Source organism: Arthrobacter sp. TJ-265 (assembly GCF_058269135.1).
The window spans coordinates 335868-392153 of sequence record NZ_JBZCND010000001.1; the positions used below are offsets into that span (position 1 = coordinate 335868).

The 56286-nt window shown below is 68.7% G+C and carries 54 protein-coding genes and 1 tRNA gene (2 of these 55 running past the window's edge); 38 read left to right on the forward strand and 17 right to left on the reverse strand.

Annotated elements, in window-relative coordinates; genetic code table 11:
• A protein-coding gene (locus AC4D2E_RS01595; protein WP_490951476.1) for a Pls/PosA family non-ribosomal peptide synthetase crosses the window boundary here: on the forward strand, positions 1 to 2661 show its 3' portion. 1260 nt of this gene lie to the left of the window's left edge; 2661 of the gene's 3921 nt are visible here — the last part of the coding sequence; its start codon lies off the left edge, out of view; it ends in the stop codon at positions 2659 to 2661.
• Positions 2658 to 4025 (forward strand): M1 family metallopeptidase, encoded by a 1368-nt coding sequence (locus tag AC4D2E_RS01600; RefSeq protein ID WP_490951477.1) that lies wholly within the window; start codon positions 2658 to 2660, stop codon positions 4023 to 4025. Before AC4D2E_RS01595 ends, AC4D2E_RS01600 begins: the two co-directional genes overlap by 4 nt.
• Positions 4026 to 4202: 177 nt before the next feature.
• On the opposite strand, the gene AC4D2E_RS01605 is transcribed toward AC4D2E_RS01600, so the two are convergent.
• The 6 genes from AC4D2E_RS01605 to AC4D2E_RS01630 all read right to left on the reverse strand — a co-directional run bounded on the left by AC4D2E_RS01605 (position 4203) and on the right by AC4D2E_RS01630 (position 10913).
• Positions 4203 to 5249 carry a 4'-phosphopantetheinyl transferase family protein gene (locus AC4D2E_RS01605; protein WP_490951478.1) on the reverse strand — a complete coding sequence of 349 codons (1047 nt, stop codon included), beginning with the start codon at positions 5247 to 5249 and terminating at the stop codon, positions 4203 to 4205.
• A gap of 80 nt (positions 5250 to 5329) precedes the next feature.
• Positions 5330 to 5566 carry a hypothetical protein gene (locus AC4D2E_RS01610; protein ID WP_104166441.1) on the reverse strand — a complete coding sequence of 79 codons (237 nt, stop codon included), beginning with the start codon at positions 5564 to 5566 and terminating at the stop codon, positions 5330 to 5332.
• A 206-nt stretch (positions 5567 to 5772) separates the two neighbouring features.
• Positions 5773 to 6738, reverse strand: a complete 966-nt coding sequence (locus tag AC4D2E_RS01615; RefSeq protein WP_490951479.1) for an NUDIX hydrolase — start codon at positions 6736 to 6738, stop codon at positions 5773 to 5775.
• Positions 6738 to 8960: an RNA degradosome polyphosphate kinase gene (locus AC4D2E_RS01620; RefSeq protein ID WP_490951480.1), complete on the reverse strand. Its 2223-nt coding sequence runs from the start codon at positions 8958 to 8960 to the stop codon at positions 6738 to 6740. Before AC4D2E_RS01620 ends, AC4D2E_RS01615 begins: the two co-directional genes overlap by 1 nt.
• 76 nt (positions 8961 to 9036) lie before the next feature.
• The gene (gene mshD / locus AC4D2E_RS01625) at positions 9037 to 10008 is read right to left on the reverse strand and encodes a mycothiol synthase (protein WP_490951481.1); all 972 of its coding nucleotides are present in this window, start codon (positions 10006 to 10008) and stop codon (positions 9037 to 9039) included.
• Positions 10009 to 10205: 197 nt separating this feature from the next.
• Positions 10206 to 10913, reverse strand: coding sequence for a winged helix-turn-helix transcriptional regulator (locus AC4D2E_RS01630; RefSeq protein WP_104166433.1), 708 nt, complete (start codon positions 10911 to 10913; stop codon positions 10206 to 10208).
• A 182-nt stretch (positions 10914 to 11095) separates the two neighbouring features.
• On the opposite strand from AC4D2E_RS01630, the gene AC4D2E_RS01635 reads away from it, so the two are divergent.
• The 4 genes from AC4D2E_RS01635 to AC4D2E_RS01650 all read left to right on the forward strand — a co-directional run bounded on the left by AC4D2E_RS01635 (position 11096) and on the right by AC4D2E_RS01650 (position 14253).
• Positions 11096 to 11848, forward strand: coding sequence for a hypothetical protein (locus AC4D2E_RS01635; protein WP_490951482.1), 753 nt, complete (start codon positions 11096 to 11098; stop codon positions 11846 to 11848).
• Positions 11849 to 12084: 236 nt separating this feature from the next.
• Complete coding sequence (locus AC4D2E_RS01640; RefSeq protein WP_104166431.1) at positions 12085 to 12684, forward strand: heme-binding beta-barrel domain-containing protein; 600 nt, start codon at positions 12085 to 12087, stop codon at positions 12682 to 12684.
• 67 nt (positions 12685 to 12751) lie between these two features.
• Positions 12752 to 13843, forward strand: coding sequence for a CAF17-like 4Fe-4S cluster assembly/insertion protein YgfZ (gene ygfZ / locus AC4D2E_RS01645; RefSeq protein WP_490951483.1), 1092 nt, complete (start codon positions 12752 to 12754; stop codon positions 13841 to 13843).
• Positions 13840 to 14253, forward strand: a complete 414-nt coding sequence (locus AC4D2E_RS01650) for an ankyrin repeat domain-containing protein (RefSeq protein ID WP_490951484.1) — start codon at positions 13840 to 13842, stop codon at positions 14251 to 14253. Before ygfZ ends, AC4D2E_RS01650 begins: the two co-directional genes overlap by 4 nt.
• Positions 14254 to 14322: 69 nt before the next feature.
• Here the strand turns inward: AC4D2E_RS01650 and AC4D2E_RS01655 are convergent, their stop codons facing one another.
• From AC4D2E_RS01655 to AC4D2E_RS01665, 3 genes are all read right to left on the reverse strand, one after another.
• Complete coding sequence (locus AC4D2E_RS01655; protein WP_104166425.1) at positions 14323 to 14694, reverse strand: DoxX family protein; 372 nt, start codon at positions 14692 to 14694, stop codon at positions 14323 to 14325.
• Positions 14695 to 14814: 120 nt separating this feature from the next.
• Positions 14815 to 15528 carry a GNAT family N-acetyltransferase gene (locus AC4D2E_RS01660; RefSeq protein ID WP_490951485.1) on the reverse strand — a complete coding sequence of 238 codons (714 nt, stop codon included), beginning with the start codon at positions 15526 to 15528 and terminating at the stop codon, positions 14815 to 14817.
• Positions 15529 to 15531: 3 nt separating this feature from the next.
• The gene (locus AC4D2E_RS01665; protein WP_104166421.1) at positions 15532 to 16557 is read right to left on the reverse strand and encodes a 6-phosphofructokinase; all 1026 of its coding nucleotides are present in this window, start codon (positions 16555 to 16557) and stop codon (positions 15532 to 15534) included.
• A 219-nt stretch (positions 16558 to 16776) separates the two neighbouring features.
• On the opposite strand from AC4D2E_RS01665, the gene AC4D2E_RS01670 reads away from it, so the two are divergent.
• Both AC4D2E_RS01670 and AC4D2E_RS01675 read left to right on the forward strand, forming a co-directional pair.
• Entirely contained in the window at positions 16777 to 17643 is an 867-nt protein-coding gene (locus AC4D2E_RS01670; protein ID WP_490951486.1) for a UbiA family prenyltransferase, read from the forward strand.
• Positions 17640 to 19067: a phytoene desaturase family protein gene (locus AC4D2E_RS01675; protein ID WP_490951487.1), complete on the forward strand. Its 1428-nt coding sequence runs from the start codon at positions 17640 to 17642 to the stop codon at positions 19065 to 19067. Before AC4D2E_RS01670 ends, AC4D2E_RS01675 begins: the two co-directional genes overlap by 4 nt.
• Positions 19068 to 19141: 74 nt before the next feature.
• On the opposite strand, the gene AC4D2E_RS01680 is transcribed toward AC4D2E_RS01675, so the two are convergent.
• The 4 genes from AC4D2E_RS01680 to AC4D2E_RS01695 form a co-directional block, all read right to left on the reverse strand.
• Positions 19142 to 19954 carry a carotenoid biosynthesis protein gene (locus AC4D2E_RS01680; protein ID WP_490951488.1) on the reverse strand — a complete coding sequence of 271 codons (813 nt, stop codon included), beginning with the start codon at positions 19952 to 19954 and terminating at the stop codon, positions 19142 to 19144.
• 77 nt (positions 19955 to 20031) lie between these two features.
• Positions 20032 to 20274 (reverse strand): PspC domain-containing protein, encoded by a 243-nt coding sequence (locus tag AC4D2E_RS01685; RefSeq protein WP_104166413.1) that lies wholly within the window; start codon positions 20272 to 20274, stop codon positions 20032 to 20034.
• A 57-nt stretch (positions 20275 to 20331) separates the two neighbouring features.
• Positions 20332 to 20589: a hypothetical protein gene (locus AC4D2E_RS01690; protein ID WP_490951489.1), complete on the reverse strand. Its 258-nt coding sequence runs from the start codon at positions 20587 to 20589 to the stop codon at positions 20332 to 20334.
• Positions 20586 to 22331 (reverse strand): PspC domain-containing protein, encoded by a 1746-nt coding sequence (locus tag AC4D2E_RS01695; protein WP_490951490.1) that lies wholly within the window; start codon positions 22329 to 22331, stop codon positions 20586 to 20588. The genes AC4D2E_RS01690 and AC4D2E_RS01695 overlap by 4 nt, the downstream gene beginning before the upstream one ends.
• A 125-nt stretch (positions 22332 to 22456) precedes the next feature.
• Between AC4D2E_RS01695 and AC4D2E_RS01700 the strand changes: the two genes are divergently transcribed.
• Positions 22457 to 23842, forward strand: a complete 1386-nt coding sequence (locus tag AC4D2E_RS01700; RefSeq protein ID WP_104166411.1) for an ATP-binding protein — start codon at positions 22457 to 22459, stop codon at positions 23840 to 23842.
• A 111-nt stretch (positions 23843 to 23953) separates the two neighbouring features.
• A complete protein-coding gene (locus AC4D2E_RS01705) occupies positions 23954 to 24628 on the forward strand; it encodes a LuxR C-terminal-related transcriptional regulator (RefSeq protein ID WP_490951491.1) in 675 nt (224 codons plus the stop codon).
• Between the two features lie 38 nt (positions 24629 to 24666).
• On the opposite strand, the gene AC4D2E_RS01710 is transcribed toward AC4D2E_RS01705, so the two are convergent.
• A complete protein-coding gene (locus AC4D2E_RS01710; protein WP_258069771.1) occupies positions 24667 to 25917 on the reverse strand; it encodes a pyridoxal phosphate-dependent aminotransferase in 1251 nt (416 codons plus the stop codon).
• Between the two features lie 253 nt (positions 25918 to 26170).
• On the opposite strand from AC4D2E_RS01710, the gene AC4D2E_RS01715 reads away from it, so the two are divergent.
• From AC4D2E_RS01715 to rplL, 8 genes are all read left to right on the forward strand, one after another.
• A tRNA-Trp gene (locus AC4D2E_RS01715) sits at positions 26171 to 26243 on the forward strand.
• Positions 26244 to 26396: 153 nt separating this feature from the next.
• Positions 26397 to 26654 carry a preprotein translocase subunit SecE gene (gene secE, locus AC4D2E_RS01720; protein ID WP_258069770.1) on the forward strand — a complete coding sequence of 86 codons (258 nt, stop codon included), beginning with the start codon at positions 26397 to 26399 and terminating at the stop codon, positions 26652 to 26654.
• 104 nt (positions 26655 to 26758) lie between these two features.
• Complete coding sequence (gene nusG / locus AC4D2E_RS01725; protein WP_490951492.1) at positions 26759 to 27676, forward strand: transcription termination/antitermination protein NusG; 918 nt, start codon at positions 26759 to 26761, stop codon at positions 27674 to 27676.
• 122 nt (positions 27677 to 27798) lie between these two features.
• A complete protein-coding gene (gene rplK, locus AC4D2E_RS01730; RefSeq protein WP_043440576.1) occupies positions 27799 to 28230 on the forward strand; it encodes a 50S ribosomal protein L11 in 432 nt (143 codons plus the stop codon).
• A 142-nt stretch (positions 28231 to 28372) separates the two neighbouring features.
• On the forward strand, positions 28373 to 29077 hold the full coding sequence (gene rplA / locus AC4D2E_RS01735; protein ID WP_104121382.1) for a 50S ribosomal protein L1: 705 nt from the start codon (positions 28373 to 28375) through the stop codon (positions 29075 to 29077).
• A gap of 103 nt (positions 29078 to 29180) precedes the next feature.
• Positions 29181 to 30299 carry a GNAT family N-acetyltransferase gene (locus AC4D2E_RS01740; protein WP_490951493.1) on the forward strand — a complete coding sequence of 373 codons (1119 nt, stop codon included), beginning with the start codon at positions 29181 to 29183 and terminating at the stop codon, positions 30297 to 30299.
• A 234-nt stretch (positions 30300 to 30533) separates the two neighbouring features.
• Entirely contained in the window at positions 30534 to 31136 is a 603-nt protein-coding gene (rplJ, locus tag AC4D2E_RS01745; protein WP_104166401.1) for a 50S ribosomal protein L10, read from the forward strand.
• Between the two features lie 57 nt (positions 31137 to 31193).
• The gene (rplL, locus tag AC4D2E_RS01750; protein ID WP_104121380.1) at positions 31194 to 31571 is read left to right on the forward strand and encodes a 50S ribosomal protein L7/L12; all 378 of its coding nucleotides are present in this window, start codon (positions 31194 to 31196) and stop codon (positions 31569 to 31571) included.
• Between the two features lie 99 nt (positions 31572 to 31670).
• Here rplL and AC4D2E_RS01755 read toward each other — a convergent pair whose 3' ends face one another.
• Positions 31671 to 32870, reverse strand: coding sequence for an acetyl-CoA C-acetyltransferase (locus AC4D2E_RS01755; protein ID WP_104166399.1), 1200 nt, complete (start codon positions 32868 to 32870; stop codon positions 31671 to 31673).
• A gap of 74 nt (positions 32871 to 32944) precedes the next feature.
• A complete protein-coding gene (gene idi, locus AC4D2E_RS01760; RefSeq protein WP_104166397.1) occupies positions 32945 to 33556 on the reverse strand; it encodes an isopentenyl-diphosphate Delta-isomerase in 612 nt (203 codons plus the stop codon).
• Between the two features lie 123 nt (positions 33557 to 33679).
• Here idi and AC4D2E_RS01765 point away from each other — a divergent pair, with 123 nt between their 5' ends.
• The 9 genes from AC4D2E_RS01765 to tuf all read left to right on the forward strand — a co-directional run bounded on the left by AC4D2E_RS01765 (position 33680) and on the right by tuf (position 49993).
• Positions 33680 to 34747, forward strand: a complete 1068-nt coding sequence (locus tag AC4D2E_RS01765; RefSeq protein WP_490909924.1) for a polyprenyl synthetase family protein — start codon at positions 33680 to 33682, stop codon at positions 34745 to 34747.
• 6 nt (positions 34748 to 34753) lie between these two features.
• The gene (locus AC4D2E_RS01770; RefSeq protein WP_490951494.1) at positions 34754 to 35647 is read left to right on the forward strand and encodes a phytoene/squalene synthase family protein; all 894 of its coding nucleotides are present in this window, start codon (positions 34754 to 34756) and stop codon (positions 35645 to 35647) included.
• Entirely contained in the window at positions 35644 to 37266 is a 1623-nt protein-coding gene (crtI, locus tag AC4D2E_RS01775; RefSeq protein WP_490951495.1) for a phytoene desaturase family protein, read from the forward strand. The genes AC4D2E_RS01770 and crtI overlap by 4 nt, the downstream gene beginning before the upstream one ends.
• 313 nt (positions 37267 to 37579) lie before the next feature.
• Positions 37580 to 41089: a DNA-directed RNA polymerase subunit beta gene (gene rpoB / locus AC4D2E_RS01780; RefSeq protein WP_104166389.1), complete on the forward strand. Its 3510-nt coding sequence runs from the start codon at positions 37580 to 37582 to the stop codon at positions 41087 to 41089.
• 197 nt (positions 41090 to 41286) lie between these two features.
• Positions 41287 to 45180, forward strand: coding sequence for a DNA-directed RNA polymerase subunit beta' (locus AC4D2E_RS01785; RefSeq protein ID WP_104166387.1), 3894 nt, complete (start codon positions 41287 to 41289; stop codon positions 45178 to 45180).
• A gap of 370 nt (positions 45181 to 45550) precedes the next feature.
• On the forward strand, positions 45551 to 45925 hold the full coding sequence (gene rpsL / locus AC4D2E_RS01790) for a 30S ribosomal protein S12 (protein ID WP_043440593.1): 375 nt from the start codon (positions 45551 to 45553) through the stop codon (positions 45923 to 45925).
• 1 nt (position 45926) lies between these two features.
• Positions 45927 to 46397, forward strand: a complete 471-nt coding sequence (rpsG, locus tag AC4D2E_RS01795; RefSeq protein ID WP_043440595.1) for a 30S ribosomal protein S7 — start codon at positions 45927 to 45929, stop codon at positions 46395 to 46397.
• Positions 46398 to 46484: 87 nt separating this feature from the next.
• A complete protein-coding gene (fusA, locus tag AC4D2E_RS01800; protein ID WP_104166385.1) occupies positions 46485 to 48599 on the forward strand; it encodes an elongation factor G in 2115 nt (704 codons plus the stop codon).
• Between the two features lie 203 nt (positions 48600 to 48802).
• The gene (gene tuf, locus AC4D2E_RS01805) at positions 48803 to 49993 is read left to right on the forward strand and encodes an elongation factor Tu (protein WP_104166383.1); all 1191 of its coding nucleotides are present in this window, start codon (positions 48803 to 48805) and stop codon (positions 49991 to 49993) included.
• Between the two features lie 100 nt (positions 49994 to 50093).
• Here the strand turns inward: tuf and AC4D2E_RS01810 are convergent, their stop codons facing one another.
• Positions 50094 to 50477 (reverse strand): VOC family protein, encoded by a 384-nt coding sequence (locus AC4D2E_RS01810; protein WP_104166381.1) that lies wholly within the window; start codon positions 50475 to 50477, stop codon positions 50094 to 50096.
• Between the two features lie 472 nt (positions 50478 to 50949).
• Between AC4D2E_RS01810 and rpsJ the strand changes: the two genes are divergently transcribed.
• The 11 genes in view from rpsJ to rpsQ are tightly spaced (at most 37 nt apart) and all read left to right on the forward strand, a layout consistent with a single transcriptional unit that may run on beyond the window.
• Positions 50950 to 51258, forward strand: a complete 309-nt coding sequence (rpsJ, locus tag AC4D2E_RS01815; protein WP_026531952.1) for a 30S ribosomal protein S10 — start codon at positions 50950 to 50952, stop codon at positions 51256 to 51258.
• 16 nt (positions 51259 to 51274) lie between these two features.
• Positions 51275 to 51931 (forward strand): 50S ribosomal protein L3, encoded by a 657-nt coding sequence (gene rplC / locus AC4D2E_RS01820; protein WP_104166379.1) that lies wholly within the window; start codon positions 51275 to 51277, stop codon positions 51929 to 51931.
• Positions 51932 to 51935: 4 nt separating this feature from the next.
• Positions 51936 to 52559: a 50S ribosomal protein L4 gene (gene rplD / locus AC4D2E_RS01825; RefSeq protein WP_104166377.1), complete on the forward strand. Its 624-nt coding sequence runs from the start codon at positions 51936 to 51938 to the stop codon at positions 52557 to 52559.
• Positions 52556 to 52861, forward strand: coding sequence for a 50S ribosomal protein L23 (gene rplW / locus AC4D2E_RS01830; RefSeq protein WP_026531955.1), 306 nt, complete (start codon positions 52556 to 52558; stop codon positions 52859 to 52861). Before rplD ends, rplW begins: the two co-directional genes overlap by 4 nt.
• Before the next feature lie 32 nt (positions 52862 to 52893).
• Complete coding sequence (gene rplB / locus AC4D2E_RS01835; RefSeq protein WP_104121367.1) at positions 52894 to 53733, forward strand: 50S ribosomal protein L2; 840 nt, start codon at positions 52894 to 52896, stop codon at positions 53731 to 53733.
• A 12-nt stretch (positions 53734 to 53745) separates the two neighbouring features.
• Entirely contained in the window at positions 53746 to 54027 is a 282-nt protein-coding gene (gene rpsS / locus AC4D2E_RS01840; protein WP_026549122.1) for a 30S ribosomal protein S19, read from the forward strand.
• Between the two features lie 37 nt (positions 54028 to 54064).
• The gene (rplV, locus tag AC4D2E_RS01845) at positions 54065 to 54430 is read left to right on the forward strand and encodes a 50S ribosomal protein L22 (protein ID WP_087030095.1); all 366 of its coding nucleotides are present in this window, start codon (positions 54065 to 54067) and stop codon (positions 54428 to 54430) included.
• Positions 54431 to 55264, forward strand: coding sequence for a 30S ribosomal protein S3 (gene rpsC / locus AC4D2E_RS01850; RefSeq protein ID WP_490951496.1), 834 nt, complete (start codon positions 54431 to 54433; stop codon positions 55262 to 55264).
• Entirely contained in the window at positions 55265 to 55681 is a 417-nt protein-coding gene (rplP, locus tag AC4D2E_RS01855) for a 50S ribosomal protein L16 (RefSeq protein WP_043440626.1), read from the forward strand. It abuts the gene before it with no gap.
• A 2-nt stretch (positions 55682 to 55683) separates the two neighbouring features.
• The gene (gene rpmC / locus AC4D2E_RS01860) at positions 55684 to 56028 is read left to right on the forward strand and encodes a 50S ribosomal protein L29 (protein WP_043440628.1); all 345 of its coding nucleotides are present in this window, start codon (positions 55684 to 55686) and stop codon (positions 56026 to 56028) included.
• Positions 56025 to 56286: the 5' portion of a 30S ribosomal protein S17 gene (gene rpsQ, locus AC4D2E_RS01865; protein WP_459277630.1), read on the forward strand. It continues 50 nt past the right edge of the window; the window shows 262 of its 312 coding nt (coding positions 1–262); its start codon is at positions 56025 to 56027; its stop codon lies beyond the right edge, outside the window. Before rpmC ends, rpsQ begins: the two co-directional genes overlap by 4 nt.

Below are 56286 nucleotides of genomic sequence, written 5' to 3' on the forward strand. Positions count from 1 at the left end.
GCCCTGCCCGGGATCGCCGGCGCCGCCGCCGCCGTCCGGACGACGCCGTCGGGCAATCAGCTCCTCGTCGGCTACCTCGTCCCGGCCGACGGCGACCCGGACCTCGCGGTGCTCCGCACGCTGCTCGCCGAGGAGCTGCCCGCCGCGCTCGTCCCGCTGCTGACCGTCACCGACTCCCTGCCCACGAAGACCAGCGGCAAGGTGGACCGCAATGCCCTGCCCTGGCCGCTCGCCGGCGTGGGCGACCCGAGCGGGCCCGGCAGCCTGGAGGACCTCGACCCGCGCGTACGGTGGATCGCGGACCAGTGGGCCGCCGTCCTCGGCACCGTCCCGGCCGACGAGGACGCCGACTTCTTCCTCCACGGCGGCGGGTCCCTCGCGGCCGCCCGGCTCGTGTCGCTGATCCGCACCCGCTATCCGGTCATCACCGTTGCCGACATCTACGCCCATCCGCGGCTCGGCGCGCTCGCCTCCTTCGCCGCCGGGACGGGCGACGGCGACGAACAGCCGCCCACCCCGGAACGCGCGGTCCGGCGCACGGCGCGCCGGTCGCAGGTCTTCCAGACGATCATGGGCATCCCGCTGCAGTTCCTCGCGGGCATGCGCTGGCTCACCTACGCGATGATCGCGAGCAACGTCCTCGCCGGGCTCGGGGTCCTCACCTCGGCGGCCACCCTGTCCTGGTGGTGGGTGGCGCTGTCCTGGCTCGTGTTCGTCAGCCCGTTCGGGCGCATGGGCCTCTCCGTCCTCGCGGCCCGCCTCCTGCTGGGCGGCGTGGAGCCCGGCGTCTACCCGCGATCCGGCAGGGTGCACCTGCGGCTCTGGCTCGCCGAGCAGATCTCGGACAGCGTCGGGGCGGTCAGCCTCGCGAGCGCACCCTGGGTCCAGGTCTATGCGCGGGCCCTGGGCGCGCGCATCGGGCCCGACGTCGACCTCCACTCCGTCCCGCCCGTTACGGGTCTGCTCACCCTCGGAGCCGGCGCGTCCGTGGAACCGGAGGTGGACCTCTCGGGCTGGTGGATCGACGGAGACCGTATCCACATCGGCGCGATCACCGTGGGCGCGGGAGCCGTCGTCGGGGCACGCAGCACACTGATGCCGGGTGCGAGGATCGGCGCCGGCGCCGAGGTGGCCCCCGGTTCGGCGGTGCAGGGCGCCGTCCGGCCCGGGCAGCTCTTCGCGGGTTCGCCGGCCACCCGGGGGGGCAGGGCCAAGCAGGACTGGCCCGACGCCCCGCCGGCCCGCTCCCGCCGGCACACGCGCCTGGCCTTCGTGGCGTTCGCCGCGGCCTCGGGCGCGCTCGCACTCATCCCGTACGTCGCCGCCGTCGTCGCCGCCCTGCCCGTCGTGGCAGCCCTGCGGGGCGCACCGTCCCTGTCCTCGGCCTGGCCGTCCCTCATGGGACCTGTAGCGCTTGCCGCCGTCCTCTGGCTCGTCACCACCGCAGCCCTGGTGCTCGCCACGGTCCGGATACTGGGCATCGGCCTGAGGGAGGGCCACTACCCCGCGCGCAGCCGCATCGGCTGGCAGATCTGGGCCACCGAGCGGACCCTCGACATGGCGCGCGACCTCCTCTTCCCGCTCTACGCAAGCCTGTTCACGCCCGTGTGGCTGCGGCTCCTCGGGGCGCGGGTGGGCCGGAACGTCGAGGCGTCCACCGTGCTCCTCATCCCGAAGATGACGACGATCGGCGAGGGTGCCTTCCTCGCGGACGACACGATGGTCGCCTCCTACGAGCTCGGGGGCGGGTACCTGCGCATCGCGCCCGCGAAGATCGGCCGGCGCGCCTTCCTCGGCAACTCGGGCATGACGTCGGCGGGTCGGCGCGTACCGAAGAACTCGCTCGTCGCGGTGCTGTCCGCCACGCCGGCCAAGGCCAAGGCGGGCAGCTCCTGGCTGGGCAGTCCGCCCTCCCGTCTGCGCCGGCTCGCCGTCACGGGGGACCAGAGCCGCACGTTCCAACCCCCCACGCGCCTGAAGGCGGCGCGCGCGTTCTGGGAGCTGTGCCGCGTGGTGCCGGTCATCCTCACGGTCACGATCGCCGCCTTGGCCCTCGTGATCTTCGACGCGCTCGCCCTCTGGGGCGGCTACCTCGTGGCAGCCCTGCTGAGCGGCGTCGTCTTCACCGTTCTGGGCGCCGTGGCTGCTACCAGCGCCGTCATCGCGAAGTGGCTGCTGGTCGGCCGGATCACGGCGGGCGAGCACCCGCTGTGGAGCTCCTTCATCTGGCGCAACGAGGTGGTGGACACGTTCATCGAGAGCGTCAGCGCCCCGTGGTTCGCCCGGGCCGCCAGTGGCACGCCGTCACTGGTCTGGTGGCTGCGGGCGCTGGGGTCGAAGATCGGGCACGGAGTCTGGTGCGAGAGCTACTGGCTGCCCGAAGCGGACCTGGTGAGCCTCGGTACCGGGTCCACTGTCAACCGCGGATGCGTCGTGCAGACGCATCTCTTCCATGACAGGATCATGAGCATGGACACCGTGGAGCTCGCCGCAGGAGCAACCCTCGGCCCGCACAGCGTGATCCTGCCCGCCGCCCGGATCGACCAGGGTGGCACCGTGGGGCCGGCGTCGCTCGTGATGCGTGGCGAGACCGTCCCCGCAGGGACCTACTGGATGGGCAACCCGGTCAGTTCGTGGTCGGGCCCGGGAGACGGTGCGTGAGCACCAGTTCCGAGAGTTTTTCGCCTGACCCGTACACCCCGACCAATGGCAGCACCTCCTATCGCGTCGCGCACTACGACCTCGCCCTCGACTACCGGCTCTCGAGCAACCGCCTGACCGGTCGCGCGGCCCTGACCGTGACTACTCACCGGGGCCTGCTCCAGCTCGAACTCGACCTCCAGGGGCTCCGTACCACGAGGATCACCTCCGACACCGTCCGCGTCCGGTCCTTCAAGGACCGCGCGGGCAAACTCGTCATCGGGTTCCGCGACCCGGTGCCGGCCGGGGCCACGTTCAAGCTCGACATCCGGTACGAGGGCAATCCCCGCCCCCTCACCGGGATCTGGGGCGAGATCGGGTGGGAGGAACTGACCGACGGCGTCCTCGTGGCCGGTCAGCCCACCGGAGCGCCGTCGTGGTTCCCGTGCAACGACCACCCCTCGCAGAAGGCGGCCTACCGGATTGCGGTGACCACCGACGCCGGCTACCGGGCCATCTGCAACGGCGTCCTCGTCTCGCGGATCGACAGGTCCAGCCGGACCACCTGGACCTACGAGCAGGCGGAACCGATGGCCACCTACCTCGCGACGGTGCAGATCGGTCGTTATGCCCTCGTGGCACTGAACGACCCCTCAGGGCCCGCCGTCGGCCTGCCCGCCCCGGGTACGCCGCGCGCACAGGGTGCCCCCGTCCCGCTGTACGCCGCCGTGCCGCCGTCGCTCGCCCCCGCAGCCAAGGCGTCGCTGGTGCGCCAGCACGAGATGATGTCCGTGTTCGAGGAGTGCTTCGGGCCCTACCCCTACCCGCAGTATCTCGTGGTCGTCGCCGACGACGACCTCGAGATCCCCCTCGAGGCTCAGACGCTCTCCATCATCGGGCGCAACCACCTGGACCAGGGGTGGGACGCGCAGCGGCTGATCGCCCACGAACTCGCGCACCAGTGGTTCGGGAACTCCGTCACCGCGGCGCGCTGGCAGGACATCTGGCTGCACGAGGGCTTCGCCTGCTACGCCGAGTGGATCTGGTCCGAAGCCAGCGGGTCGACGACGGCGGACGCCCACGCGCGGTCCACACACCAGCGCCTCAGCAGGGCACCCCAGGACCTCGTCCTGGCCGACCCCGGCGCCGTCGACATGTTCGACGACCGCGTGTACAAGCGCGGCGCCCTCGCACTGCACGCGCTCCGGAAGACCGCAGGCGACGACGCATTTTTCGCCCTGCTGCGTTCCTGGTCCAGCGAGCACCGCTTCGGGACGGCCACCACGGCGGACTTCATCGCGTTCGCGGTGCGCACGCTCCCCGGTGCCGGCGTCGGCGACCTCCTGGTGCCGTGGCTGCTCTCGAGGCCGCTACCCGTCCTGTGACGCGTGCTGTCCTGGCGCTCGAGGAGGCCTCCTCCTCCGGGGTCATCTGCCGCGTCGGGTAGGCCCGCTCTTCACCGGCACGTAGCCCTGCCGGGCACGCTGTCCGGGCAGGGCAGCACGTCCCGCCCCGGCCGACCCCTCACCGGCCGCTCGGCTCCTCCCAGATCGGTCGGTTCTTCAGGGGCCGACGGCGACGGCGGCCACGAGACCCAGGGGCTCCAGTGCTTCTCCGCCGACGGAGGGAAGATCGATGATGCTGCACTCCCGCAGCACCTCCACCGCGTCCGGGCCTCGATCGGCGAAGCCCGTGCCCAGAGCCTTGACGAGGGCCTCCTTGCGGGCCCACAGACGTGCACGGGCCGTCCCTCGCTCGGCGGTCGGAAGTTCACGGACCGCCCGGCGCTCGCCGGGAGTCAGGGCCACGTCGTCGAAGCCGTCGAAGTCCACCGCCGCGACGGTTGCGAGGTCCACCCCGAGCCCCGGTCGGGGCGTCCCGCCTGCGCCACGCGATGCCGGCGTCTCGAGGGTCCCACGAGCCGTGTGCGGGTTGTGCGTACTGACCGGCCCGGCCGTGCCGACCGTGCTGGCCGTGCCGGCCGTACCGAGCGTCCCAACTGTCCTGGCCATGCCGGCCGTGCCGGTCGTGCCGGCCGCGCTGGTCGTGCTGGTCGTACCGAGCGTCCCAACTGTCCTGGCCATGCCGGCCGTGCCATGCCCCTCGAGCGTTTCGAGCGCTCCGAGCAGGACGAAACCTTCGGCCCGGGAGAGGCTGAGTGCCAGCGGCACGCGTTCGCCCCGCAGCCGGTAGGCCGGTCGGCCATGATCGGACACGCCATCCGGTCCGCAGGCAGGGCATTGGAAGCAGGACACGAGAAGGCCCGCCCGAGTCCCGAGCAGGTCGGCGACAAGCTCACGCAGGAGGTACCGGCCCGCGATGAAGGACGCGGACTGCGTGGCATCGACGGTCCGGGCCGCCCGCGCGCGTTCCGCGTCGTCGAGGAAGCGGAGCATCGCAGTGGTGGGAGGGAGGCCGGTCCCCGGGCCGATTCTCCGCAACCGGAGGACGGTGCCCGGAGGCAGGCCTGCGGGGTCGGCCGGGTCGGCGGCCGTGGTCGGCAGGCCCGGGGAGGGGGTACTCGAAGCCGGGGTGCTGGGATCGCCGGCCGTGACCGGCATGCCGGGGACCGGGGGGTCGTGAGCCTGGGTGCCGGGAAGTCGCTTCACACCATCATCGTCCCCGAGGATCGGGCCGAGTGGCCATCCGGGCAGGGAATCGGTACAAGAGCGGGTGGGCGGCGGTGGTCCTAGTGGCCGTCGAACAATTCGGCGCACACGTCGTCGCGCAGGACGAACGGTCGCGGCCGGTCAGGATCGGCACGCCGTCCGTACACGTAGTAACCACGGCCCTCGCCCGGCCCGCCGGCAGCGCGATCGATGGCGTGCATGAGCTTCGGTGTGAGCGGCCCTGCAGGTCCGATCCGGTGGATCTGCTCGATCTCGTGCGGTGCGAGTGCCCGTACGAGGCTCTTCACATCGGCCATGGGAGCGTTCCTGTCGTCGGTGCCGGGCGCTGCGTGAGCGTCCGACACTAGGCACCATGGATGAACGAGGGATGAACGGGGGCGATCAGGCCGCTGACGCCGGATGAACTGTCCGTCCTCGCCGGCGGACGGACGGAGGTGCGCCTGACGCACTGTCGACAGGCGCTCGACAGGCGCCTGGATGGACCGCTTGTCAGGGACTGACCTCAGTCGTCGTAGGCGCGGAACTGCTCCACGGACACGATGCGCCCCTGGTTCGCGCTGCTCACCTGGCAGACCACCGCCTCGCCGGGCGCGAGGTGCGGGTCCTCGACGGGCAGGAGCTCGTGCAGGTGGTCCGGCATGTGGCGGCGCAGCACCGAGAGGACGGACGGGAGCACCGGGCGGTGGGTGCAGATCGCCACGGGCCGGCGCTTGTCCAGCAGCCGCTCGATGGCGGCACGGGTTCGCGCCGGCTTCCTCCTAGCGTCGTGCTCGGTCAGGGCGTCCACGAGCTTCAGCTTCGCGCTGCGCTGTTTCACGTAGGGCGAGATCGTCTGGACGCACCGCACCCACGGACTGCTCACCACGCGCTCGGGGGTCCACGCCTGGAGCAGGCGGCTCACGGCGGTGGCCTGCCGGCGGCCGGTGGCGGCGAGAGGACGCTCACCCTCGGCCCTGCTCCACGACGAACGCGGCTTGGCCTTCGCATGGCGGACCACGATCAGGGGCCACGTCTGGAGGTTCCGGGCACGGTGCGCCTCGATGAGCGAATCGAGCGGTGCGACATCGGTCGGGTTGCTCAGCACGGCGCGGGCCTCCTCGGGGGACACCCAGCGCAGAGCGTCCACCTCGCTGCCGTCCGGCACCGGGGTGGACCGCTCGATCCTCGCCGCCCAGTAGTACACCGTCTTGTCACCGGAGTTCACCGGGTAGGTCATGGTTGCCAGCGGGATGCCGAGCCTCACACTCAGTCCCACTTCCTCGAGGGTCTCGCGGACGGCGCACTCGGGTGTCGTCTCGCCCGGATCGAGCTTGCCCTTCGGCCAGGACCAGTCGTCGTACCGGGGCCGGTGGATGATCAGGATCTCGAGCGAGCCCTTCTCGATCCGCCAGCACAGCGTGCCTGCAGCGACGACCGCCGAGCCGCCGGTCGCCGTCGCGATGGTGGCATCCTTCGTGGGTGGAACCATCAGCGGCGCGACACTGCCCGCTGGCGGGCGCGGGAGGCGAGCAGCGACGACTGGATGTCCTCGAGCGGCGCGCCGTCGGCGTCCTTGTGGTGCCGGGTCCAGCAGCCGGTCTCGTCGAGGTGCCAGCTGGAGACCGTCGGGTCCATGTAGCGATCCATCAGGTTCATCAGGTAGGAGATGTCCTCGGCCGAGCTGAGCTGCACGAGCGCCTCGACGCGGCGGTCGAGGTTGCGGTGCATCATGTCAGCCGATCCGATGAACACCGCCGGCTCCCCGCCGTTCGCGAAGGCGAAGACACGCGAGTGCTCGAGGAACCGGCCGAGTACGGAGCGCACCGTGACGTTCTCGCTCAATCCCGGGACCCCGGGCCGTACCGAGCAGATACCGCGCACGATTACGTCCACCTTGACCCCCGCCTGCGATGCGCGGTAGAGCGAGTCGATGATCGCTTCGTCGACCATCGAGTTCACCTTGATGACCACGCGCGCGGCGAGCCCGGCATGCTTGTTCGCGATCTCCCGCTCGATGCGGTCGATCAGACCCGAACGGACGGACCGCGGAGCCACCAGGAGGCGCTTGAAGGTGGACTTCGGGGCATATCCGGACAGCTGGTTGAACAGGCGCGACAGGTCCTCGCCCACCTGCTCGTTGGAGGTCAGCAGGCCGAGGTCCTCGTAGTACCGGGCCGTGCGCGGGTGGTAGTTGCCGGTGCCGATGTGGCAGTAGCGGCGGAGGCCGTCAATCTCCTGCCGCACCACGAGCGAGAGCTTGCAGTGGGTCTTGAGTCCCACGATGCCGTACACCACGTGCACGCCGGCCTGCTCCAGCTTGCGGGCCCAGGAGATGTTGGCCTGCTCGTCGAAGCGTGCCTTGATCTCCACGAGCGCCAGCACCTGCTTGCCGGCCTCGGCGGCGTCGATCAGGGCGTCCACGATGGGGGAGTCGCCCGACGTCCGGTACAGCGTCTGCTTGATGGCCTGCACCTTGGGGTCCGCGGCCGCCTGCTCCAGGAACGCCTGGACGGAGGTGGAGAAGGAATCGTACGGGTGGTGCAGCAGGATGTCCCGCCGGCGCATCGCAGCGAAGACGTTCGCCGCCTTCGACGTCTCGCTCTCGTTGAGGTGGCGGCTGGTGTGGGGCACGTGCTTGGGGAAGTGCAGGTCTCCGCGGTCGATCCCCGCGATCACGCTGAGGCCCCGCAGGTCCAGGGGTGCCGGGAGGTTGTAGACCTCGTCCTCCTCCACGCCGAGTTCCCGCGAGAGCAGCCCCCGGATGCTGGGATTGATGTCCGTGGTGACCTCGAGGCGGACGGGCGGCCCGAACCGGCGGCGCAGCAGTTCCTTCTCGAGGGCCTGCAGCAGGTTCTCGGCGTCGTCCTCCTCGACCTCCAGGTCCTCGTTGCGCGTGACCCGGAAAAGATGGTGCTCGAGTACCTCCATCCCGGGGAAGAGCTGGTCCAGGTGGACGGCGATGACTTCCTCGAGCGGGATGAAACGGGCGATGCGCCCGGCGATGTTGCCCGCCCGCGGCCCGTCCACGGACATGAGGCGCGGCAGCTGGTCCGGCACCTTCACACGGGCGAAGAGCTCCTTCTCGCTGACGGGGTTGCGGACCACGACGGCGAGGTTGAGGGACAGCCCCGAGATGTAGGGGAATGGGTGGGCCGGGTCGACGGCGAGGGGCGTGAGGATCGGGAAGACCTTCTCGGCGAAGATCTTGTGCAGGTCGGCGCGGGCGGTGTCGTCCAGTTCCTCCCAGGTCGTGAGGTGGATCTGCTCGCGGGCGAGGGCAGGCCGGATGTGCTCGGCGAAGACGGCGGCATGCCGCTGCTGCAGCTGGTAGCCGTCCTGCATGATCTTCTCGAGCTGCTCGATGGGGCTGAGGCCCGCAGCCGACGGCACCGCGAGGCCCGTGGCGATCCGGCGCTTGAGGCCGGCGACCCGCACCATGAAGAACTCGTCGAGGTTCGACGCGAAGATCGACAGGAAGCTGACCCGCTCCAGCAGGAAGAGGTCCGGATCCTCCGCGAGCTCGAGGACGCGCGCATTGAAGTCGAGCCAGCTGATCTCGCGGTCGAGGAAACGGTCCGCCCGGATGTCGCCGGACGGCAGGAGGCTGGGAGCGAACTCCGGGATGTCGATGCGGTCCTGGGTTGCCCGGGCCGGAGCCGTCTCCGAGGACCCGTACAGTGACGCACCCCGGCGTTTGATTCCTGAATCCATAGCGTCTCCTGCAGCGTGGGCGGTCATGGTGGCGGGAACCCCGCACCGACAGGCCGGGGGACACCTCGATTCAACCTTACAAGGTGGGGTGCGCCGCCTTGGCCGCGTACATGACGTCGACGTCCCATCGCGTGAACCCGAGCGCGCGGTAGAGCGCCACGGCGGCCGTGTTGTCGGCGTCGACGTACAGCATGATCGCCTGCAGGCCCCGGGCGTGGAGGTGCTCGATGCCGGCGATCGTCAGGGCCTTGCCGAGGCCCATGCCCTGCGACTCCGGCGTCACGCCGACCACGTACACCTCGCCCATCGCCGGGTGGGCCCCCACCGCGGGGTGGACCTTGGTCCAGTGGAAGCCGAGGAGGGCGCCGTCGCTCTCGCGGACGGCGAGCAGGAAGCCGTCGGCGTCGAACCAGTCCTCGTCCATCCGCGCGTCGAGATCCCTGCGCGTCGTAGCGCCCTGTTCGGGGTGGTGTGCGAAGGCCGCCGCGTTGGCCGCGAGCCAGGCCTCCTCGTCCTGCCCGCGGACGAACGAGCGCAGCACGACGCCGTCGGGCAGCTGGAGGGCGGGGACCGATTCCGTGACGGCCGCACGGGTCAGGCGCATCCTCCACAGTTCCCGCACCGGGGCGTAGCCGAACCGTGCTGCAAGGTCCGATGCCGCGGAATGGTTGCCGTGGGACCAGCCGCGGAGCCCGGCGATCCCCTCGGCGAGGACCGCCTCGATCAGGGCCGTCCCGGCACCCTCCCCGCGGCAGTCGGGCCCGACGACGAGCTCGAGCACGGCGCCGTCCCCGGAACCGTGCGTGACGACGGCGACCCCGGCGAGCTCGCTGTCCGGCGCCTCGGAGGTGCGGGCCGTGAGGACGAGCAGGCGGTCACCGGCGTCGGGGGCTCGAAGGGTGAGGAGGGTCTGCTCGGACAGTGGCGGGTTGCCGTCGGCCTCGGCGGCGGACGCCGCGAGGCGCCGTACCTCGTCGACGACGTCCGTGGGCGGGGCTCCGGCGATCCTGCTGACGGACCAGGTGGGGGCATGCTGCGCGGCGGTCATGCGCCCAGCCTAGTCCCGCCCATCCCACGGTTTGGTGGTCGCGCGGCTGGTGCGGTAGTGTCGGGAACTGCTCGAGGGGGATGCGCCAGTGGGGCGCCCGCGATACGTTCGACCCGTATGTCCTCCACTCCTACCGGCTCAGCCGGGAACACCGAAAGCCCCTTCCACCCGCGGATGGAAGGGGCTTTCGCGTGGGATCAGGCGTCCTGGTTGACCGAACTGCGGTCCTCGGGCAGGCGGGTCAGCGTGAAGCGGTACCCGACGTTCCGGACCGTGCCGATGAGCTGCTCGTGGTCCGAGCCGAGTTTCGCCCGCAGTCGCCGCACGTGGACGTCGACGGTGCGGGTGCCCCCGTAGTAGTCGTAGCCCCACACCTCGTGCAGGAGCTGGTCGCGGGTGAACACACGCCCGGGGTGCTGGGCCAGGTACTTGAGGAGCTCGAACTCCTTGTACGTCAGGTTCAGGGGCTCGCCGCCCACCCGTGCCGTGTAGCTGGCCTCGTCGATCACCACGCCGGACGCATGGATCTCGGTGCTCGCCTGCTCGCCAGCCGCCGTCGAACGTGCGATCACCAGCCGCAGCCGCGCCTCCACCTCCGCGGGGCCCGCCGAGTCCAGGACGACGTCGTCCGCCAGCCAGTTCGCGGCGACCGCCGCCATGCCTCCCTCCGTGAGCACGAGCAGGAGGGGCGCGCTGAGGCCGGTGGCCTTCAGGAGCTGGGTGAGGGACCGGGCGCCCACGAGGTCCTTGCGCGCGTCGACGAGGACGACGTCGCAGGGTTCCGTCTCGAGGAGCGCCGTGGGTTCCGCCGCGAGGATGTGCACCTTGTGATTGAGCAGTTCCAGGGCCGGCAGGATGTCCACGGACGAGCCGGTGGAATTGGTGAGCATCAGGATGTGCGGCATGTGTCCTCCACGGGTCGGGAATGCGCATCATCGGGCAACGGCGCCATCCCCCCGGACGGGGAGGAGTGTGCGGTCGAAATTTGGTCAAGTATAGCCTCCGCCCTGTGATGCACCACACGCACGGCGGCCACCGGCGGCGCAGCTTTTCCGCCCACCAGCGCGGGTAGGGCAGTATTGCTCGGGTGAAGAGGACGAGTGTGGCCGCAGCGGCCGGAGCCGCGGCCGTCGCGACCGGAGCGGTCGTCGCGTCCTCCTACATCTCGGCGACGGCGGTCGCTGTGGCCGTCGGCGCCCTCTGCGTCCTGACCGCCATCGGGTGGCCCTCCATCCTCCGCGTACCGGCCAAGAAGAGCCTGGCGGCCGCGATCGGACTCGCCGCACTGCTCGCCGTGGTCCTCGCCGCCACCGTGTCCGGACCGTTCTTCATGGCCTGGTTCCCGATCTCCGTGGCCCTCGGCGTCGGCGCGGTCTTCATGATCCAGCTCCTGCGCGGGACCGGTCAGAGCCTCCGGCTGGAATCGACCCTCGGGGCGAGCTCCGGCGTCGTGGCCGTGAGCATGGGCTCGGGCTGGGTCGCCACGGACCGCCTGGCCGTCAACGCCGCTGATTCCGGCATGACGCTCGTGACCGGCGTCAGCATGCTCATCGCGATCGCCGTGTGCCTGCTGCCCCTGCCGGACCGCCTCGTCGCACCCGCAGCCGTCGTCCTCGCTGCGCTCGCCGGCCCGCTCGGAGCGCTGCTCTTCACCGATGTGCCGGCCCTCGCCGCCGCGGTCGTCGGGCTCGCCTGCGGTGCCGTGATCGCAGGCACCCGGCGGCTGCTCGTCGCCCGGGAGGCGCCGATCGACCTGATCGCGGCCATCGCGGCCGGCGTCACCCCCGTGCTCGCGATCGGCGCCGTCGTGTACTTCCTCGACACGCTGTTCCTCGCCTGAGCCGGGCCGCCGATCCCGGCCGGGGTCCGGCTCGCCCGGGCCGGACGAGCGACCTCTGCGCACGTTCCTCCGCTGTCCGGACCGGGCGTTAGGATGGGAGCATGTCCATCCTCGCCCTTGAAATCTTCTTCATCTCGCTGCTGGTCGTCGCCGGTCTCGGCATGGCCGGTTTCGCGGCCCTCGTCATCACGCGCCTGTACAAGGGCCAGAAGTAGCCGACTGACCCCGGAGGCCCTATGTCGATCGACCTGCCCACCGACCTGACACCCGAGCTCGTCCCACTGTCGTGGCTCCTCGGAACCTGGGAGGGGACGGGGATGCTCGGCGAAGGTACCGCCGACTCGGAGCGTTTCTCGCAGCGTGTCGTGTTCTCGCAGAACGGTCTGCCGTACCTGCAGTACAGCGCCGAATCCTGGCTCATCGACGAGCAGGGCGCGCAGTTGCGCCCGCTCTCGGTCGAGACCGGTTTCTGGGCGCTCGACCGCAAGCTGAACGACTCCGACGTCGGCCCCGGCCTCAACCCCGCGGACATCGTCCCGGCCCTCAAGACGGCCGACGAGGTGGAGCAGTTCCGCAACGACTCCGGGGGTTTCGACATCACGGCCACCGTGGTGCACCCCGGCGGTATCGCCGAGCTCTACTACGGGAGCATCAAGGGCCCGCAGATCCAGCTCAGTACCGACCTCGTGATGCGCGGCCAGCACTCCAAGGAGTACGCCGCCGCCACCCGACTGTTCGGCCTGGTGGACGGCAACCTGTACTGGCGCTGGGACGTCGCGGCCCAGGGCAACTCCCTCGAGGCCCACGCGTCCGCGATCCTCAGGAAGATCTCCTGAACCGTCCGTAGGCCGCCCGTCGGCGACATCCCGGAATAGTCCCGCCTGGAAGGCGTTGTGATATCACATGACCCCACGAAGCCCCCTGCTGAGCCGACCCGGTGCCGTCGACGGCGGCGGAGCCGACGCCGGTGTGGCATCCCACTACGGCGACCCGTTCCGTGAGCAGCGGCTCCTGGCCGTAGGGGAGGCCGTCGTCGACCTGTCGCAGCGCGGCGTCGTCACCGTCTCCGGACCCGACCGCCTGAGCTGGCTCAACACGCTCTCCTCCCAGCTGCTCCTCGATCTCCGGCCCGGCCGAAGCTCCGAGACGCTCCTCCTCACCGTGCAGGGCCGGATCGAGTACGCGGCCCACGTCGTCGACGACGGCGCCACCACCTGGCTCATCACCGAGGGAGGCGAGGCGGCGCCACTGGCCGCCTGGCTGGGACGCATGAAGTTCATGCTCCGCGTCGAGGTCGCCGACGCCACGGAGGCCTGGGCCGTGCTCGGATCGACGACGACCCTGCCCGCACCGGGCGGGAACGCCGTCGTGTGGGAGGACCCCTGGCCCACCGTCGTTCCCGGCGGATACTCCTACGCGGTCGTCGACGAGCACGAGCACCCGGGACGCGAGCGGCCCTGGTTCGAGTACCTCGTGCCGCGCGCAGACCTGGACGCAGCGGTATCCGCCACGGGACGCGCACTGGCCGGCTCGCTGGCCGCCGAGGCCCTGCGGATCGCGGCCTGGCGTCCCCGGCCCGGTTTCGAGACCGACGAGAAGACCATTCCCCACGAGCTCGACCTCATGCGCACCGCCGTCCACCTCGCGAAGGGCTGCTACAAGGGCCAGGAGACGATCGCCCGCGTGCACAACCTCGGGCACCCGCCGCGCCGGCTCACCTTCCTGCACCTCGACGGGAGCCAGCACACCCTCCCCGCGCCCGGAAGCCCGGTCCTCAGCGAGGGCCGCACGGTGGGCAGGGTGACGTCGGTCGCCCACCACTACGAGATGGGCCCGATCGCCCTCGCCGTGCTCAAGCGGTCCGTGGACGCGTCCGCGGTTCTGCTCGTGCAGGACGGGGACGAGGCCTACGCCGCCGGCCAGGAAGTCATCGTGGCGACGGATGCCGGGCAGGTCGTCGGGCGCGCCTCGGGATTCCTGAAGGCCCCGCGATGAGCGCCGACGCCGGTCAGGGCCCCACGGACGACGCCGGTGCGGCCGCGGCGATCGCCCTCGCACACGTCCTGTTCGACGCCGCGCGGGCCGGTGACACCGCCACACTGGTGCGGTACCTCGACGCCGGGGTGCCCTTCACCCTGACGAACACCGCGGGCGACAGCCTGCTGATGCTCGCCGCGTACAACGGTCATCCCGCGATCGTGCGCTATCTGCTGGCCCGCGGAGCGGAAGCGGACCAGGTCAACGACCGGGGGCAGACACCCCTCGCGGGTGCCGTCTTCAAGGGGCACGACGACGTCGTACGGCTGCTCGTCGAGGCGGGAGCGGACGCCGACGCCGGGACGCCGTCGGCCCGGGCCGCAGCCGAGATGTTCGGTAGGACGGAGCTCCTGGGGCTGCTCGGCTGACGGCCAGCGCCGGGTTCGCGACAGGGCTGTGATCTTCCCTGCAGGACCGCCCGCTGCAGGGCCGATCGCTTACTGGAGGGCCCACGCGGTGGAGCGTCCCCAGGCCACGAACAAGGCGAGTAGCAGAGCCACGATGTTGATGGTGAACCCCTTCTCGCCACGCGAAAGGTGAAACGCGATCGACAGCGCCATGATCAACGCCAGCCCCAGTGCTGCTGCCGGGACCAGGAAAGTGGCCACCCGGAAGATGCCCGGGAGGATCAACCCCAAAGCACCGAGGATCTCGAAGACACCAGCGGTGCGCGCGTAGCCTGGCTTGTCCTTCGCCCAGGTCAGACCCTGGGACACGATCTTGTCGATGGGTTGGAAGGTCTTCGTGACACCGGCAGCCAGAAAGAAGACTGCAAGGGTGCCGGACGCGATCCAAAGGGCAATGTTCATGACCTCTCCTCCTGGAGCCCCGACAGGACAAGCATGCTCTCGTCGGGGTGCTTTGGCTATGGACTCGCCAGAAGGAAGTGCCCGGGTCCGACTGCCGGCTTCTCCCCGGGGCGGAGGCGCTCAGGCGCCCAGGAGGACCGAGGTCTGCGTCCCCGCGAAGGCGAAGCCGGCCCGTCGGGCGGTCCGCTGGGACGCCGTGTTGTCCGTCCGCGCGCGCCACTGCGGCACGAGCCCGGCGGCCATCGCCTCCTCGACCGCGACCGCGGCAACCCGCCCGGCATAACCCCTGCGTCGTTCCTCGGGCGGGGTGATGACGGCGATGTGCGCCAGGATGCCCTGCCAGATGTCGTAACCGGCGCCGGACAGGGGAGTGGGCGCCGAGTCGGCGTCGCCCTCGTCGATGAGCACGAACGGGTGCTCCACCGCTGCGAGGCCCGCTTCGGCGACGTCGTCCGGCGGGCACCGGCGCTCGAGCTCGCGGACGAGCGAGGCCTCGCCGGACACGACGGCAGGGAGGCCCTCGAACCGCGGCAGGTCGTCACAGAAATACAGCTGGGCCTCGCCGAGACCGCGTCCGCCATGCTCCCTGCTGAGCGTGAGCAGCGTCGAGTGGCTGCGCAGCTCCGTCCCGGACATGGTGCGTCCCGCGTCCACGGCCCAGCCCGGTCCCTTGAGCACCTCGCGGCCGAAGAGGGTCACGAAGGTCAGCACCGAGGCGCCGTCGTCCACCGCGTACAGGCGGTCGGAGCCGCCGGCGAGGGCGCCGTCGTCGAGTCCGAGCAGCCGCGACCAGGCGAGCTGGATGATCGAGACCGTGCCGGGATCGAGGTCCACGGGTCAGCCGAACAGGATGGAGGCTTCGTCGTAGCGGTGCTGCGGGACCCGCTTGAGGTTGCCGAGCGCCGCCTCGAAGCCCACGTGGGCGATCTCCGTGCCGTTGAGCGCCACCATGGTGCCCCAGAGTTCGTCCCTCACGGAGTCGACGGCGGCCATGCCGAGGCGTGTGGCGAGCACGCGGTCGAACGACGTCGGGACGCCGCCGCGCTGGATGTGGCCGAGGATCGTGGCGCGGGTCTCGATGCCGGTGCGTGCCTCGAGCTCGGGCGCGAGCTGGTCCGCGATCCCGCCGAGCCGCGGACGGCCGAAGGTGTCGAGGCCGCGCTCCGAGTGCGCCTGCTCCATGTGCGAGGGGACGAAGCCCTCGGCGACGACGACGAGGGGCGCGCGCCCGCGGGCGTTGGCCGTGGACACCCACTCGGCGATCTGCTCCACACTGGTCTGGTGCTCGGGGATGAGGATGGCGTGGGCGCCGGAGGCCATGCCGGCGTGCAGGGCGATCCACCCGACGTGCCGGCCCATGACTTCGGCGATCATGCAGCGGCTGTGGGACTCGCCCGTGGTGCGCAGGCGGTCGATGGCCTCGGTGGCGATCTGCACCGCGGTGTCGAAGCCGAAGGTGTAGTCGGTGGCGTCGAGGTCGTTGTCGACGGTCTTGGGGACGCCGACGATCTTCACGCCCAGGTCCGTGAGCCGCTTCGCCGCCGCCAGCGTGCCCTCGCCGCCGATCGCGATCATCGCGTCGATGCCGAGGCGCTCCATGTTCGCCTTGACGACGTCCGCTCCGCCGTTGCCCTCGAAGGGGTTGGTGCGGGAAGTCCCGAGGATCGTGCCGCCCTGCTTGGAGATGCCGCGCACCGCATGCCGGGGGAGGTCGACGATGTTGCCCTCGACGACGCCGCGCCAGCCGTCCCGGAATCCGACGAACTCCTGGTCGTGGACCTTGATGCCCTTGAGGACAGCGCCGCGGATGACCGCGTTGAGTCCGGGGCAGTCGCCGCCGCTGGTGAGGATTCCGATCTTCATATGGCGTGGGGTTCCTTCGAGGAGGGTGTGATGGTGCATCAGGAGCACGCCGTCGGGCCCGCCTATGATTCTAGACACATACGGCCCACCCCCTTCACAGAGGGCGCACGTCCGGCACCCGGCACCGGGCACATCGGCGACCACGTAGGCTGGGAGCATCCAGCGCACGAGGGCCCGAGCCCCCGGGTGCGCGCCGCCCGTCCGAGGAGGACACCAGCAGTGCCCCAGGCAGGTTTTGCGCCAGCGGCGCTGCGCATGGTCCACATCTCGCGGCCGGTCCTCTGGATCAACACGCTCGGCACGGGCGTCGTCGGCATGTGGCTCACCGGGACCTTCTGGCAGTGGGAGGCCCTCGCCCTCCTGGTCTGGCTGACCCTGCCGTTCAACCTGCTCATCTACGGCGTGAACGACATCTTCGACCAGGACACCGACGCCCTGAATCCGCGGAAGGGATCGCTCGAGGGGGCCAGGATCAGGGCCTCGGAGGTCCGCTCCATCTGGATCGCCGTGCTCGTCACGAACCTGCCGTTCCTCGCATGGTTCACGGCCACCTTCCCCCCGGCGGCCCTCGCCTGGATCGCCCTGTACGCCCTCGTCTTCGTCTTCTACTCCGCGCCGCCGCTGCGCTTCAAGGCCCGGCCGTACCTCGACTCCCTCAGCAACGCGGCCTACGCGTTCCCGCTCGTCTTCGTCCCCTACGCCCTCGGTGACACGCCGGTCTGGGCCGCCGCCCTCGGCCTGATGGCCTGGAGTGCGGCGAAGCACACCTACGACGCCGTCCAGGACATCGACGAGGACCGGGGAGTGGGCATCACGACGACGGCCGTGCGGCTCGGGCCCCGCGGCGTCGTCGCCTGGAGCGGCGCCTGGTGGGCGGTGTCGACGGCGTGCTTCGCCGTGGTCAACATCCCGGTCGCCGTCGTGAACACCGTGATCGCGGGCTGGCTGCTGCTGGGCCTCTACCGGGATCCCCGCCCGGAGACCGGGCATCGGCTGTACCGGTACTCGATCGCCTTCCCCTACGTGGCCGGGACCGTCGCCGGCGTCCAGCTCGTCGTCGCCCTGACGCTGGGCCTCTACCGATGAGCCGGGTCGTCGTCGTGGGAGGCGGTATCGGTGGCCTGACGGCCGCCGCCCTCCTCGGACGCGCCGGCCACGGCGTGACCCTGCTGGAGGCGTCGGACCACGTGGGCGGCAAGAGCCGCCGCGTCGAGGTCTCGGGGCAGCGCATGGACACGGGGCCGTCGCTCGTCACCTTTCCCAGCGTGTGGCAGGAACTCCTGCGCCTCCTCGACGCCGTCGCCCCCGCCGACGCGACGCCGGCCGCGGACATCGCCTGCCTCCGCCTCGAACGGCTTCCGGAGGTCGGGACCTACTACTACCGCGGCGAGGCGTGCGCCCTGCCGGTACCGGAGGGTCATCCGTGGCACCCGGCCTGGACCCGCTTCGCGGCGGAGCACGGCGTCCTCGGGGAGGACGTGTCGCGCCTCCTCACCACGGGCCCGCTCGAGAAGTCCTCCTACCCCACGCTGGCCAAGCTCGGTGGACTGTACGGGCGGAGGCTCACCACGCGGAGCTATCTCGACAGCCTGCCGTGGCTGCCCGAGGGGCTCCGCGAGGTCATCGCGATCCACACGCTCAATGCGGGCGTCAGCCCTACCCGGACGCCCGCCCTCTACGCCAGCATGCCCGCCATCATGGCCCAGGACGGCGTCTGGATCCCCGAGGGCGGCGTCTACGAACTCGTGCTGGCGCTCCGGCGCATCGCCGAGGACGCCGGCGTGGAGATCCGCACGGGCGAGCCCGCGCAGCGCATCGGACGACGGCGGGTCACCACGACCGCGGGCAACTACCCGGCCGACGCCGTCGTCAGCGGTCTCGACGCGCACCGCCTCGCGGGGCTGCTGGCCGGACGTGCCCCGCGGCTGCCGCGGAAGCTCACCTGCTCCGCCATCGGGATCTACGCCGTCCTGGCACGGCCGCTCCCCGAGGGGACGGCCCGGCACGGCGTGGTCATGCCGGACGATCCGGCGGCGCTCTACGCAAGCCTCGAGGCCGGGGAGGAACCCGACCAGACCATGGCCTTCGCGAACTACTATCCCGCGCACGGCGTCTACCCCAACGGCTCGGCGACGCTCGCACTGCTGCTCACGGCGCCGGCCAACGGCCGGAGATACTCGCTCGAGGACCCGTTCGTGCGCCGTGAGCTCGACCGGACGACGCGCGTCCTCGGGTTGCCCGAACCGATCGAGAACTACTTCGGCAGCCACGAGATCCTCGACCCGGGCTACTTCGGCGAGCGCGGTTCGGCGGGCGGGGCGCTCTACGGGGCCGTGCGGCCCGCGTGGATGAGCGGCCCGTTCCACCTTCCGCCCTACTCGGATCCGCTGCGCCCATGGCTGTGGCGCGTGGGCGCCTCCGTCCACCCCGGTGGCGGGCTGCCGGCGGTCCTCGGCGGCGCGATGATGTCCACGCAGAAACTGCTGGCACGCCTGGGCTCCACCGCCTGACGGCCGGCCGGCCCGGACTGCCCGGGTGCCGGACCGCGGGACGGCCGGGGTCCGTTCGTGTGGGGTGGAGTGGCTCAGACCTGCCGTGCGGCGTCGACCGTCGCCCCGCCCGCCGCCGACGCGGACGGTGGCGCGGTGCGCGTGAGCTGCACCCGCCGACGCGCCACGAGGACGATCAGGGCGACGGCGAGCACTGCCGGGAACACGAGTCCCGAGAAGACGCAGACGCCGAGCCACAGGAACATGGAGACGAGCAGGCTGTCGAGCAGGCCCGGCCGGAGCGGGACATCGGTCAGGCGTCGCCCGCCGATCCAGGTCACGAGGGCGGAAGCGACCAGCCCGGAGATGAGCCATCCGCCGTAGTTCGAGAGCGGGACCCCGTAGTAGGGCCCGCCACCCGGCCAGATCCAGAAGCCGAGCGACACCGCCCCGGGATCGAGGACGCCGTCGATGACCACGAGCAGCAGCCCGCCGAGCAGGATCCTCCGCAGGGCGCTCCCGCCGCCCGAGACGACGGCCACCGCCCCGATGACCAGCGGCACGTAGGAGAGGGGCAGCAGGTACGGGACGAGGCCGAGGATCGTGGGCCCCAGCGGTTCACCGTAGTAGAACTCTCCGTAGGGCAGATGTGTGGCGACGCCGAAGCCCTCGATCAGGTAGCCGAAGACGGACACGGCCGCGAGGGCGGCGGCACCCCGCGCGGCACCGAGCTGCTGCACGAGCGCGATGAACGCCGGCAGGGCGATCAGCAGGTTGAAGCCGTAGGACGCGTAGCTCGCGCCCTCGACGTCCGGGAACCGCACCACGAAGTAGCCGGAGACGAACAAAAAGGCACAGGACGCGATGAGCAGGCGGGGGAAGCGGCGGGCAGCAGGAGTCTTCGGCACGTCATCCATCCTTGCAGGTCACGCAGACGGAAGGGGCACCCGCCGTGCGGCGGGTGCCCCTTGCTGCACGCCCGGTCCTAGCCTCCGGCGAGGAGCCGCTCGAGGGCGATGGTGCCTTCCGTCGTGGGGAGCAGGAGCCAGAGGACGAGGTAGAGCGGGAGGCCGATGAAGGGGAGCAGGAAGCTCAGCAGGATCCCGATGCGGACGTAGGTCACGCGCCAGCCGTACTGCAGTGCGATGCCCGCGGCGATGCCGCCCAGGAGGCCCCCGGGAGCGCGTTTGATGGGTGAGGAGCGGAGCATGCGGTAGAAGGACTGCATGGTGTGCCTTTCGGTTCTCGGGTGGGTGGGGTCGTGGGAATCAGTATCCAACTGCAGTCAGTATCCGGACAGGGGGTCGTCGTGCGGGTCCTCCCGGCCGTCCCCGGTCGGCCTGGATCGCAGGGACAGGATGCCGCCCGCGACGAGCGCCAGCCCGACGCCCACGAGCAGGCCCAGTGCCACGATCACGGGGTCGATGGACAGCTCCACGACCTGGCTGACGAGGAGGAGGGAGGCCACGGCGAGGATCACCGACCCCCAGACGATGGTCAGGAGGCGTGGGTGGTGTTTCGTTCCGTTCGGTGCGGTGCTCATGGTGTGTCTCCGGTCGGGGTGGGACTGATGGTCGAAGAGGTGTCGCCGGAGCCGGGAGCGGTGACGATGCTGACGTCGCTCATCGCGCCGCGCACGTCGAGGACGATCGCCGATCCGGTGGCGTCGGGGTTCAGCGTGCCGTTCCGCACCTGCAGGACACCGCCGTCGCTCCGGGGCTCCGCGGACGAGCCGTCCGGCCCCTCCAGGGTCCCGCGGGTCCCGGAGCTGCCCAGCGCCATCCGTGTGCGGACCTCGATCGGGACGTCGTCGGGCACCACCACGGTGACGGCGCTGGCGAGCGAGTTGACCGGCACCACGACGTCGCGGGACAGCGGCGGCAGGCTGGTGAGATCGATGGTGCTCTGCGAGGCCAGGACGCTGTAGCCGCCGGAGGCGGCCTGCAGCGACATCGGGGTGGCCCTCCGCTCCTCGGCGACGATCCATGCGCCGCCCACGATCGTGAAGGACGCGATGAGTGCGCCGATGACGGCGAGCGCCGCCGCGAATCCGGCGAATCCGGAGGTGCGCCCCCATGCTCCGAGCCCGATGACACCGAGGGCGAGGACGATCGAAGCCGCAGCGAGGGCGACGACGACCGGATTGGCGAGATCCAGCGTTCCGACGTAGTCGAGGGCGAGGAGCGTTGCCCCGACGACGACGGCCCCGCCGACCAGCAGTGCCGTGACGGGCCCGGGAGCCCGCGGCGGCCGGTACTTCGTGACCGGCGGCCGGCCGGTGGCGGGGGCCATGTAGGCCCCCGGATACGTGGACCCCGACCAGGACGACCCTGGCTCGTAGGGCAACGGCTGGGTCTGCTGCGCCCACGGCTCCGTCGCCGAGTAGGCGCGGGGCTGGTACGGCAGGGGTACGGTGCGGTGCCCGGCGTCGGCCGCGGCGTCATCGTCGGCAGGATCGTCGGTGCTCCCGTCCGCGCCGTCATCCGCGCCGTCATCCGCGGCGCCGTCGGCTCCTCCGTCCCGTTCCGTGTCGGAGCCGACGGGGAAGCCGGAGCCGACCGGACCGCTGGAGGAGTCGTCATCGGGCGAGCCCCCGCCGGGACCTGCTGCCGGTCCTGCCGCGGGTGCTTCACCGTCCGGACCCGACGGCGGCACGGGGCCGGGACGCCCCGGGTCACCCCGGTCCGGTACCGGACCCGACGGCGGCACGGGGCCCGGCGGCACGGGGCCGGGCGGCACGGGGCCGCTGCCCGACCCGCCGGGGGTCGACGGGCCACCGGGGATGTCCCGGCGGGCCTGTCCGCCGGTGGAGCGGTTGATGATCCAGTACACGAAGAGGACGACGGCGCCGATCCAGAACAGGGTCCACAGCAGGCCGCCCGCACCGCCGCCGTCGAGGTAGGGCAGATTCGGGCGCCAGAGGCCGATCGCCACGAGCGCGGCGGCCCCGGTCAGTCCCGAGGTCCAGGAGCCCCGGCCGGCCTGCTCCACGTGGATGCGCCCGTCCGGTTCCGGCAGCAGCGCCCAGGCGAGCCCGTACAGCAGCACACCGATACCGCCGAAGACCGCGAGGATCACGATCAGTCCGCGGACGAGGGCGATGTCCAGGCCGGTGCGCCGGGCCACGCCGCTGGCTACTCCACCGACCCAGCGGTCCGGGGTCCGGGTGATGTCGAGTCCCCGCAACCAGCGGAAGAACGACGACGACGCGGGAGGTCCCGCGGGGTGCGATGCGGCCGGTTCTTGGTGCCAGGACGGCCCGCCTGGCGGTGGTGCTGAGGTCATGTCCCCCATCCTTCCGCCCACGCCGTGGCGCGCACATCGGGGCCTACCCTGATTGAACCCTGAGAGCCCCCTGAATCTGCTCCGGGACCGTCCCCGAGCGGCCCTCGGCGTGCTTTGATGAGGACATGAGACCCCCGCTGCTGCGCACCTCCGACGGCATCATCGCCGGCGTGTGCGCGGGCCTCGCGGCTCATCTGGGCGTCCCCCGGTCCTGGGTCCGGGTCGGCATGGCGGTCCTGACCCTCGCCTCCGGCGCTGGAGTCTTCCTGTACGCCTGGCTCTGGATCTTCGTTCCGACGGCGTCGGACCGGGCCGCTGCGGCGGGACACAGGAGGGGTCCTGCGGCCTTCATGCACGACGTCGGCGCGACGGGCCCCCAGGACGACCTCGGTGGTCGGACGGGCCGGCCGGCCGCCTCCCTCGCCGTGCTGCCCGGCACGGGACAGACCGGCTCCGGCGCACCTCCCGCAGGCTCGGCTCCTGCAGGGGCGCGGCCCGACGGCGCCGATCCCTTCGCCGCCGACTCCTGGAGCGACCGCACGGAGCGTGCCGGGCACCGGGAGATCCTGTTCGGCACCGCACTGCTGGTCGCTGCGGCCGTCCTCGTGGTGCAGCTGCTGGGCGTCGCGGTCGACTGGGGCTTCCTCGTCCCCATCGCGGTCGTCGCGACGGGCGCAGCCCTCGCCTGGTCCCAGCTCGACGACGTGCGCCGGGCACGGGTGATGAACCGGGCCGGCGCCGAGCGGGCGGGCGGCGCCCTGCGCCTGTTCGCCGGCATGGTGCTCGTCATCGCGGGGGTCCTCGTTGCACTCTCCAGCAGCGGTTCATGGACCCTGACCATGGCGACCCTCGTCGCCGTCCTAGCCGTCCTCGCGGGCGTGGGGCTGGTCCTCGCCCCCTGGGGCCTCAAGTTCTGGCGGGACCTGGAGAGCGAGCAGGCAGCCCGTGTGCGGGAGACGGAACGCGCGGAGATCGCCGCGCACCTCCACGACTCGGTACTGCAGACCCTGGCCCTCATCCAGAATCGGGCGGACTCGGAGACGGATGTGCTGCGCCTGGCCCGGGCCCAGGAACGCGAGCTGCGCCAGTGGCTGTTCGCCGACGCCGGGCGGGACCCCGTCAGCCTCGCCGAACGGCTCCGGAGCATGGCCGGGGAGATCGAGGACCTCTACGGGCACCCGGTCACCGTCGTCGCCGTGGGCGACGCCCCTCTCGGGCAGGCCGAGGACGCCCTCGCGCAGGCAGCCCGTGAAGCAATGCTCAACGCGGCGAAGCACGCCGGTGTCGCCGTGTCGGTGTACCTCGAGGCCGGACCGGAGACCATGGAGGTCTTCGTGCGCGACCGCGGCCCGGGCTTCGACCCGGCGGCGGTCCCGGCCGACCGCCTGGGCATCCGGGAGTCGATCCACAGCAGGATGCAGCGTCACGGTGGAACGGCGGAACTCCGCAGCGATGCGGACGGCACCGAGGTGCGGCTCCGCCTGCCCCGGGCCACCGGCGTCCCCGCATGAGGCCGCGGCCCCGCCCCGGGGCGATCGGGGCGCTCGGCGACCGAGGCGCCGGGACGATCGGCAGCCGTGCACGGCGACAGGACGGACGGCCGACGGCCGGAAGGGAGACACATGGGCAGCATGGATGAACCGGGACCGGCTCCGGGAACCGTCTCCGTGGTCATCGTCGACGACCACGGGATCTTCCGAGCAGGGCTCCGTGGGGCGCTCGGCCCCGTGATCCGGGTCCTCGGCGAAGCGGCGACGGTCAAGGAGGCGGAGACCGTGATCGATGCCGTGCGGCCCGACGTCGTCCTCCTCGACGTGCACCTGCCGGGCGGGCGGGGCGGCGGCGGCGCGGAGGTCATCCACCGGTGCTCCCGGCTCGGCGTCCCGTCCCGCTTCCTGGCGCTGAGCGTGTCCGACTCGGCCGAGGACGTCGTCGCCGTCATCCGCGCGGGGGCCCGCGGCTACGTCACGAAGACCATCTCCGGGCCGGAGATCACCGATGCCGTGCAGCGCATCGCCTCGGGGGACGCCGTCTTCTCGCCGCGGCTCGCCGGATTCGTCCTCGATGCGTTCGGGACGGCGTCGGTCGCCGTCGACGACGAGCTCGATCGCCTGTCCGCACGCGAACTGGAGGTCATGAGGCTGATCGCCCGCGGCTACAGCTACAAGGAGACGGCGAAGGAGCTGTTCATCTCCGTCAAGACCGTCGAGACCCATGTGTCGGCGGTCCTCCGGAAGCTGCAGCTCTCCTCCCGCCACGAGCTCACGCGCTGGGCCACGGAGCGCCGGCTGCTCTGATCAGCCGCCGGACGTGGCCGGGCGCCCTGGCCGTCGCGTCAGCGGACGGACCCGAGGAACTCCTGCAGCCGGCGCACACCCGTCGCGAGGTCCTCGTCGCCGAGGGCGTAGGACAACCGCAGGTACCCGCTGGGCCCGAAGGCCTCGCCGGGAACGACGGCGACCTCCACCCTCTCGAGGATCAGTGCGGCGAGTTCGGCGGACGTCGCGGGCGTGGCGCCGTCGAAGCTCCTGCCGAGGAGGGCGCGGACATCCGCGTAGGCGTAGAAGGCCCCGTGCGGGGTGGGGCATTCGACACCCTCGATCGCGTCGAGCGCCGAGACCATCGCGCGGCGCCGCCGGTCGAACGCGACCTTCATCTCCTCGACCGCCGTCAGCGGGCCCGAGACGGCGGCGAGCGCCGCCATCTGCGGCACGTTCGAGACGTTCGACGTCGCGTGCGACTGCAGGTTGGTCGCCGCCTTCACGAGGTCGTTCGGTCCGATCATCCAGCCCACGCGCCATCCGGTCATCGCATAGGTCTTCGCGACGCCGTTGAGCACCACCACCCTGTCGCCGAGGGCGGGGGCCGCCGTCGCGATCGAGGTGAACGGGACGTCGTCGTACGTCAGGTGCTCGTAGATCTCGTCGGTGACGACCCACAGTCCGCGCGCCGCGGCCCACTCGCCGATCTCCCGTACGGCGTCCGGGCCGTACACCGCACCGGTGGGGTTGGACGGCGAGACGAAGAGGAGCACCTTGGTGCGCGGCGTCAGGGCGGCCGCCAGCTGGTCCACCGTCACCAGGTAACCCTGCTCGGGGCCGGCGAACACCTCGACCGGCACACCGCCGGCCAGGCGGATGGCCTCGGGGTAGGTGGTCCAGAACGGAGTGGGTACCAGGACCTCGTCCCCGGGATCGAGGAGCGCGGCGAAGGATTCGTACACGGCCTGCTTGCCGCCGTTCGTCACCAGCACCTGGGACGGGTCGACGCCGTAGCCGGAGTCGCGCAGCGTCTTGGCGGCGATCGCCTGCTTCAGTTCCGGCAGTCCGCCGGCGGGGGAGTAGCGGTGGAACCGCGGCTGGCGGGCCGCCTCGATCGCCGCCTCGACGATGTAGTCCGGGGTGGGGAAGTCGGGCTCACCCGCGCCGAACCCGATCACGGGGCGCCCGGCAGCCTTCAGGGCCTTGGCCTTGGCGTCCACAGCGAGTGTCGCGGACTCCGCGATCGAGCCGATCCGTCGGGAGATCCGGGGGAGTGCTGCGCGGGCGGAGTCGTCGGTCGTCGCGTTCATCGGGTCCCGTTCCATGGGGGGCAAGTGTCTCGTCCCAGCTTAGGCGCTGGCACCTGCCGGGGCCCGAACAGGGCCGCCTCCCTGCGCCGGAGCGTCCGCGCGGCCGCTGCCGTGCCACGTCCGGGGAAGGCGCCGTGGCGGGGGCGCATGCTGCCGGTTCGACGTTCCGGCGGTGAATGCGTAGACTTGTCCCTCGGTGTTGAAACACCATGATGGTTCGTGCCCTCCCCGGGCCGTCCGGAGTGGAGCTGTACCGGTTCAAGACCAAAGGGTAGTGGCGCAATTGGTAGCGCAGCGGTCTCCAAAACCGCAGGTTGCAGGTTCGAGTCCTGTCTGCCCTGCGCGTGGCCTTCGCGGAACGACGGCGAAGGCACGGCAGAAACAGATCACGAAGTCCCGACGCAGGTATCGGTTCCGCGCGACGGTAAACATGATCAGCTGGACGCGCCTCTGGTGGTCCGGCTGGAACACCACACAGATTGATGAGGTTGACGGTGACCGATACGGCTGCGAGCAGCTCCAAGGGAAGCCCCTCCGAGAAGAAGGAACCCCAGCGCGGGTTCTTCGGACGCATCATGCTGTTCATCCGCCAGGTCCTTGCGGAGCTCGGGAAGGTCGTCACGCCGACCCGCCGGGAGCTGGTCCGATTCACCATCACCGTCCTCGTCTTCGTGATCATCATGATGCTCATCGTGACCGGACTGGACCTCCTGTTCGGGGCCGGCGCGCTGTGGGTGTTCGGCGGCAACTGACGTTGCCCTGGGGGACACCCCACCGACGCACCGCCGGCGGAGCGCCGGGTCGAGTGCAGGCAAGCAGAACAACCTTCGAAGAATGTCAGAAAGCAGGCGGCTAGGTGTCCGAGCAAGAACTCGAACGGCAGATCACTCCCGAAGATGGTCTGGAGAACGAGGAGTACGGGACGGAGGCGGAGGTGGACTCCGCCGACATCGACGTGCCTGCTGACGGCTCCGACGCGGTCGACGACTCCACCGACTCCGACCTCGAGGCCACGGCGATCGACGCCGTCGACGAGGCCGCAGCCTCCGACGCCGACACTGCCGCCGATGACGACGACTACGACGACGCCGACGAAGCGGATGCCGTGTCCGGGGACGCCAAGGCGGAGGCCCCGGAAGCCACCGACGAGGCCGCCGAGGAAGCTCCCGTCGAGGACCCCGTGGTCGCGTTCAAGGCGAAACTCCGCCGCCAGGAGGGCGACTGGTTCGTCATCCACTCCTACGCCGGCTACGAGAACCGCGTGAAGGCGAACCTCGAGACCCGCATCCAGACGCTGGACATGGAAGACTACATCTTCGAGATCCAGGTCCCGATGGAAGAGGTCGTCGAGATCAAGAACACCACGCGGAAGATCGTCAACCGCGTGCGTATCCCCGGCTACGTACTGGTCCGTATGGAACTGACCGACGAGTCCTGGGGTGCCGTACGGCACACCCCGGGCGTCACCGGCTTCGTGGGCAATGCCCACAACCCGGTCCCGCTGAGCCTCTCCGAGGTCTTCTCGATGCTCGAGCACACCATCGTCCACACGGACGCGGTGTCCGGCAAGCCCGTCCAGCCGCAGTTCACCCCCGCAACGGTCAACTTCGAGGTCGGCGAGTCCGTCACCGTCAACGAGGGCCCCTTCGAGACCCTCCCGGCGACGATCTCCGAGATCAAGCACGAGTCGCAGCAGCTCGTCGTGCTCGTCTCGATCTTCGAGCGCGAGACCCCGGTCACGCTCTCCTACAACCAGGTCACCAAGATCCAGTAAAGCTTCGGTGCCACCCGGCGTGCTTGGCCGGGGGCACCGTGAAGGCCGTCACGCCATGACGGCCACCACCCCGCAGGACGCTCCTGTCCCGCGGGATCGCAATGCAAGAGAAGGACCCTTTCATGGCCCCCAAGAAAAAGGTCACCGGCCTCATCAAGCTGCAGATCAATGCAGGTGCCGCCAACCCGGCCCCTCCCATCGGTCCCGCGCTTGGCCAGCACGGTGTCAACATCATGGAATTCTGCAAGGCGTACAACGCCGCCACGGAGTCCCAGCGCGGCAACGTCATCCCCGTCGAGATCACGGTGTACGAGGACCGTTCGTTCACCTTCGTCACGAAGACCCCGCCGGCAGCCGAGTTGATCAAGAAGGCGGCCGGAGTCGCCAAGGGCTCGGGGACGCCCCACACGGTCAAGGTCGCCAAGCTGACCAACGCCCAGGTCGAGGAGATCGCCACCATGAAGATGGAAGACCTCAACGCCAACGACGTCCAGGCAGCCGCGAAGATCATCGCCGGTACCGCCCGCTCCATGGGCATCACGGTCGAGGGCTAACCACCCCACCCCCGCCCGGTCCGGCTTCGACGGACAGGGCACACCACCAATAGGCACGACGGCGACGCTCCCGCGGACGACGTCGTGAGTGGCAGGGCCCAGCGCGGTCCGCAGACCACGACTGCATAAGGAGAACAAGCAGATGGCACAGCGCAGCAAAGCATACAAGGGAGCTGCCGCGAAGATCGAGGCGGACAAGCAGTACGCCCCCCTCGAAGCGGTAGTCCTCGCGAAGGAGACCAACCCTTCCACGTTCGACGCCACGGTCGAGGTGTCCTTCCGTCTCGGAGTGGATCCCCGCAAGGCGGACCAGATGGTCCGCGGCACCGTGAACCTCCCCCACGGCACCGGCAAGACCGCCCGCGTCCTGGTCTTCGCGACCGGCGAGAAGGCAGAGGCGGCCATCGCGGCCGGCGCCGACTTCGTCGGGTCCGACGACATGATCGAAAAGGTCTCCGGCGGCTGGACCGACTTCGACGCGGCCGTAGCGACCCCTGACCTCATGGGCAAGGTTGGACGCCTCGGAAAGATCCTCGGCCCCCGCAACCTGATGCCGAACCCGAAGACCGGTACGGTCACGGCAGATGTCGCGAAGGCCGTCACCGACATCAAGGGTGGCAAGATCGACTTCCGCGTCGACAAGCACTCGAACCTCCACTTCATCATCGGCAAGGTGTCCTTCGACGAGCAGAAGCTGGGCGAGAACTACGCCGCGGCGCTCGAGGAGATCCTCCGCCTGAAGCCCTCCGCCTCGAAGGGCCGCTACATCCAGAAGGCGACCGTCTCGACGACCTTCGGTCCCGGCATCTCCGTCGACCCGAACGTCACCAAGGTCTTCGCCGTCTGAGGCGTTGTTCCCGAAGAAGCCCCGCGGCATCAGCCGCGGGGCTTCTTCGTGTCTGGGGGCAACAGTGATTGAGGGGTCCCAATCGCAGGGCTATGCTGGGCCCGTGATCACGGCGACCATCGAGCAGCTACCGATTCCCCGCACGCTCGACGTCGAGGGAGGCGACGGGTTCCGGCGGAGCGCGGCCGTGAGCAACGCGGTGGAGCACGCCGTGTGGGGTCATGACGATTTCTGCACGGCGCCGGACGAGCGAATCGCGATGATGCAGCCGAGCCCCGATCGTGAGTACGTGCTCGGGGTGGCGCGGGACGGTGGCAGCATCGTGGCCAACGCGCGCCTCGGCTTCCCGCTCCGGGACAACCTGCAGGCGGCATTCCTGCAGATCGAGGTGCTACCGGCGTACCGGCGGCGGGGGCTGGGTGCCGCGCTGCTGGCCTTCGCGGAGCAGCAGGTGCGGCTCAGGGGGCGTACCACGATCATGTCCTGGAGCGACGTGGCCGTCGGGGACGACCGGGACCAGGGTGCCATGATCGTCCCGCCGACCGGCGCGGGATCCTTCCCCGCCGGCGATGCGTCCGCGATCCTCGCCCTGCGGTCGGGATTCGAGCTCGTCCAGGTGGATCGCCTGAGTGTGCTGCACCTCGACCGGCTGGAGGGCGTGCAGCAACTGGAGCAGGATGCGGGCAGGGTGGGCGCGCCCGACTACGAGCTGGTGGCGTGGGGTGGGCGCTGCCCGGACGGGCTGCTGGCGGACTACTCCCTGCTGCGCCGGAAGATGAGCACCGACCCGCCGCTCGGCGGCTTCGCCCAGGAGGAGGAGCAGTGGGACGCGGACCGCATCCGTCGGGAGGAGGGGAGGTCCGCGGAGGGCGGGACATCGACCCTCGTCTGCGCGGCACGGCACCGGCCCAGCGGACACCTCGTAGGGCACACCATCCTCGAGCGCTTCGCCTCCAGGCCCGCCATCGTCCACCAGGAGGACACGCTGGTCCTCAACGAGCATCGGGGCCACCGGCTCGGCCTGTGGCTCAAGGCGGCCAACCTCCGGCGTGTGCTCGCGGAATGGCCCGGCGCGGAGCGCGTCTACACCTGGAACGCCGAGGAGAACACGTTCATGCTCGACGTGAACGTGGCACTCGGCTTCCGGCCGGCGGGCCGGACGGCAGGCTGGCAGAAGGTGCTTCCCCCGCACCGATTTGGAGACGCCTCGGGCGTCACGTAGGCTTGAAGCACCAAAGACCGTCGGTCGGTCCGCGTCCGCTTCCCGGTTGCTCACTCGTGAGCTGCAGGGAAGAAGGATCAGGATCCGAAAGTGCCCGTGAGGGACGGCCTACGCAGGTGAACGAAGCTCCTCTCCACTGGCCCCGGCCCGTGTCGAGCAAAGCCCCGTGCATCTGCGCGGGGCGTTTTTCATTGGAGCTGGAAAGCCGGCGCATATTCCCCCGGAAGGAGGGTTATGGCAACGCCAACAAAGGTTTCCGCAGTGGATGAGATCGCCACCGATTTCAAGGAATCCACCGCCGCTGTCCTGACCGAATACCGCGGGCTCACCGTTGCTCAGCTGAAGAACCTGCGTCGTGCGCTCGGCACCGACAACAAGTTCTCCGTCGTCAAGAACACCCTGACCGGCATCGCGGCGAAGGAAGCAGGCATCGACGCATTCGATGGCCAGCTCTCCGGACCTACCGCGATCGCCTTCATCAAGGGCGACGCCGTTGCTGCAGCCAAGAGCCTCACGGATTTCGCGAAAGCCAACCCGAAGCTCGTCATCAAGACCGGAATCTTCGAGGGCAAGGCGCTCAACGCCTCCGAGGTCATCGCCCTGGCGGCCCTCGAGTCCCGTGAACTCCAGCTCGCCCGGGTGGCCGGTGTCCTCAAGGCACCGATGTCCTCCCTGGCACGCACCGTCGATGCCCTGCGCATCAAGCTCGAGGAGGGAAGCGACGCTGCACCTGCAGCCGATGCCGACGCTCCCGCTGCAACCGAGGAAGCCGCTGCGCCCGCAGAAGCTCCCGCGGAGGCTCCCGTCGAGGAAGCCGCAGCACCCGAAGCGAACTAGTTTCCCTTCGCCCCACATATTCCGGTGCACTGCACCACTAAAGGAAGGACGCCTCCCATGGCGAAACTCACCAACGAAGAGCTCATCGAGGCCTTCAAGGAACTGTCCATCATCGAACTCTCGGACTTCGTGAAGCTGTTCGAGGAGACCTTCGATGTCACCGCTGCTGCAGTTGCAGTCGCCGGCCCCGCCGGCGGCGGCGCAGATGCTGTCGAAGAGGAGCAGACCGCGTTCGACGTCGTCCTCGAGGCTGCAGGCGACAAGAAGATCGCAGTGATCAAGGAAGTTCGCGCGCTCACCTCGCTGGGCCTGAAGGAAGCCAAGGACGTCGTCGACAGCGCGCCCAAGGCCGTCCTCGAAGGTGCCACCAAGGAAGCCGCAGAGAAGGCCAAGGAGGCCCTCGAGGCCGCCGGCGCCACCGTTACCCTCAAGTAACACCTCCGGCCGGCACGTGCCGGCCGCTCGCACGACGGAAGAGCCCCGCTTCTCACGAAGCGGGGCTCTTCTCGTATGACAGGAGGATCGGGGGACGCCTCAGCGCCAGAGGAGGAGGGCTTCGCCCTGGCCGCCTCCGCCGCACAGGCTGACAGCGGACTTCCCGGTCCCGCGGCGCGCGAGCTCCATGGCCGCGTGCAACGCCAGCCGGGCACCCGACGCTCCGATGGGGTGGCCGAGCGCGATCGCCCCGCCATGGATGTTGCACTTCTCGAGCGGGTAGTCGAGGTCCTTGAGCGACTGCACGGCCACCGAGCCGAACGCCTCGTTGATCTCGATGAAGTCCAGATCGGCCGCGGACCACCCCGCACGGTCGAGGGCCTGGCTGATGGCGGCCGAGGGCTGCGAGTGGAGCGTGTTGTCCGGGCCCGCCACCTGGCCCGGGCGGCCGACGACGGCGAGCACCGTGAGCCCGAGCTCCTCGGCATGGGCGCGGGTGGTGACGACGAGCGCGGCGGCGCCGTCGGACAGCGGGGAGGAGTTGCCCGCCGTGATCGCGCCGTCCGGGTTGAACGCCGGCCGCAGCTTCGCGAGCGACTCCACGCTCGTCGTCGGGCGGATGCCCTCGTCGGCCGTGAGGACGACGTCGTCGCCCTTGCGCTGCGGTACGGTCACCGGGACGATCTCCTCCGCGAGGACCCCGCCGTCCGTGGCAGCCGCGGCCCGCTGGTGGGACGCCGCGGCGACCGCGTCCTGGGCCGTGCGGTCGATCTCGAGCCGCACGTTGCCGCGTTCGGTCGAGGCCCCCATCGACTCGTCGTCGAACGCATCGGTCAGCCCGTCGTGGGCCACGGAGTCGAGGGCGTGGATGGACCCGTAGGTCCATCCCTGACGGGCGCCCGGGAGCAGGTGGGGACCACGCGTCATGGACTCCTGGCCGCCTGCCACGACGACGCGCGCCTCGCCGCTGCGGATCAGCCGGGCGGCGTCGATCACGGCGGTGAGCCCGGACAGGCACACCTTGTTGAGGGTGACGGCCGGGACGTTCCAGGGGATGCCCGCCTTGACGGCCGACTGCCGCGCGGGGTTCTGGCCGCAGCCCGCCTGCACCACGTGGCCCATGATGACGGCGTCCACGGCGGAGGGATCGACCCCCGCCCGCTCCAGCGCACCCGTGATGGCGAGCGCGCCGAGGTCGACGGCGGTGAAGGAGGCGAGCTGTCCGTTGAGGCGCCCGAGGGGTGTGCGGGCTCCGCCGACGAGGACGACGTCGTCGGGGGCTGGCGTGGGTGTCGCCATGGCGAAACTCTCTTTCGTCGTTGAAATGGTGCCGCTACCAGATTAGGGCCTGGTCCCTCCGCCTCCGACCGGGTTCAGTCGCGCCGGTGCGGCCCCGGCCCGTCGGCGCCCTGCGGGTAGAGCAGCGGGAGCTGGAGGGTCAGCCAGGGGCTGAACGCCCACGGGGTGGCGGTGACGGCACGCACGAGGCTCCGAGCGTCCACCCACTGGTGGTCCATGACCTCCTCGGGCAGGGGGGCCACGGCGCTGTCGGCGAGGGCCGTGTAGACGGGGCAGATCTCGTTCTCGACGATCCCGCCGGCGTCCACGGCCCGGTAACGGAAGTCGGGCAGTGCGGCCCGCACGTCCCTGACGGTGAACCCGAGTTCCTGGGCGGCACGCCGGTGCACCGCATCCTCGAAGTCCTCGCCCGGGGCGGGGTGCCCGCAGAAGGAGTTGGTCCATACGCCTGGCCAGGCCTTCTTGCCGAGCGCGCGCCGGGTCACGAGGATGCGCCCCTCGCCGTCGAACACGTGGGTCGAGAAGGCGAGGTGGAGGGGCGTGTCGAGGGTGTGGACGGTCGCCTTCTCCTGCGTCCCGAGCGGCGTGCCGTCCTCCGCGAGCAGCACGACGAGCTCGGCGTCCCGCCGTGTGCCGCCGCCCCTACCGGCCGTCCCGTGCTCGATCGTTCCTGTTTCGCTCGCCATGGTGGCTCTCTTTTCGCTGGTTGTCCGCGCGTGGCGCGGGGGGCGGCGTCGCCGCGTGGCCGGCCCGCCGCCGTCCGCCCCCGCGTGTCGTCAAGGGCGCACTTTCCGTTGTTTACTTTACCTATGGACATGGACACTCTGCTGGTCGAGCCCGCCGGGCTGGAGCAGGTCGAGGATGCCCTCGGGCGGTTCTTCGAGGAGTCCAAGAACCGCGCCGCGAAGATCGGCCCCGGCTATCACGCCCTGTGGGAGACCCTCGAGCGGTGCACCACGGGTGGCAAGCGCTTCCGGCCCCGCCTCGTGATGTCCGCCTACCAGATGCTCGGCGGGCGTGACCTCGACAACGCCGCCGAACTCGGCGCGGCGTTCGAGCTCCTCCACACGGCCCTGATCGTGCACGACGACGTGATCGACCGCGACTTCGTCCGCCGGGGGATCCCGAACGTGTCCGGCCGCTACCGCAGTGTGGCGGAGGCCGCGGGCCTGTCCCCGGACGGAGCACGCCACGTCGGGCTCTCCGCCGGGGTCATCGCCGGCGACCTCGCACTGTCCAACGCCTACCGCCTGCTCGAGCGGGTCGCCGCCCCGCCCGCCACGCGCCGCCGGCTGGGGGGCATCCTCGACGACGCCGTGTTCGCCTCCGCGGCCGGGGAGTTCCTCGACGTCGAGACCTCCCTCAGCGCCGACGTGCCCCCGCTCGAGGACATCGTCCAGATGGCCCGCCTCAAGACGTCGGTGTACTCCTTCGAGGGGCCCCTCCAGGCCGGCGCCGTCCTCGCGGGCGCCGAGGAGGAAGTGGTCGAACGGCTCGGCGACTTCGGGCGCGACGCCGGGATCGCCTACCAGATCGCCGACGACCTGCTCGGCGTCTTCGGCAGCGAGACGCGCACCGGGAAGACGAACTGGGGGGACCTGCGCGAGGGCAAGCGGACGGCGCTCCTGTCCTACATGTCCGCGCGCCCCGAATGGGAGAGCATCTCCTCGCTCGTCGGGAGCCCCGGCATGTCGGCGTCGGACGCCGACTTCGTGCGGCGGATCCTCGTGGACAGCGGTGCGAAGGACTACTCCGCGGATCTCGCCGCCCAGTACGCGTCGCGTGCCCGCACGCACCTTGAGTCGGCGGCGGTGCCGTCCGCCCTGCGGTCCGCGCTCGAACCGGTCGTGACCGCCGTCGTGGACAGGGTGCACTGAGTGGGCGTGGACGATTCGCTCGCGCGCTACACCGACGCCGCGCTGAGGACCTCCGCCGAGGTCATCCGCTGCTACTCGACGTCCTTCGGCCTGGCGTCGAGGATCCTCGACCGCACCACGCGCAGCGCCATCGAGGCCGTGTACGCCCTCGTGCGCGTGGCGGACGAGATCGTCGACGGCGCCGCTGCCGGGGCCGGCCTCTCCGACGCGGATGTGGAGCGACTGCTCGACGACCTCGAGCGGGACACCGAGACGGCCATGGCCACGGGCTACAGCGCCAACCTCGTGGTGCACGCCTTCGCGGTCACGGCGAGGAGCACCGGCATCGGCGTCGACCTCACCCGCCCCTTCTTCGCCTCGATGCGCGCCGACATCACCCAGCACGAGCACACCCAGGAGTCCTTCGACCTGTACGTGTACGGCTCGGCGGAGGTCGTCGGGCTCATGTGCCTGAAGGCGTTCCTAGTGGGCCGGACGGTTCCGCCCGAGGAGGACGCCGTGCTGGTCGACGGCGCACGGCACCTGGGCGCGGCCTTCCAGAAGATCAACTTCCTGCGGGACCTCGCCGAGGACTTCACGACCCTCGGGCGCAGCTACTTCCCCGGCGTCCGGCCCGGCAACTTCACCGAGGCGGACAAGAACCGCCTGCTGGACGACATCGACGAGGACCTGCGGATCTCGGCCGCCGCTCTCCCGGGGCTGCCCCCGACGTCGCGCCGCGCCGTCGCCCTCGCACAGGGCCTGTTCACCGACCTCGCGGTGCGCCTCCGGCGCACACCCGCCGAGGAACTCCTTCGGGCACGGATCAGGGTTCCCAACCCGGTGAAGTTCCGCATCATGGCGCAAGCCTTCACCGGTCGCGCGGTACCGGAACCTGCCGCGCAGGAGAGGACGGCATGACCGCACAGCAGAGCAGGCGCGCACGTGTGGGGGCGAAGGACGTCGTCGTGATCGGCGGCGGGATCGGCGGACTGGCGACGTCGGCCCTCCTGGCACGGGAGGGCCACCGCGTCACCCTGCTGGAGAAGCGGGACGAGGTCGGCGGCCGGGCGGGGTCCTGGGAACAGGACGGCTTCCGCTTCGACACCGGCCCCTCCTGGTACCTGATGCCCGAGGTGATCGACCACTTCTTCAAGCTGATGGGCACGAGCGCCGCGGAGCAGCTCGAGCTGGTGAAGCTCGACCCCGGCTACCGCGTCATCTTCGAGGAGGGCTTCGACGCCGTCGACGTCCCCGCGGACCGGGAGGCCGTCACCAAGCTCTTCGAGTCCCTCGAGGCCGGGGCCGGCGAGCAGCTCTCGCAGTACCTGGACTCCGCCGAGGATGCCTACGAGATCGCCAAGAAGCGCTTCCTCTACTCGACGTTCCAGTCCTTCCTCCCGTTCCTCCGGCCCGACGTCCTGAAGCGGCTGCCCCGCATCGGCCTGCTCCTCCTGCAGCCGCTGCAGTCGTTCGTCGAGAAGCGGTTCGAGGACCCCCGTCTCCAGCAGATCCTCGGGTATCCGGCCGTCTTCCTCGGCAGTTCGCCCTTCGACGCCCCGAGCATGTACCACCTGATGAGCCACCTCGACCTCGACGACGGTGTGCTCTATCCGATGGGCGGCTTCACGACGCTCATCGACGCGATGCGCCGCGTCGCGGAGGGCGCGGGCGTCGAGATCCGCACCGGTGCCGACGTCGTCTCGATCGACACGGACGCACGCACGCCCGGCCGGTCGCCCCTGGACCGCCGGACCGCGACGGTGCGGTCGGTCACCTACCGCACCGCGGACACGACGACGTCGACCGCCGCCGACCTCGTCGTCTCCGCAGCCGATCTCCACCACACGGAGACGACCCTCCTGCCGTCGGACCTCCAGACCTACCCGGAGAAGTACTGGAAGAAGCGCGTCCCCGGACCGAGCGCGCTGCTGCTGTACCTGGGCGTGCGCGGCACCCTCCCGCAGCTCGAACACCACACGCTGCTGTTCAGCACCGACTGGCGGGACAACTTCGGACGGATCTTCGGCAAGGAGACCTCGGTGCCCTCGCCGGCGTCGCTCTACGTCTGCCGTCCCAGCGCCACGGACGATTCCGTCGCGCCCGAGGGCCACGAGAACGTCTTCGTGCTCGTGCCCATCCCCGCGGACGTGGGGATCGGCAAGGGCGGGCTGGAGCGCGGGGGAGACCCGCGGGTCGAGGACCTCGCCGACGCCGTCATCGGCCAGATCTCCGAGTGGGCGGGCATCCCCGATCTGGCGGAGCGCGTCGTAGTGCGGCGCAGCTACGGACCGCAGGACTTCGCGGAGGACCTCAACGCCTGGCGGGGGACCTCCCTCGGACCGGCGCACATCCTGAAGCAGAGCGCGTTCTTCCGCGGCTCGAACCGCAGCGCGAAGGTGGAGAACCTGTTCTACGCGGGCAGCTCCACCGTGCCGGGCATCGGCATCCCGATGTGCCTGATCAGTGCCGAACTGATCGTCAAGCGGCTCCGCGGCGACGTGAGCACGGGCCCGCTCCCGGAGCCCGCCGCCGGGTAGGGCCGGAGCCCGCGCGCCCGGCCTTCCCCATCTCCACTCCCCGATGCGAGGCGCGGCGGCTTGACGGAAAAGGGGGAGAGGAGCTATTGGACTTATTCCTGCCCTTCCCGTAGTGTAGGTCTTTGCGTCTTCCCTCGAACCTCAGCCTTCATATAGCGGTGGGCTTTGCTCTGCTCTCGTCATTTGACCTGGCCCCACGGTTGGGACGGATGTGAGCAGACTCCGGTGAGCACTGAGATCCCCGCAGCATCCTGCGGTGGCGGTGCCGAGATGAAGGCGCTGACAAGCCTGACGGTCTGTGGAAGGATCCCTCTTGGTCGCCCCGAGCACCTCTAATAATGCAACCGCTACCAGCCAGGTCGACGCCGACGGCGCCGCACCCCGGCTCTCATTCGCAAAGATTCACGAACCGCTTGACGTTCCCAATCTCCTCGCGCTCCAGACGGACAGTTTCGACTGGCTCGTCGGCAACGAGCGCTGGAAGACCCGTGTAGAGGAAGCGCTCGAGAAGGGGCTGCAGGGCTTCGCCACCACCTCCGGCCTCGCGGACATCTTCGAGGAGATCTCCCCGATCGAGGACTTCCAGGGCACCATGTCCCTGAGCTTCTCCGAGCCCGAGTTCGCCGACCCCAAGTACACGATGGCCGAGTGCAAGGATCGCGACGCGACCTACTCCGCCCCGCTGTACGTCAAGGCCGAGTTCATGAACAACAACACGGGTGAGATCAAGCAGCAGACCGTGTTCATGGGTGACTTCCCCCTCATGACCGACAAGGGCACCTTCGTCATCAACGGCACCGAGCGTGTCGTCGTGTCGCAGCTCGTCCGTTCGCCGGGCGCCTACTTCGAGCGCACCGCCGACAAGACCAGTGACAAGGACATCTTCAGCGCGAAGATCATCCCGTCGCGCGGTGCCTGGTTCGAGCTCGAGATCGACAAGCGCGACCAGGTCGGCGTCCGCCTCGACCGCAAGCGCAAGCAGTCCGTCACCGTGCTCCTGAAGGCGCTCGGCTGGACCGAGGGCCAGATCCTCGAGGAGTTCGGCCAGTACGACTCCATCCGCGCCACCATGGAGAAGGATGCCACGGAGACCCGCGAGGACGCCCTCCTGGACATCTACCGCAAGCTGCGACCAGGCGAGCCCCCCACGGTCGAGGCTGCCCAGACGCTGCTGGACAACCTGTACTTCAACCCCAAGCGCTACGATCTCGCCAAGGTCGGCCGGTACAAGATCAACCGCAAGCTCGGCATCGACAAGGACCTCACGGATTCCGACGCGTCGGTGCTGAACATCGACGACATCGTCGCGATGATCAAGTTCCTGGTCGCGCTGCACGCCGGCGAGAAGACCCTCGGCGGCAAGCGTGACGGCGGCGACGTCGAGCTGCGCGTCGAGGTCGACGACATCGACCACTTCGGCAACCGTCGCATCCGTGCGGTGGGCGAGCTCATCGAGAACCAGGTCCGCACGGGCCTGTCCCGGATGGAGCGCGTCGTCCGCGAGCGGATGACCACGCAGGACGTCGAGGCGATCACGCCGCAGACCCTGATCAACATCCGCCCCGTCGTCGCCGCGATCAAGGAGTTCTTCGGGACCTCCCAGCTCTCGCAGTTCATGGACCAGAACAACCCCCTCGCCGGCCTGACGCACAAGCGTCGCCTGTCCGCGCTGGGCCCCGGTGGTCTGTCCCGTGACCGTGCAGGCATGGAAGTCCGAGACGTCCACCCCTCGCACTACGGACGCATGTGCCCCATCGAGACCCCTGAAGGCCCGAACATCGGCCTGATCGGTTCGTTGGCCTCCTACGGCCGGATCAACGCGTTCGGCTTCATCGAGACCCCGTACCGCAAGGTCGTCGACGGCATCGTCACCGACCAGATCGACTACCTCACCGCCGACGACGAGGTGGAGCGCCTCATCGCCCAGGCGAACGCGCCCCTCGCCGCGGACAACACGTTCGTCGAGGACATGGTCCTCGTCCGGACCCGCGGTGGTTCCGGCGAGCCCGTGCTCGTCGTGCCCGGCGAGGTCGAGTACATGGACGTCTCCCCGCGCCAGATGGTGTCCGTCGCGACAGCGATGATCCCGTTCCTGGAGCACGACGACGCGAACCGCGCCCTCATGGGTGCGAACATGCAGCGCCAGGCCGTGCCCCTGCTCCGTTCCGAGCGCCCCCTCGTGGGGACCGGCATGGAGAAGAACGCCGCCGTCGACGCCGGTGACGCCGTCACCGCGACGAAGGCCGGCGTCGTCAAGGAGGTGTCGGCGGACCTCGTCAGCATCCTCAACGACGACGGCACCGAGACGAACTACCCGATCATGAAGTTCGCCCGTTCCAACCAGGGCAACGCGTACAACCAGCGCGTCCTGGTCGCCGAGGGTGACCGCGTCGAGTACAACACGATCATCGCCGACGGTCCCTCCACGGACCAGGGCGAGCTCGCGCTCGGCAAGAACATGCTCGTCGCGTTCATGTCCTGGGAGGGTCACAACTTCGAGGACGCGATCATCCTGTCGCAGCGCATCGTCTCCGACGACGTCCTGACGTCGATCCACATCGAGGAGCACGAGGTCGATGCCCGCGACACCAAGCTCGGTGCCGAGGAGATCACGCGTGACATCCCGAACGTCTCCGAGGAGGTCCTCGGAGCCCTCGACGAGCGCGGCATCATCCACATCGGTGCCGAGGTCGAGGCCGGAGACATCCTCGTGGGCCGTGTCACCCCCAAGGGCGAGACGGAACTGACCCCCGAGGAGCGCCTGTTGCGCGCCATCTTCGGCGAGAAGAGCCGCGAAGTCCGCGACACCTCGCTGAAGGTCCCCCACGGCGAGTCCGGTACGGTCATCGGCGTGCGCATCTTCGATCGCGACAACGACGACGAGCTCCCCCCGGGCGTCAACCAGCTCGTCCGCGTGTACGTGGCGCAGAAGCGCAAGATCACCGACGGTGACAAGCTCGCCGGCCGCCACGGCAACAAGGGCGTCATCTCCAAGATCCTCCCGATCGAGGACATGCCGTTCCTGGAGGACGGCACGCCCGTCGACATCGTCCTGAACCCGCTGGGTGTCCCGGGCCGCATGAACGTGGGACAGGTCCTCGAGATCCACCTCGGCTGGGCAGCCAAGCAGGGCTGGAAGATCGAGGGCGAGCCCGAGTGGCTGAAGAACCTCCCGAACCTTCCCCGGGAGATCTCCTCGACCACCGTCGCGACCCCCGTGTTCGACGGCGCCACCGAGGACGAGATCGTCGGCCTGCTCGGTTCCACGAACGTCACCCGCGACGGACAGCGCCTCATCGGCGAGTCCGGCAAGGCGCGACTGTTCGACGGCCGCTCCGGCGAGCCGTTCCCGGACCCGATCTCGGTCGGCTACATGTACATCCTGAAACTCCACCACCTGGTGGACGACAAGATCCACGCGCGTTCCACCGGCCCGTACTCGATGATCACGCAGCAGCCGCTGGGTGGTAAGGCACAGTTCGGTGGCCAGCGCTTCGGCGAGATGGAAGTCTGGGCCCTCGAGGCCTACGGCGCGGCGTACACGCTGCAGGAACTCCTGACCATCAAGTCGGACGACATCCACGGACGCGTCAAGGTCTACGAGGCCATCGTCAAGGGCGAGAACATCCCCGAGCCGGGTGTTCCCGAGTCCTTCAAGGTCCTGATCAAGGAAATGCAGTCGCTCTGCCTGAACGTGGAAGTCCTCTCCACCGACGGCACGACGATCGAGATGCGTGACTCGGATGAAGAAGTCTTCCGGGCCGCGGAGGAACTGGGCATCGACCTCTCACGGGCCGAGCCGAGTTCTGTCGAAGAGGTTTAGGCGACATCCGGACCTTGCCCGGTCCGGCGCCTGGAGGAAGGCGGCTTTAATATTTCGGAGGCCGCCCGCGGCCGAGGAAATTTCGTTGTCGCCGTTCCAGGCGTTGGACCGGGCACCCCGGGGCACCAGCCGGCACCTTTCCGCCGCACCCCATAAGACTTCAAGAATTTAGAGAACAAAGAGAGAACAGGGACCCTATGTCCAGCGAATCCTCCTTCGGCCTCATGCGAATCGGACTTGCCACCGCGGACGAAATCCGCGGCTGGTCCTACGGCGAGGTCAAGAAGCCGGAAACCATCAACTACCGCACGCTCAAGCCCGAGAAGGACGGCCTCTTCTGCGAGAAGATCTTCGGCCCTTCCCGCGACTGGGAGTGCTACTGCGGCAAGTACAAGCGAGTGCGCTTCAAGGGCATCATCTGTGAGCGCTGCGGCGTCGAGGTGACGCGTGCCAAGGTGCGCCGTGAGCGCATGGGGCACATCGAGCTCGCCGCTCCCGTCACGCACATCTGGTACTTCAAGGGCGTCCCCTCGCGCCTGGGCTACCTCCTCGACCTGGCGCCGAAGGACCTCGAGAAGGTCATCTACTTCGCCGCCTACATGATCACCTCGGTCGACGAGGAGAACCGCCACGCCGAACTGCCGAACCTCCAGGCCGAACACGACCTCGAGAAGAAGCAGATGACGGACCAGCGTGACGCCGACATCGCCGCGATCGCCAAGGACCTCGAGGACGAGCTCGCCCGCCTCGAAGGAGAGGGCGCCAAGGCCGCCGACAAGAAGAAGGCCCGTGACTCCGCCGACCGCCAGATGGCGAACGTCCGCAAGCGCGCCGACGCCGACATCGAGCGCCTGGTCCAGGTCTGGGAGCGCTTCAAGACCCTGAAGGTCGCCGACCTCGAGGGTGACGAAGGCCTGTACCGCGAGCTGCGCGACCGCTACGGCCTGTACTTCGAGGGCTCCATGGGCGCCGAGGCGATCAAGAAGCGCCTCGAGAACTTCGACATGCCGGCCGAGGCCGAGATGCTGCGCGACATCATCCAGAACGGCAAGGGACAGCGCAAGACGCGCGCCCTGAAGCGCCTCAAGGTGGTCAACGCGTTCCTGACGACGACGAACAGCCCGCTGGGCATGGTCCTCGACGCCGTCCCGGTGATTCCGCCGGAACTGCGCCCGATGGTCCAGCTCGACGGCGGCCGTTTTGCGACGTCCGACCTCAACGACCTGTACCGCCGCGTGATCAACCGCAACAACCGCCTGAAGCGCCTGCTCGACCTCGGGGCCCCCGAGATCATCGTGAACAACGAGAAGCGCATGCTGCAGGAAGCCGTCGATTCGCTGTTCGACAACGGCCGCCGCGGCCGTCCGGTCACCGGACCGGGCAACCGCCCCCTGAAGTCCCTCTCGGACATGCTCAAGGGCAAGCAGGGTCGTTTCCGCCAGAACCTCCTCGGCAAGCGCGTCGACTACTCGGGCCGGTCGGTCATCGTCGTCGGCCCGCAGCTGAAGCTGCACCAGTGCGGTCTGCCCAAGCAGATGGCCCTGGAGCTCTTCAAGCCGTTCGTGATGAAGCGCCTGGTGGACCTCAACCACGCGCAGAACATCAAGAGCGCCAAGCGCATGGTCGAGCGGTACCGTCCCCAGGTGTGGGACGTCCTCGAAGAGATCATCACCGAGCACCCCGTGCTGCTGAACCGTGCACCCACCCTGCACCGGCTCGGCATCCAGGCGTTCGAGCCGCAGCTGGTCGAAGGCAAGGCGCTGCAGCTCCACCCGCTGGTCTGCGGTGCGTTCAACGCCGACTTCGACGGCGACCAGATGGCAGTCCACCTGCCGCTGAGCCCCGAGGCCCAGGCCGAGGCGCGCATCCTGATGCTCTCCTCGAACAACATCCTGAAGCCGTCCGACGGCCGTCCCGTCACCCTGCCCTCGCAGGACATGATCATCGGTCTGCACCACCTCACCACCAAGCGTGAGGGAAGTGCCGGCGAAGGCCGCGTCTTCACGAGCATGGCCGAGGCCGTCATGGCGTTCGACATGGGTTCCCTCCACCTCAACTCGGTGGTCCGGATCCGCGTCGACAACTTCGTGCCCAGCGCCGACATCGCCGCTCCCGAGGGCTGGGAGCCCGGCACGCCGGCACTGATCGAGACGTCGCTCGGACAGGTCCTGTTCAACGAGACGCTTCCCCTGGACTACCCCTGGGTGGAGAAGGTCGCCGACAAGGGCCAGCTCTCGACGATCGTCAACGATCTCGCCGAGCGCTACCCGAAGGTCGTCACGGCGGCCACGCTGGACAACCTGAAGGACGCCGGTTTCTACTGGGCCACCCGCTCCGGTGTCACCGTCGCGATCTCCGACATCTCCGCGCCGATCAACAAGGCCGGCATCATGGAGGGCTACGAGACGCAGGCCGCCAAGGTCCAGTCGCAGTTCGACAAGGGCCTCATCGCCGACGAGGAGCGCCGCCAGGAGCTCATCGACATCTGGAACAAGGCCACCAACGAGGTCGCCGCCTCCATGCGCGCCGCCATGCCGAAGGACAACACCATCAACCGCATGGTGTCCTCCGGTGCACGAGGCAACTGGCTGCAGGTCCGCCAGATCGCGGGTATCCGTGGCCTGGTGGCGAACCCCAAGGGCGAGATCATCCCGCGTCCGATCAAGTCCTCGTACCGCGAGGGCCTGTCGGTCCTGGAGTACTTCATCGCCACGCACGGTGCCCGTAAGGGCCTCGCCGATACCGCCCTGCGTACCGCCAACTCGGGGTACCTGACGCGTCGCCTCGTCGACGTGTCGCAGGACGTCATCGTCCGCGAGGACGACTGCGGCACCGAGCGCGGGCTCAAGGTCACCATCGCCGTGCCGAACGCCGACGGCGAACTGGTCCTGCACGAAGAGGTCGAGAACTCGGCGTACGCACGGACGCTGGCCACCGACGTCGTCGACTCCAAGGGCAAGGTGCTCGCTGCCGCGGGCTCCGACGTCGGAGACGTGGTCATCGGTGAACTGTTCGAGGCCGGCATCTCCGACATCAAGGTCCGCTCCGTACTCACCTGTGAGTCCAGCGTCGGCACCTGCGCGCTCTGCTACGGCCGGTCGCTCGCGACCGGCAAGACCGTGGACATCGGAGAGGCCGTCGGCATCATCGCCGCGCAGTCGATCGGTGAGCCAGGCACGCAGCTGACGATGCGTACCTTCCACACCGGTGGTGTGGCGTCGGCCGAGGACATCACCCAGGGTCTGCCCCGTATCCAGGAGCTCTTCGAGGCGCGTACCCCCAAGGGTGTCGCCCCTATCTCCGAGGTCGCAGGGCGCGTCACCATCGAGGATGCCGAGAAGCAGCTTCGCCTGGTGGTCACCCCCGACGACGGCTCCGAGGAGATCGCGTACCCGGTCCTGCGCCGTGCACGCCTCCTGGTGACCGACGGCGAGCACGTCGAGGTCGGGCAGCAGCTCGTCTTCGGCGCGGTCGACCCGAAGCAGATCCTCAGGATCCTCGGCCCCCGCAAGGCCCAGGAGTTCCTGGTGGACGAGGTCCAGCGCGTGTATCGCAGCCAGGGTGTGGGCATCCACGACAAGCACGTGGAGGTCATCGTCCGCCAGATGCTGCGCCGCGTCACCGTGATCGAGTCCGGCGAGTCGGACCTGCTCCCCGGTGAGCTGGCCGAGCGTCGCCGCTTCGAGGACGAGAACCGTCGCGTGGTGTCCGAGGGCAAGAAGCCGGCCTCCGGCCGTCCCGAGCTCATGGGTATCACCAAGGCGTCGCTCGCCACCGAGTCGTGGCTGTCCGCCGCGTCCTTCCAGGAGACCACGCGTGTCCTCACGCAGGCCGCCATGGAAGGCAAGAGCGACCCGCTGCTCGGCCTCAAGGAGAACGTCATCATCGGTAAGCTCATCCCGGCCGGCACCGGCCTGGACCGCTACACGAAGGTCACGGTCGAGCCCACCGAGGAAGCGAAGGCGAACCTCTTCACCGGCCCGAGCGCGTTCAGCGACTTCGACTACGCCGGAGTCGAGGGCGGCCTGAGCCCCGAGTTCCACGCGATCCCGCTGGACGACTACGACATGGGTAACAGCGACTTCCGCTGAGCACAGCACCCATGAGGAAGGCCCCGGACCCTGCGGTCCGGGGCCTTCCCCCATTCCGGGCCCTCCGCCCCTACCATGCGGGGGGAGGGCTGCCCGTACAGGGGCACACCCCATCTCTGGTAGACTTGGGACCAATTGTTTGTGTGGCAGTGGATCGGCGTTGAGAAACGTATCTCCGTGTTGTACGTAAGTTGTACAGCGAATGCCACTCTTTCGCACGCCTACAGTCGTTCTGCGGCAGCCTATCCGTCGGTGGTGCGCCAAACGACCGATCAACCCGACCTGTGGACGGTGCGGCCCTGAGAAGCCGCCGCAACCGCTGGGTAGGGCGACACAGATCTCATCTTCAGACATTACGGAGAACACGAAAGTGCCTACGATTAACCAGCTGGTCCGCAAGGGCCGGACACCTAAGGTCTCCAAGACCAAGGCGCCCGCACTGAAGGGCAGCCCCATGAAGCGCGGCGTCTGCACCCGCGTCTACACCACCACCCCGAAGAAGCCGAACTCGGCTCTCCGCAAGGTGGCCCGCGTGCGCCTCAACGGCGGCATCGAAGTCACCGCCTACATCCCCGGTGTCGGTCACAACCTCCAGGAACACTCCATCGTGCTCGTGCGCGGCGGTCGTGTGAAGGACCTCCCGGGTGTCCGCTACAAGATCGTCCGTGGCGCACTGGACACCCAGGGCGTGAAGAACCGCAAGCAGGCTCGCAGCCGCTACGGCGCGAAGATGGAGAAGAAGTAATATGCCTCGTAAGGGCCCGGCCCCGAAGCGGCCGCTCGTTGTAGATCCCGTCTACGGTTCCCCCCTGGTCACGCAGCTGATCAACAAGGTGCTCGTCGACGGCAAGAAGTCCACCGCAGAGCGCATCGTGTACGGCGCACTCGAAGGTGCCCGTGCCAAGTCCGGCGGCGACCCCGTCGCAGCGCTGAAGAAGGCCATGGACAACGTCAAGCCGACCCTCGAGGTCCGCTCACGCCGTGTCGGTGGCGCCACCTACCAGGTCCCCGTCGAGGTCAAGCCCGGTCGTTCGACCGCCCTGGCCCTCCGCTGGCTCGTGGGCTACTCCAAGGCCCGCCGCGAGAAGACGATGACCGAGCGCCTGCAGAACGAGATCCTGGATGCATCCAACGGTCTCGGCGCAGCAGTCAAGCGCCGCGAGGACACGCACAAGATGGCCGAGTCGAACAAGGCCTTCGCACACTACCGCTGGTAGCAGCTCTGCCGGCCGGACCCGCAGCCCGTCAGGGACGGGCCGGCCGGCGGCCCAGCAGAACTCCATTTACGTATTAAGGGAGACACCGTGGCACAGGACGTGCTTACCGACCTCAACAAGGTCCGCAACATCGGCATCATGGCCCACATCGATGCCGGCAAGACCACTACTACCGAGCGCATCCTGTTCTACACGGGTGTCAACCACAAGATCGGTGAGACGCACGACGGCGCCTCCACCACCGACTGGATGGAACAGGAGAAGGAGCGCGGCATCACCATCACGTCCGCCGCGGTCACCTGCTTCTGGGAGAACAACCAGATCAACATCATCGACACCCCCGGGCACGTCGACTTCACCGTCGAGGTGGAGCGCTCACTGCGCGTCCTCGACGGCGCCGTCGCCGTGTTCGACGGCAAGGAGGGCGTCGAGCCCCAGTCGGAGACGGTCTGGCGCCAGGCCGACAAGTACGAAGTGCCCCGCATCTGCTTCGTCAACAAGATGGACAAGCTGGGCGCCGACTTCTACTTCACCGTCGACACCATCATCAGCCGCCTGGGCGCCAAGCCCCTCGTGCTGCAGCTCCCCATCGGTGCCGAGAACGACTTCATCGGCGTCGTCGACCTGCTCTACATGCGTGCCCTCGTCTGGCCCGGCGACTCCAAGGGTGACGTCACCATGGGTGCGAAGTACGAGATCCAGGAGATCCCGGCGGACCTCCAGGAGAAGGCCGAGGAGTACCGCGCGGCCCTCGTCGAGACCGTCGCCGAGTCCTCCGACGAGCTCATGAACAAGTACCTCGAAGGCGAGGAGATCTCCGTCGACGAGCTCAAGGCCGGCATCCGCAAGATGACGATCAACTCCGAGCTCTACCCGATCCTCTGCGGTTCCGCGTTCAAGAACCGCGGCGTGCAGCCGATGCTCGATGCCGTCATCGACTACTTGCCCTCGCCCCTCGACGTCCCCCCGATGATCGGTCACGATCCCCGGGACGAAGAGGTCGAGTTGACGCGCAAGCCGAGCACCGAGGAGCCGTTCTCGGCCCTCGCGTTCAAGGTGGCCACGCACCCGTTCTTCGGTCAGCTGACGTTCATCCGCGTGTACTCCGGGCATGTGACGGCCGGTACCCAGCTGGTGAACTCCACGAAGAGCAAGAAGGAGCGCATCGGCAAGCTGTTCCAGATGCACGCCAACAAGGAGATCCCCGTCGAGGAAGCGTCGGCAGGACACATCTACGCGGCGATCGGCCTGAAGGACACCACCACCGGTGACACCCTCTCCGACTCGGCGAACCAGATCGTGCTCGAGTCCATGAGCTTCCCGGCACCCGTGATCTCGGTGGCCATCGAGCCCAAGACCAAGGGCGACCAGGAGAAGCTGTCCACAGCCATCCAGAAGCTCTCGGCCGAGGACCCCACGTTCCAGGTCTCGCTGAACGAGGACACCGGACAGACGATCATCGCCGGCATGGGCGAGCTCCACCTGGACATCCTGGTGGACCGCATGCGCCGCGAGTTCCGCGTGGAAGCGAACGTGGGTAAGCCCCAGGTCGCCTACCGCGAGACCATCCGCAGCAAGGTCGCCAAGCACGACTACACCCACAAGAAGCAGACGGGTGGCTCCGGCCAGTTCGCGAAGATCCAGATCGCGATCGAACCGATGGAGGTCGAGGAAGGCGTCCTGTACGCCTTCGACAACAAGGTGACCGGCGGCCGTGTGCCCCGCGAGTACATCCCGAGTGTCGACGCCGGCATCCAGGATGCGCTGAACGACGGCGTGCTCGCCGGCTACCCGGTGGTCGGCATCAAGGCGACCCTGCTCGACGGCGCCTACCACGACGTCGACTCCTCGGAGATGGCGTTCAAGATCGCCGGCCGCATGGCGTTCAAGGAAGCCGCACGCATGGCGAAGCCCGTGCTGCTCGAACCGCTCATGGAGGTGGAGGTCCGCACCCCCGAGGAATACATGGGTGAAGTGATCGGCGACCTCAACTCCCGCCGCGGCCAGATGCAGTCCATGGAGGACGCCAGCGGCGTGAAGGTCATCACGGCGCACGTGCCCCTGTCGGGCATGTTCGGCTACATCGGTGACCTCCGGTCGAAGACCCAGGGCCGTGCCGTGTACTCCATGAAGTTCGACAGCTACTCCGAGGTCCCGAAGGCAGTCGCCGACGAGATCATCCAGAAGACGCGCGGCGAGTAGCCCCTTCCCGGCAACGGGATCCCGGGGGAGCGGAGGCGGCCTGCCCAGGGCAGGCCGCCCCGCCCCTCTGCCGCCGGACCAGCAGGCCCGGCGGTGCAGAGCAATTTCATCAAAACCAAAAGCCCCCAGTAGACTTGCATGAGTTTCAGCCGCGACAAGCGTGGCTGGGAAGCAATTCTTCTCAAACGTTCTAGGAGGAACCCGTGGCGAAGGCAAAGTTCGAGCGGACTAAGCCGCACGTTAACATCGGCACCATCGGTCACGTTGACCATGGAAAGACGACGTTGACGGCTGCCATTTCCAAGGTGCTGTACGACAAGTACCCCACTCTCAACGAGCAGCGTGACTTCGCGTCGATCGACTCGGCTCCCGAGGAGAAGCAGCGTGGCATCACGATCAACATCTCGCACGTCGAGTACCAGACCGAGAAGCGCCACTACGCCCACGTAGACGCCCCCGGTCACGCCGACTACATCAAGAACATGATCACCGGTGCGGCCCAGATGGACGGGGCAATCCTCGTCGTCGCAGCCACCGATGGTCCGATGGCCCAGACCCGCGAGCACGTGCTGCTCGCCCGCCAGGTCGGCGTCCCCTACCTGCTGGTCGCACTGAACAAGTCCGACATGGTCGACGACGAGGAGCTCCTCGACCTCGTCGAGATGGAAGTTCGTGAGCTGCTCAGCTCGCAGGGCTTCGACGGCGACGACGCTCCTGTCGTCCGCGTCTCCGGCCTCAAGGCCCTCGAAGGCGACCCCGAGTGGGTCAAGTCCGTCGAGGACCTCATGGAAGCCGTCGACAACAACGTCCCGGATCCCATCCGCGACAAGGACAAGCCCTTCCTGATGCCCGTCGAGGACGTCTTCACGATCACCGGTCGTGGAACCGTCGTCACGGGTCGCGCCGAGCGCGGAACCCTCGCCATCAACTCCGAGGTCGAGATCGTCGGCATCCGTCCGGTCCAGAAGACCACGGTTACCGGTATCGAGATGTTCCACAAGCAGCTCGACGAGGCCTGGGCCGGCGAGAACTGTGGTCTGCTGCTCCGCGGCATCAAGCGCGAAGACGTAGAGCGTGGACAGGTCATCGTGAAGCCGGGTTCCATCACCCCGCACACCGACTTCGAGGCCAACGTCTACATCCTGGCCAAGGACGAGGGCGGGCGTCACAACCCGTTCTACTCGAACTACCGCCCGCAGTTCTACTTCCGCACCACGGACGTGACCGGCGTCATCACCCTCCCCGAGGGCACCGAGATGGTCATGCCCGGCGACAACACCGAGATGACCGTCGAGCTGATCCAGCCGATCGCCATGGAGGACGGCCTCGGCTTCGCGATCCGCGAAGGCGGCCGCACCGTTGGTTCGGGACGTGTCACCAAGATCCTCAAGTAGTCCTCCGACTGCCTGAATGATCGTCGGAAGGGCCCCGTTGCTTCGGCAGCGGGGCCCTTCTGCGTCGACGGGTCCGGGCCGGCGGTGCCCTGCCCCCTCCTCAGGTGACGAGCTGGTGGAGGCAGAGGATGTTCCCCTCCGTGTCGGTGAACCAGGCCGCACGCATGTGGTCGTCCTCCGCGATGTGGTTCACGGTCTTCAGTCCCGGGAGGTCGTAGTCCTCGAACCTGACGCCGTTCCGTTCGAGCGAGGTCATCTCGGCGCTGAGGTCCTCGACCTCGAAGCTGAGCTCGGTATTGCCGGACGGGCTGCCGTCCGGCTTCAGCATGAGCTCGATCCCGTTGTGCCCGTCCTCGCTGAAGAAGAAGCTCCCCTCGTGCCAGGCGTTGTCGGGATGAAGGCCGAGGGTGTTCTCGTAGAAATTCCTGGCTCGATCGAGGTCCCGCACGGGCAGGACGGTCGTGGCCCTGTTGGCGCTGATCATGGCGGATCTCCTTCGTGGTGGTGGGCCAATATTCTAGGCCTTGCCCCGACGGTTTGACCGGGTCCGGTGAAGGTCGAGTAGTGCAGGTCACCCGCCCGCGCACCGGGCCGGTTCGCAATCACGGAGGCAATCTGCGACACTAGATAAGTTGTTCAAGCGCTTGCGCGTGCGGTAAGGGACCTCATCCCGGTCAGGATAATGCCTGATGCAGGGATCGAGTCCGCCGATGCGTAGCCCAAATATAATCCACCCCGCTCGGCTCGTCCGAGATCTGCGGAGCGTGTGTGTCCGGACTGTGCTTGTTTTCGCACAGCGCGACACGCCCGAGCGCGGGGGTCGGAGCCCGGCAGGGTGAGGAACCCGGAGTTCTCCGGATTCAGTCTGTTCGGGAGGCGTCGCACAACGGGCGCAGGAAATGTACGTACGTACCGGAACTGCCCAGGCAGTTATGTAGAGAGAGAGTCGAGACGCCATGGCGGGACAAAAAATCCGCATCCGGCTGAAGTCATATGACCACGAGGTCATCGATGTTTCAGCACGGAAGATCGTTGAGACGGTGACGCGCGCAGGCGCAACGGTAGTGGGCCCCGTGCCCCTGCCCACGGAGAAGAACGTTTTCGTTGTCATCCGGTCCCCGCACAAGTACAAGGACAGCCGTGAGCACTTCGAAATGCGTACTCACAAGCGTCTGATCGACATCATTGATCCCACGCCCAAGGCCGTCGATTCGCTGATGCGTCTCGACCTGCCTGCGGACGTGAACATCGAAATCAAGCTGTAAGGGAGAGCGGATACATATGTCTACTTCACTTACGCGCCAGGTCAAGGGCCTGCTGGGCGTCAAGCTCGGCATGACCCAGGTCTGGGACGAGAACAACATCCTCATCCCCGTCACCGTCGTCCAGGCGGACTCGAACGTCATCACGCAGCTCCTCAGCGAGGACAAGGACGGCTACACCGCCGTGCAGATCGGCTTCGGCCAGATCGATCCCCGCAAGGTCACCAAGCCGCTCGCCGGTCACTTCGAGAAGGCCGGCGTCACGCCGCGCCGTCACGTCGTCGAACTGCGCACCTCCGACGCCGACTCCTACTCGCTCGGCCAGGAACTCTCCGTCGAGATGTTCGAAGCCGGCCAGACGGTCGACGTCATCGGCACCACCAAGGGCAAGGGCTTCGCCGGCGTCATGAAGCGCCACGGTTTCCACGGTGTGGGAGCCTCGCACGGTGCCCACAAGAACCACCGCAAGCCCGGTTCCATCGGTGGAGCATCCACCCCCAGCCGCGTCTTCCGTGGAATGAAAATGGCAGGCCGCATGGGCGCCGTTCGTCAGACCACGCTGAACCTCCGGGTTCACGCTGTCGACGCCGAGAAGTCGCTGCTGCTGATCAAGGGTGCCGTCCCCGGCGCCCGCGGCCAGGTCGTCCTCGTACGCACCGCCGTGAAGGGAGCATAGCCAAATGGCTGCCAACACTGTAAAGGTCGATCTCCCCGCGGAGATCTTCGACGCGCAGACCAACGTGCCGTTGCTGCACCAGGTCGTCGTCGCCCAGCTTGCTGCCGCCCGCCAGGGCACGCACAAGACCAAGACCCGCGCCGAGGTCAGTGGCGCAGGCCGCAAGCCGTTCAAGCAGAAGGGAACCGGTCGTGCCCGCCAGGGTTCGATCCGCGCCCCCCACATGACCGGTGGTGGCGTCGTCCACGGGCCCACGCCCCGCGACTACAGCCAGCGCACCCCCAAGAAGATGAAGGCCGCCGCCCTGCGCGGAGCCCTCTCCGACCGGGCACGCAACGGCCGTATCCACGTCCTCGAATCCCTGGTCGCCGGCGGCAAGCCGTCGACCAAGGGCGCGATCGACACCCTGCGCGCGATCTCCGAGCGGCCCCGCCTGCTCGTGATCATCGAGCGCGCCAACGACGTCGCTGCACTCTCGGTGCGCAACGTGCCCGAGGTACACGTCCTCTACGTAGACCAGCTCAACACGTACGACGTGCTGGTCTCCGACGACGTGATCTTCACCAAGGCCGCCTACGACCAGTTCGTCGGCGCTGCTGATGTCATCACCGAGGAGGATGCCAAGTGAGCGGCACCATCGCAAAGGATCCGCGCGACGTCGTCATTGCACCCGTCGTCTCGGAGAAGAGCTACGGCCTGATCGACGAAGGCAAGTACACCTTCCTGGTCGACCCGCGCTCGAACAAGGAAGAAATCAAGCTGGCGGTCGAGAAGATCTTCTCCGTGAAGGTCGACTCGATCAACACCATCAACCGGGTTGGCAAGCGCAAGCGCACCAAGTTCGGGTGGGGCCAGCGCAAGGGCACCAAGCGTGCCATCGTGTCCCTCAAAGAGGGCTCGATCGACATCTTCGGCGGTCCGCTCTCCTGAGAGCGGAGACCACTTTAACGAGGAATTGAGTTATGGGAATCCGTAAATACAAGCCGACAACCCCGGGCCGTCGTGGCTCGAGCGTTGCCGACTTCGCTGAAATCACACGGTCGACGCCGGAAAAGTCGTTGGTCCGCCCCCTTCCCAAGAAGGGTGGTCGCAACAACACCGGTAAGATCACGACCCGCCACAAGGGCGGTGGACACAAGCGTCAGTACCGTCTGATCGACTTCCGCCGCCACGACAAGGACGGCGTCGACGCCCGCGTTGCCGAGATCGAATACGATCCCAACCGCACCGCGCGCATCGCCCTCCTGCACTACGTCGACGGCACCAAGCGCTACATCATCGCGCCGAACAAGCTCAAGCAGGGCGACTTCGTCGAGGCCGGCGCCGGGGCGGACATCAAGCCCGGCAACAACCTGCCGCTGCGCAACATCCCCGTGGGTACCGTCATCCACGCCGTCGAGCTCCGCCCAGGCGGCGGCGCGAAGATGGCACGCTCCGCCGGTGCGTCGGTCCAGCTCGTCGCCAAGGAAGGCCGCTTCGCCCAGCTGCGACTGCCCTCCGGCGAGATCCGCAACGTCGACGTCCGCTGCCGCGCGACGGTCGGTGAGGTCGGCAACGCCGAGCAGTCGAACATCAACTGGGGCAAGGCCGGCCGCAACCGCTGGAAGGGCATCCGCCCGACCGTCCGTGGTGTCGCCATGAACCCGGTCGACCACCCGCACGGTGGTGGCGAGGGCAAGACCTCCGGTGGACGCCACCCGGTCAACCCCAACGGCAAGGCCGAAGGCCGCACCCGTCGCCCCAACAAAGAGAGCGACTCACTCATCGTGCGTCGCCGTCGTTCCGGCAAGAACAAGCGATAGGAGCCTGGAGACATGCCACGCAGCCTGAAGAAAGGCCCCTTCGTCGATCAGCACCTTTACGTAAAGGTCGCTCGCGAGAACGAATCGGGTACGAAGAACGTCATCAAGACGTGGTCCCGCCGCTCCATGATCGTCCCCGACATGCTCGGGCACACGATCGCGGTGCACGACGGGCGCAAGCACATCCCGGTGTTTGTCACCGAGTCGATGGTCGGGCACAAGCTCGGCGAATTCGCTCCCACGCGGACCTTCCGCGGCCATGTTAAGGACGACCGCAAGGGCAAGCGCCGCTAGGCGCTGCTCTTACGGCTAAGACGAGAGAAGGAAAGCAATGGAAGCCAAGGCTATTGCGCGTCATATCCGCGTAACGCCTATGAAGGCCCGGCGCGTCGTCAACCTTGTTCGTGGTAAGCAGGCGAATGAGGCTCTGGCTATTCTGAAGTTTGCCCCACAGGTTGCTTCGGAGCCGGTTTTCAAGGTGGTCCAGTCGGCAGTCGCCAACGCCCGCGTTCGCGCGGACCGTGACGGCGTCGCCTTCGACGAGGACAACCTCATCATCAGCGAAGCATTCGTTGATGAAGGCCCCACGATGAAGCGGTTCCGTCCGCGAGCCCAGGGCCGCGCGTTCCGCATCAACAAGCGGACCAGCCACATCACGGTTGTCGTCGCTACCCCTGAGAAAGTGGAGGTCCGCTAAGTGGGACAGAAAGTAAACCCGCACGGGTTCCGACTCGGCATCACCACCGACCACCGGTCACACTGGTTCGCCGACAGCAACAAGCCCGGCCAGCGCTACCGTGACTTCGTCCGCGAGGACATCAAGATCCGCCAGCTGATGTCGACCGGCATGGACCGCGCCGGCATCGCCAAGGTCGAGATCGAGCGCACCCGGGACCGCGTCCGCGTGGACATCCACACGGCACGCCCCGGTATCGTCATCGGCCGTCGTGGAGCAGAAGCGGACCGCATCCGCGGCGAGCTCGAGAAGCTCACGGGCAAGCAGGTCCAGCTGAACATCCTCGAGGTCAAGAACCCCGAGATCGAGGCTCAGCTCGTCGCCCAGGGCATCGCCGAGCAGCTCTCCTCCCGCGTGGCGTTCCGCCGCGCGATGAAGAAGGCCATGCAGTCCGCACAGCGTGCCGGCGCCAAGGGCATCCGTGTCCAGTGCTCCGGTCGCCTGGGTGGCGCCGAAATGAGCCGCTCGGAGTTCTACCGCGAGGGACGCGTTCCCCTGCACACGCTCCGCGCCAACATCGACTACGGCTTCTTCGAAGCGAAGACCACCTTCGGCCGCATCGGCGTGAAGGTCTGGATCTACAAGGGTGACGTCACGGCGAAGGAACTCGCGGCCCAGGCTGCAGCAGCTCCCTCCCGTGGCCGTGGCGGAGACCGTCCGGGCCGTGGCCCCGCCGGTGCCGACCGCGGAGGCGACCGTCGTCGTCGTGCGCCTGAGCGCTCCGAGGGCCAGGGTGCGTCAGTACCCGCCGAGACCGCCGCAGCCCCCGCTGCGACTGAAGGAGGACAGGCCTAAATGCTTATCCCACGTCGAGTCAGGTTCCGTAAGCAGCACCACCCGGGTCGCTCGGGCGCTGCCACGGGCGGTACCGAGGTCAGCTTCGGCGAGTGGGGTATCCAGGCTCTGAGCCCGGCATACGTCACCAACCGGCAGATCGAGTCCGCTCGTATCGCCATGACCCGCCACATCAAGCGTGGCGGCAAGGTCTGGATCAACATCTATCCGGACCGCCCGTTGACCAAGAAGCCCGCCGAGACCCGCATGGGTTCCGGTAAGGGTTCGCCCGAGTGGTGGGTGGCCAACGTCAAGCCGGGACGGGTTCTCTTCGAACTGTCCGGCGTTTCCGAAGAGGTAGCCCGCGAAGCCCTGCGCCTCGCGATCCACAAGCTGCCGTTGAAGGCACGCATCGTGCGTCGTGAGGGTGGTGAATAGTTATGGCTCTGGGTTCAAAGGAACTGGCAACAGACCAGCTGGACGGCTTCGATAAGGACCGTCTGGTGGAAGAACTGCGCAAGGCCAAGGAGGAGCTGTTCAACCTCCGTTTCCAGTCGGCCACCGGCCAGCTCGAAAGCCACGGTCGCCTTCGTTCGGTCAAGCGCGACATCGCACGCATCTACACGGTGCTGCGTGAGCGTGAACTGGGTCTCCGTCCCGAGGTCGTCGCTCCCGTCGAGGAAGCGAAGCCCGCGAAGGCGGACAAGCCCAAGAAAGCCAAGAAGGCCTCCGCGAAGGACGCACCTTCCGCGGACACCGAGGCTTCTGAGGAGGACGCCAAATGAGTGAGCAGCAGAGCGAAACGACCGTAGGAACCGAGAAGGCCGTCCACGACGCCAACTCGCGCGGCTACCGCAAGGTACGCCGTGGCTACGTCGTCTCCGACAAGATGGAAAAGACGATCGTCGTCGAGGTCGAGGACCGCGTGAAGCACGCCCTGTACGGCAAGGTGCTTCGCCGCAGCTCCAAGGTCAAGGCGCACGACGAGCAGAACAGCGCCGGCATCGGCGACATGGTCCTGATCAGCGAGACCCGCCCGCTGT

Coding starts and splice junctions, on each gene's coding strand:
- AC4D2E_RS01610 (WP_104166441.1), bottom strand. CDS start 5,566: ATGGCCGATGTGAAGAGCCTCGTACGGGCACTCGCACCGCACGAGATC.
- AC4D2E_RS01615 (WP_490951479.1), bottom strand. CDS start 6,738: ATGGTTCCACCCACGAAGGATGCCACCATCGCGACGGCGACCGGCGGC.
- AC4D2E_RS01620 (WP_490951480.1), bottom strand. CDS start 8,960: ATGGATTCAGGAATCAAACGCCGGGGTGCGTCACTGTACGGGTCCTCG.
- mshD (WP_490951481.1), bottom strand. CDS start 10,008: ATGACCGCCGCGCAGCATGCCCCCACCTGGTCCGTCAGCAGGATCGCC.
- AC4D2E_RS01630 (WP_104166433.1), bottom strand. CDS start 10,913: ATGCCGCACATCCTGATGCTCACCAATTCCACCGGCTCGTCCGTGGAC.
- AC4D2E_RS01640 (WP_104166431.1), top strand. CDS start 12,085: ATGTCGATCGACCTGCCCACCGACCTGACACCCGAGCTCGTCCCACTG.
- ygfZ (WP_490951483.1), top strand. CDS start 12,752: ATGACCCCACGAAGCCCCCTGCTGAGCCGACCCGGTGCCGTCGACGGC.
- AC4D2E_RS01650 (WP_490951484.1), top strand. CDS start 13,840: ATGAGCGCCGACGCCGGTCAGGGCCCCACGGACGACGCCGGTGCGGCC.
- AC4D2E_RS01655 (WP_104166425.1), bottom strand. CDS start 14,694: ATGAACATTGCCCTTTGGATCGCGTCCGGCACCCTTGCAGTCTTCTTT.
- AC4D2E_RS01665 (WP_104166421.1), bottom strand. CDS start 16,557: ATGAAGATCGGAATCCTCACCAGCGGCGGCGACTGCCCCGGACTCAAC.
- AC4D2E_RS01675 (WP_490951487.1), top strand. CDS start 17,640: ATGAGCCGGGTCGTCGTCGTGGGAGGCGGTATCGGTGGCCTGACGGCC.
- AC4D2E_RS01685 (WP_104166413.1), bottom strand. CDS start 20,274: ATGCAGTCCTTCTACCGCATGCTCCGCTCCTCACCCATCAAACGCGCT.
- AC4D2E_RS01690 (WP_490951489.1), bottom strand. CDS start 20,589: ATGAGCACCGCACCGAACGGAACGAAACACCACCCACGCCTCCTGACC.
- AC4D2E_RS01695 (WP_490951490.1), bottom strand. CDS start 22,331: ATGACCTCAGCACCACCGCCAGGCGGGCCGTCCTGGCACCAAGAACCG.
- AC4D2E_RS01700 (WP_104166411.1), top strand. CDS start 22,457: ATGAGACCCCCGCTGCTGCGCACCTCCGACGGCATCATCGCCGGCGTG.
- AC4D2E_RS01705 (WP_490951491.1), top strand. CDS start 23,954: ATGGGCAGCATGGATGAACCGGGACCGGCTCCGGGAACCGTCTCCGTG.
- AC4D2E_RS01710 (WP_258069771.1), bottom strand. CDS start 25,917: ATGGAACGGGACCCGATGAACGCGACGACCGACGACTCCGCCCGCGCA.
- rplK (WP_043440576.1), top strand. CDS start 27,799: ATGGCCCCCAAGAAAAAGGTCACCGGCCTCATCAAGCTGCAGATCAAT.
- rplA (WP_104121382.1), top strand. CDS start 28,373: ATGGCACAGCGCAGCAAAGCATACAAGGGAGCTGCCGCGAAGATCGAG.
- rplJ (WP_104166401.1), top strand. CDS start 30,534: ATGGCAACGCCAACAAAGGTTTCCGCAGTGGATGAGATCGCCACCGAT.
- rplL (WP_104121380.1), top strand. CDS start 31,194: ATGGCGAAACTCACCAACGAAGAGCTCATCGAGGCCTTCAAGGAACTG.
- AC4D2E_RS01755 (WP_104166399.1), bottom strand. CDS start 32,870: ATGGCGACACCCACGCCAGCCCCCGACGACGTCGTCCTCGTCGGCGGA.
- idi (WP_104166397.1), bottom strand. CDS start 33,556: ATGGCGAGCGAAACAGGAACGATCGAGCACGGGACGGCCGGTAGGGGC.
- AC4D2E_RS01765 (WP_490909924.1), top strand. CDS start 33,680: ATGGACATGGACACTCTGCTGGTCGAGCCCGCCGGGCTGGAGCAGGTC.
- crtI (WP_490951495.1), top strand. CDS start 35,644: ATGACCGCACAGCAGAGCAGGCGCGCACGTGTGGGGGCGAAGGACGTC.
- AC4D2E_RS01785 (WP_104166387.1), top strand. CDS start 41,287: ATGTCCAGCGAATCCTCCTTCGGCCTCATGCGAATCGGACTTGCCACC.
- rpsG (WP_043440595.1), top strand. CDS start 45,927: ATGCCTCGTAAGGGCCCGGCCCCGAAGCGGCCGCTCGTTGTAGATCCC.
- AC4D2E_RS01810 (WP_104166381.1), bottom strand. CDS start 50,477: ATGATCAGCGCCAACAGGGCCACGACCGTCCTGCCCGTGCGGGACCTC.
- rpsJ (WP_026531952.1), top strand. CDS start 50,950: ATGGCGGGACAAAAAATCCGCATCCGGCTGAAGTCATATGACCACGAG.
- rplC (WP_104166379.1), top strand. CDS start 51,275: ATGTCTACTTCACTTACGCGCCAGGTCAAGGGCCTGCTGGGCGTCAAG.
- rplD (WP_104166377.1), top strand. CDS start 51,936: ATGGCTGCCAACACTGTAAAGGTCGATCTCCCCGCGGAGATCTTCGAC.
- rplB (WP_104121367.1), top strand. CDS start 52,894: ATGGGAATCCGTAAATACAAGCCGACAACCCCGGGCCGTCGTGGCTCG.
- rpsS (WP_026549122.1), top strand. CDS start 53,746: ATGCCACGCAGCCTGAAGAAAGGCCCCTTCGTCGATCAGCACCTTTAC.
- rplV (WP_087030095.1), top strand. CDS start 54,065: ATGGAAGCCAAGGCTATTGCGCGTCATATCCGCGTAACGCCTATGAAG.
- rplP (WP_043440626.1), top strand. CDS start 55,265: ATGCTTATCCCACGTCGAGTCAGGTTCCGTAAGCAGCACCACCCGGGT.
- rpmC (WP_043440628.1), top strand. CDS start 55,684: ATGGCTCTGGGTTCAAAGGAACTGGCAACAGACCAGCTGGACGGCTTC.